Origin of the sequence: Thermomonas sp. S9 (genome assembly GCF_024704365.1) — a bacterium.
In the GTDB taxonomy this organism is placed as follows: Bacteria; Pseudomonadota; Gammaproteobacteria; order Xanthomonadales; family Xanthomonadaceae; genus Thermomonas.
The window spans coordinates 1,742,258-1,799,274 of sequence record NZ_JAJDFY010000001.1; the positions used below are offsets into that span (position 1 = coordinate 1,742,258).

Below are 57,017 nucleotides of genomic sequence, written 5' to 3' on the forward strand. Positions count from 1 at the left end.
TCCCAAGTATTCGCAGCAGGAGCTGGCGGAGCGGATCACCGCGCACATATCTGAAACAGCATTAACTTAAATTCATATCTATATGATTTTCAATGATTAAAAAATCCTGAAGCATCCTGACGTCCGGCGCGGCGTGATGCTTGCAAAGCGCCCGGAGGGGCTTCCCCGCAGCCGCCCGCAGCGGCCACAGAATGCCGTCGCACCAATCGGCACGTCATTTGCATCAACCTCATGCGAACACCCCTCTGGAGGGCCGCATGAGCGATTTCCTCGGTATCCACGGCACCTCGCTGATCCTGCGGGAACAGCGGCTGCAGGTGCTCGCCTCCAACCTGGCCAATGCCGATACCCCCGGCTTCCAGGCGCAGGACATGGACTTCAACACCGCGCTGCAGGCGGTGCTGGCCCCGGCGGCCGGTGCCAGCGGCGAAGACCCCTACCAGAGCGCGGCCAACCTGGCCCGCTACGCCCGCCCCAGCGCCCAGCCCAGCCTGGACGGCAACACCGTGGACACCTCGCGCGAGCAGGCCGCGTTCTCGCAGGCGGCGCTGGAGTACCGGGCGTCGATGTCGTTCGTCGAATCCAAGGTCAGGACCATGCTGACCGCGATCACCGGCCAGTAAGCGGAGGCGCGCCATGAGCAATCTCCCGATCTTCGACGTCGCCGGCTCGGCCATGCAGGCCCAGGCGGTGCGTCTGAACACGGTGGCCAGCAACCTGGCCAACGCCAACACCGTGGCCGGCACCCCGGAAGGCGCCTACCGCGCCAAGCAGCCGGTGTTCGCCGCCGAGGCCATCCCCAACAACCAGGCGCTGGCCGGCGTGCGCGTCACCGAGGTGCGCGAGAGCACGGCCGCGGCGGTCAAGCGCTACGACCCCGGCAATCCGCTGGCCGACGCGCAGGGCTACGTGTACGCCCCCGACGTGGATCCGGTGGCGCAGATGGTGGACATGATCTCCGCCTCGCGCAGCTACCAGGCCAACGTCGAAGTCTTCAACAGCGCCAAGGAACTGGCCGTCGCCACCCTCAACATGGGCCGCTGAACATGAGCACCGTCGCTTCCACCTCGTCCAGCGACAGCCTGTACTCGCAGTACGCGCTGCCGAACGCGACCTCCAGGAACGCCTCCACCGGCAGCATGGGCCAGGCCGATTTCCTGCGCCTGATGACCGTGCAGATGAAGAACCAGGACCCGTTGAACCCGCTCAAGGGTGCCGAGTTCCTGGGCCAGCTGGCACAGTTCTCCACTGTGCAGGGGATCGAGAACATGCAGCAGGCCATGGGCGCCATGGCCACCGTGATGGAGAACGACCAGTCCCTGCGCGCCGCGGCGCTGGTGGGCCACGACGCCCTGGTGGACGTGGACAAGGTGCAGCTGGGCAGCGGTGCGGGCGCCAGCGGCGAGATCGTCGCCAATCGCGCCGGGCCGGTGCAGCTTCAGATCGTGGATGCCAGCGGCAGCGTGGTGCGCCGGCTCAACGTCGATGCCAAGGACGCAGGTGCTACCAAATTCAGCTGGGATGGCAAGGACGACAGCGGCAACGCCGTCCCGGCCGGCCAGTTCACATTCCGCGCCACCGGCGGCAGTGGCAAGGACACCCAGGCGCTGGCGGTCCGGCTGGCCGCGCGCATCGACAGCGTGTCGATCGAACCCCAGGGGCTGGTGCTGAACCTCGCCGGCCTCGGCGGCTACCCCTTGTCCTCCGTCCGTCGCATCGGCTGACCGCGGCCGGTTTTCCCACTCCAGGAGCGCCTCACCATGAGCTTTCGCATCTCGATCAGCGGCATGAACGCCGCCAGTTCCGATCTCGAAGTCACCGCCCACAACATCGCCAACGTCAACACCACCGGCTTCAAGAGTTCGCGCGCCGAGTTCGCGGACGTGTTCGCGGTCTCCACCTACGGCATCTCGCAGAACGCGATCGGCGCCGGCGTGCGGCTGGCGGCGGTGGCGCAGCAGTTCAGCCAGGGCAACATCGACTTCACCGGGCGCGCGCTGGACATGGCGATCTCCGGCCAGGGCTTCTTCACCCTGTCGGACAAGGGCAACACCGTCTATTCGCGCGCCGGCAATTTCGGTACCGACCGCGACGGCTATATCGTGAATCCGTCCGGCCAGCGCCTGCAGGTGTTCGCGCCGAACGCCGCTGGCGGCTTCGATACCGGCCGCATGAGCGACCTGCGCATCCCCAACGGCGATGCGCCGCCGGCCGCCACCAGCAAGGTCACGATCGAGACCAACCTGCCGGCCGCGGCCTCCGCGCCGACCGCCGCGCCGTTCGATCCGAACGACCCGACCACCTACAACCAGACCACCTCGATCACCATCTACGACTCGCTGGGCGCGGCGCACACCCAGGCGCAGTACTACGTCAAGACCGCCAACCCCAACGAGTGGCAGCTCTACACCTACATCGACGGCACCGCGGTGGGCGCGGCGCAAACGCTCCAGTACTCGAATGCGGGCGCCCTCACTTCGCCGGCGCAGATCAGTCTGCCGCCGTTCACCCCGGCCAACGGCTCGGCCCCGCTGAACGTCACCCTGGATCTGGGCAACTCCACCCAGTACGGCAATGCCTTCAGCATCCAGACCCAGACCCAGGACGGGCATGCCACCGGGCGCATCACCGGCATCGACATCTCGCCCGAGGGCGTGGTCTCGGCCCGCTACACCAATGGCGTGGCGCAGCCGCTGGGCCAGGTGGCGCTGACCAATTTCGCCAACCCGCAGGGGTTGCAGTCGCTGGGCAACAACGCCTGGGCCGAGACCTTCAACTCCGGGCAGCCGCTGCGCGGCCAGGCCGGCTCGGCCGACTTCGGCCTGATCCAGGGCGGCGGCCTGGAGGCCTCCAACGTGGATCTGACCGAGCAGCTGGTGAACATGATCACCGCCCAGCGCAATTTCCAGGCCAATGCGCAGATGATCCAGACCCAGGACCAGATCACCCAGACCGTGATCAACATCCGCTGATGAACAGTCCCGCCCCGGCGCCAGCCGGGGCGGCGGGAGACCGCCATGACCGATCGCGCCCTGTATGTCGCCATGACCGGTGCCAGCGCCATGTTGCGCGGGCAGGCCACGGTGGCGCAGAACCTCGCCAACGTGGACAGCACCGGCTTCCAGGCCACCCTGGACGCCACCGTGGCGGTCCCGGTGACCGGCCCCGGCCTGCCCACGCGGGTGGCCGCAACCGCGCGCACCCTGGGTGTGGACGCACGCGCTGGCGCGATCCGCAATACCGGCAATCCGCTGGACGTGGCGCTCAAGCCGGAGCGCTGGCTGGCGGTGCAGGATGCCGGCGGCGGCATCGCCTACACCCGCGCAGGCGACCTCACCCTGAACGCCAACGGCATGCTGATGACCGCGCGCGGCCAGCCGGTGCTGGGGGCCGACGGCGCGCCGGTCACGATCCCGGCCTACCAGGCGCTGGAGATCGGCCAGGACGGCACGATTTCGATCATCCCGCAGGGCCAGCCGGCCTCGACCATGGCCGAGGCCGGCCGCCTGCAGGTGGTGGCCGCCAAGACCACCGAGCTGCAGCGCGGCGACGACGGCCTGATGCGGCCTCTGCCGGGCAAGCCGCCAGCGCCGGCGACCGGCGCGGCGCTGGTCAGCGGCGCGCTGGAATCCAGCAACGTCGATGTGGCCGGCCAGCTGGTGTCGATGATCGCGCTGTCGCGCCAGTTCGACATGCAGGTACAGCTCTTGCAGCGTGCGGATGAGAACGCCCGCGCCACCAGCGCCATCGTGTCGCTGACCTGAATCTTTCCGCCCGCTTCCGCACCCGTTTCCCGAGGACACTGCCATGACCCAGGCCCTGTGGATCGCCAAGACCGGCCTCGACGCCCAGCAGACCAAGATGGCGGTGATTTCCAACAATCTCGCCAATACCAACACCACCGGCTTCAAGCGCGACCGCGCCAGCTTCGAGGACTTGCTGTACCAGACCCTGCGCCAGCCGGGCGGTGCCACGTCCGAGCAGACCCAGCTGCCCACCGGGCTGCAGGTCGGCACCGGCGTGCGCGTGGCCGCGACCGCCAAGCAGTTCGCCCAGGGCGCGCTGAACCAGACCGGCAACGCGCTGGACGTGGCCATCAACGGCCGCGGCTTCTTCGAGGTGCTGCTGCCGGACGGCACTTCCGCCTACACCCGCGACGGCAGCTTCCAGATCAACGCGCAGGGCGAGGTGGTGACCAACGAAGGCTACCCCGTGCAGCCCGGCCTGCAGCTGCCGGAAGGCGCGCAGAGCATCACCATCGGCGCCGACGGCACGGTCAGCGTGCAGCTCGCCGGGCAGGCGCAGCCGGTGCAGATCGGCGCCCTGACCCTGGCCGACTTCGTCAATCCAGCCGGCCTGCAGTCGCTGGGCGAAAACCTGTACGCCGAGACCGGCGCCAGCGGCCCGGCCCAGACCGGCGGCCCCGGCACCGGCGGTCTCGGCCGTCTGGTGCAAGGGTCGCTGGAAGGCTCCAACGTCAATGTGGTGGAAGAACTGGTGAGCATGATCGAAACCCAGCGCGCCTACGAGACCAACGCCAAGGCGATCTCCACCACCGACCAGATGCTGGGCTACCTGAACAACAACGTGTGAGCCGCGTCATGCCTTCCCTCCCCGCTTCCGCCCGCCTGGCCACGTTCGCCCTCGCCCTGCCGCTGGCGCTGTCGGCCTGCGCCGGCCTCAACCGCCTGCAGGGCGACGTGCGCCCGTTCGACGCACCGCCGCCGTACCCGGTGGCACAGGCGCCAGTGGCCGCTGCGGCGGCCGTGCCGCAGACCGGCGATGGCGGCGGCTCGATCTACGCCTCCCGCAGCGGCAAGGGCCTGCGTCTGTTCCAGGACAACAAGGCCAGCGAGGTGGGCGACCTGCTCACCATCGTGCTGGTGGAAAGCACCTCCGCCTCCACCCAGGCCAAGACCGCGGTGGCCAAGAAAAGCGCCACCAGCATGAGCGTGCCGACTCTCGGCAACGCCGTGCTGCCGGGGCTGTCGGCCTCGCTGGGCGGCGATCGCAGCTTCAGCGGCAACGGCGACAGCGCGCAGAGCAACAAACTGGCCGGCCAGCTCACGGTGCAGGTGGTGCAGGACCTCGGCAATGGCAACCTGCTAGTGCGCGGCGACAAGCAGCTGCGCCTGAATCAGGGCGATGAGATCGTGCAGATTCAAGGGATCGTTCGCCGCGCCGATATCGGTCCCGACAACCGGGTGACTTCCGACCGCGTGGGCGATGCGCGCATCGTCTATGGCGGGCGTGGCGCCCTCGCCCGCTCCAACGCGATGGGCTGGCTGGGCCGCTTCTTCAATTCCGCCCTGGCTCCGTTCTGAAGGCCGCGACCATGAACCGCACCCTGACCGCGCTTGCCGTCCTGCTGTGCACGCTGCTGCTGGCGCCCGCCCCGGCCCGCGCCGAACGCGTCAAGGATTTGGCGCAGGTCGCCGGGGTACGCGGCAACCCGCTGATCGGCTACGGCCTGGTGGTCGGTCTGGACGGCAGCGGCGACCGTACCAGCCAGACCCCGTTCACCGTGCAGAGCCTGAAGACCATGCTGGAGCAGCTGGGCGCCACCATCCCGCCCGGCGTCAATCCGCAGCTGAAGAACGTGGCCGCAGTGGCGGTGAATGCGGAACTGCCGGCGTTTGCCAAGCCGGGCCAGCCGATCGACGTCACCGTGTCCTCGATCGGCAACGCCGGCTCCCTGCGCGGCGGCACCCTGCTGATGACCCAGCTCAAGGGCGCCGACGGCGAGGTGTACGCGATCGCGCAGGGCAACCTGATCGTCAGCGGGTTCGGCGCGGCCGGCCGCGACGGCTCGAAAATCTCGGTGAATGCGCCCAACGGCGGCCGCATCCCGTCCGGCGCCATCGTCGAACGCCCGGCCCCCGCCTCCGCGACGACCGGAAACGTCACCCTCAACCTGCACGAGGCCGACTTCACCACCGCCGCGCGCATCGTGGCCGCCGTCGACCGCGCCTTCGGCCCCGGCCGCGCGCGCGCGCTGGACGGTGTCACCATCGAAGTGACGCCGCCCGCGGGCGACCGCATCGCCTTCCTGTCGGCGCTGGAGTCGCTGGAAGTGAACCCGGGCATGGCGGCCGCCAAGGTCATCGTGAACGCGCGCTCCGGCACCGTGGTCATGGGCGGCCAGGTGACCGTGCTGCCGGCTGCGGTGGCGCACGGCTCGCTCACGGTCACCATCAGCGAATCCACCCAGGTCAGCCAGCCCGGGCCCTTCAGCTCAGGGCCAGACCGTGGCGGCGCCGCAGTCCACCGTCAGCGCCACCACCGAGACCAACCACATGGTGCTGTTCAAGGGCGGCACCTCGCTGGAGGAAATCGTGCGCGCGGTGAACGCGGTGGGCGCCGCCCCGGGCGACATCGTGGCCATCCTGGAAGCCCTCAAGCAGGCCGGCGCGCTGCGCGCCGAGCTGGAGGTGATCTGACATGGCATGCCGATTGCCTGGTGACTGACATGCGCCTGCCCGCCGCCACTCCCATTCCGCTCCAGCGTTCCCCGACGCCGGAGCGCGCGCGCGTGGAGGACGCGGCCCGCGGGCTGGAAAGCCAGTTCGCGCAGCTGCTCATCAAGAGCATGCGCAGCGCGTCGCCGGGGGATCCCTTCGGCGGCGACACCACCTACCGCGAGATGTACGACCAGGCGCTGGCGCAGGAGCTGACCAGGGGCCGCGGGCTGGGCCTGCAGCCGATGATCGTGCGCCAGCTGGCCGGCGTCCAGGCCGGGGCCATCCCGGCGCCGCCGGCCGGGTTCCTGCCGCTGAACCCGGCGGTCCGCCCGCTACCGCTGGCGGCGCCGTCCGACACGCCGTCCGGGCTGCCGCTGCCGGCTGGTCTGCGCGGCGATTCCTTGACACTGGCCCCCGCCAGCAGCGGCGCTTCGCTGCCGGCGATGGCACTGCCGGCGCGCCCGCCCCTGCAGGCTGCCGCCAACAAGACCTGCGACGAGAACGCGCCGCTGGACTGCAGCAGCCCGGAAGCCTTCGTGCGCTCGGTCTGGCCGCATGCGCAGAAAGCCGCCGCCGAACTCGGGGTGCCACCGAAGGCGCTGGTCGCACAGGCCGCGCTGGAAACCGGCTGGGGCCGGCGGCTGGCCGGCAAGAACGGCCAGGCCACCTCGCACAACCTGTTCGGCATCAAGGCCGGCGGCAACTGGCGCGGCGACCAGGTGGAAGCGCCCACCCACGAATACGTGGATGGCACCCGTGTCACCACCCGCGCCCGCTTCCGCAGCTACCGCAGCGCGGCCGACAGCTTCGCCGACTACGCCCGCCTGCTGCAGGGCCCGCGCTATGCCGCGGCGCGCGCCAGCGGCGGCAACGTCCACCAGTTCGCCAGTGCCCTGCAGCGCGCCGGCTACGCCACCGATCCGGCTTACGCGGCCAAGATCGTGGCGATCGCCGATGGCGCCACTCTGCGCCGTGCCCTCGCCGGGCTGGAGGGATAACCCATGACATCCGGCATCCTCGGCACCGGCACCTCGGCCCTGCTCGCCTACCAGCGCGCGCTGTCCACGGTCAGCCACAACGTGGCCAATGCCGCCACTCCAGGCTATACCCGCCAGCGGGTGGAGCTGCAGGCGCGCCCCGGCCCCAGCGCGATGCTCAGCATCGGCCAGGGCGTGGACGTGAAGCAGTTGACGCGCCTGGCCGACGGCCTGGTGTTCGCACGCCAGAACGACAGCGCCGGCGAACTCGGCCGGTTGAACCAGCTCTCGCAGCTGGCGTCGCGGGTGGACGGGCTGATGTCGGATTCGGCCACCTCGCTGGTCGATCCGTGGTCCAGCTTCTTCAACGCCGCCAAGGGCGTGGTGGCCGACCCCACCTCGAACCCGGCGCGCAGCCAGCTGCTGGCCTCGGCCGACCAGCTGGCCACCCGCTTCCGCAGCGTGGACGGCCAGCTGGCGAAGATGGACGACGACGTCGATCGCAGCATGACCAGCAAGATCGCCGACGCCAACCGGCTGGCCAGCGAGATCGCCGACCTCAACCGCAACATCATCTCCGCCGGCGACAACGTCTCCTCCGACCTGCTGGATGCGCGCGACCAGCGCGTGCGCGACCTGTCCAGGCTGGTCGGCGCGCAGACCGTGATCCAGGACGACGGCGCGATGAACGTGTTCACCACCGGCGGCCAGCCGCTGGTGCTGGGCGTGCGCGCCAGCAGCCTGGCCACCACCCAGGATCCCTATCGCCCGGATCGCCTGCAGCTGGCGCTGCAGACCCCCGCCGGCGCCATGCGCCTGCCGGAAGGCACGGTCAGCGGCGAGCTGGGCGGCCTGCTGGAGTTCCGCAGCCGGATCCTCGACCCGATGCGGGCCGAGCTGGGGCGCATGGCCGCTGCCTTCGCGCAGAGCGCCAACGCGATCCAGAACGCCGGCATCGACTACAACGGCAACCCGGGCGCCAACCTGTTCGCGCTGGCCCCGCCGCAGGTGGCAGCGAATGCCGGCAATACTGGCAGCGGCGGGCTGTCCGCGGGCATCGACGACGTCGGGGCGTTGACGGGGCAGAACCTGATCCTGCGCTTCGATGGCAGCAACTGGAGCGCGCAGCGCGCCGACACCGGCGAGGCGGTGGCGATGACCGGCACCGGCACCGCGGCCGATCCGTTCAAGGTGGGCGGCATGGCGATCGTCGCCAGCCCCGGCGCCGCCGCCGGCGACCGCTTCCTGGTCAGCCCCACCGATGGCGCCGCCGGCAGCCTGCAGGTGGCGATCAAGGACCCGGCCGGGATCGCCACCGCCGCGCCGCTGACCAGCCGCGCCGATCCCGCCAACCTGGGCGATGCCAAGGTCGCGTCCTCCGCGATCACCGATGCCACGCAGTTCGCCGGTTTCACCGGCGCCACCCTCGATTTCATCGACGCCACCCACTACACGATCGACGGCACCGGCCCCTACACCTACGTGCCGGGCAGCGCGATCGCCGGCAATGGCTGGAGCCTGACCCTGTCGGGCGCGCCGGCGGCCGGCGATTCCTTCACCCTCGGCCGCACCGGCCCGCGCTCGTCCGACAACGCCAACGCCCGCCAGCTGGCCGCGCTGGACAGCAGCGGCGTACTGGATGGCGGCACCACCGCCCTGACCACCGGCGTCACCCGCCTGGCCAGCCGCGCCGGCGGCGAGGCCAGCCACGCCCAGCTGTCGCTGCAGGCGCAGCAGGCGATCGACGACCAGGTGAACGCCGAGCGCGAGTCGCTCAGCGGCGTGAACCTGGACGAGGAAGCGGCCGACATGCTGCGCTACCAGCAGGCCTACCAGGCCGCCGCGCAGGTGATCGCCACCGCCGACACCCTGTTCCAGACCCTGCTCTCGGTCGTGCGCCGCTGACGAGGACACCGCGATGACGATGCGCCTTTCCACCGCCCAGATGCAGTACGACGCGCTGTCGATGATGCGCGCGCGCCAGGGCGAGATCAGCAAGTACCAGCAGCAGATCGCCTCCGGGGTGAAGCTCACCCGCGGTGCCGACGACCCCACCGGGATCGCCGACGTCCAGCACCTCGACCACGCGCTGGCATCGCTGGGCCAGTTCGACCGCAACAGCACCCTGCTGGGCGACCGCCTGCGCCAGCAGGAAGGCGCGCTGGCCGATGCCGGCGACCTGCTGCAGCGCGCCCGCGAGCTGGCGGTGCAGGCCGGCAACGGCGCGCTCAGCGACAGCGACCGCCACGCCATCGTGGTCGAGCTGCGCGGCCTGCGCGAGAGCATGCTGCAGATCGCCAATCGCGACGACGGCCGCGGCCGCCAGCTGTTCGCCGGCACCCAGGACGGGGTCAAGCCGTTCACCAGCGGCGCCGGCAATGTCAGCTACCTCGGCAACGACGGCCAGAACCTGGTCGACGTGGCGCCCGACACCGCACTGGCCGATACCGATGCCGGCAGTCGGGTATTCATGAACATTCCCACCGGCGACGGCATCAGCCGCGCCCGCGCCGCCGCCGGCAATAGCGGCAGCGGCGTGCTGGACTCCGCCCAGGTCACCAGCAGCACCCTCTGGAACGGCGCCACCCTGCAGCTGCGCTTCCCCAGCGCCGGCAATTACGAAGTGGTGGACGGCAGCGGCAACCCGCTGTCGCCGCCGGTCGCGGGCAGCTTCACCCCGGGCCAGCCGATCAGCGCGCAGGGCGTGCAGTTCGTGGTCAGCGGCAACCCGGCCGCGGGCGACAGCTTCATCGTGGAACGCTCGCCCAGCCAGGACATCTTCGCCACCCTGAAGACCCTGGCCGACGCCCTCGACCAGCCCGGCAACAGCGCCGCCGAGGTCGCCCGCCGCGCCAACGCGCTGCGCGCCGGGCAGGAAGACCTCACCGGGGCGCAGCAGCATCTGCTGGACATCCGCGCCGAGACCGGCATCCGCATGCGCAACCTCGACAGCGCCGACGCCATGCGCAGCGCCAGCAACGTGGCCATGACCCAGATGCTGTCCGGCCTGCGCGATACCGACCTGGCCGACGCCATCAGCAAGCTGCAGTACAACATGACCGCGCTCGACGCCACCCAGCGGATGATGGCCCGCCTGCAGAGCAGCTCGCTGTTCGACAAGCTCTGAGGCCATTCGCCAGGGCACGCCACCGGCCTGCAGGCAGGGTTTGGCATATGGTTTGCAGAAGGGCGTTCACGTCTCTCCAGCGAGCCGATATGACGACTACAGCACCCGCAGGCCTTGCTCCCGACGACACCATCCGCATCCGTGATCTCGGCTCCGTGCTGGACCGCTTCCCGCGCGTGAAGCTCCTGTCCCTGGATTGCTTCGACACCATCCTGTGGCGCAAGGCCGAACATCCGGCAGATGTGTTCTATGACATGCAGCAGCAACCGGCATGGAAGGCCGTCGGCCTGGATGCCAGGCTCCGGATCCGGGCGGAGATGCAGGCGCGCAGCCTGGCCCAATTGCGACGGGGCAGCCACGAAGTCACGGCTCGAGGACATCTACCGGGCCGCCTGCGACGACCTGGAACAGGAGACCCTGAAGTCGCTCCAGGAAGTCGAGCTGCAGGCGGAAGAAAGGGCGTGCCATGCCATGCCCCAGGCGGTGACGCTGCTGCGCGCGGCGGCGGCGCGCGGCGTGCAGGTCATGGTCGTGTCCGACACCTATCTGACCGAGCCCTTGCTGCGCAGGCTGCTCGCCGCCTGCCTGCCCGCGGATGCCTATGCCGCGATCCACCGGGTCTGCGTTTCATGCGAATACGGAACATCGAAGGCAGACGGCCTTTTCCCGCTGCTGGCCAGGCGCCTGGACCTGCCGGTGGCGCGCATGCTCCATGTCGGCGACAACCCGCTTGCGGATGTGTTCCCGGCGCGGGCCGCCGGGATCGCCTGCCTTCACCTGCAGCACCTGCCGGAAATGCTCGAGTCGCGGCAGCAGTTCGCCATGACTGCACTTCGCCTGCTCGAGCCGGATGTTCGCTCCAAGCGAGGCGCTCCCGCTGGCTACCATCCGGTCATCGCAGGCCTGGCCCGGGACGACGACGATACGGACCGCAGCATCGGCATCGCCACCCTCGGCCCATTGATGCACGCCTTCGCGAGCTGGCTCCTGGCACGCAGGAACGCGCAGCAATCCGACGGGAAGCGCGTCAAGCTCGCATTCCTGCTGCGCGACGGCTATCTCCCGCATGCCGCGTACGAGGCGCTTTCTGGCGAGACGGATGGTCGCCCTGTCTATGTATCCCGCTTCGCCGCGTTCGCGGCCTCGTTCCGCGACGCAGGCGACATCGAACGCTACCTCGCCCTGTTCGCCACGTCCGGCGAGTACGCGGCAATGCTGAAGCAGCTGGGCCTGCAAGGCGAGGAAGGTGACCGCATTCTCGATGCCCTGCAGGAGCATTCGTCGCCGCAGTCGGAATTCAGCAGGCGCGTGCTGCATCCGCGCATGGTGGCGAAGATCACCGAGCGCTCTGCGCGTTATCGCGCCAGGTTGCGCAGACACCTGGAGTGCGAACTGGGACTGGAACGCGGCGACACCCTCGCGTTCGTGGATCTGGGTTATGTCGGCACCGCGCAGCGGGTTCTGGCGCCGGTCATGCGCGACGAATGGGGGGTTGAACTCCTCGGCTGGTATTTCATGTGCACGCCCCAGGCGGGCGCCGCCAATGGCGCGCGCTGCGGCATGATCGACGCATCGAAATTCGATGCCCGCACCATCGACACCCTGCTCCCGTTCGTCTCGTTGCTGGAGAACCTGTGCACGACCAGCGCGGGATCGGTGGTCGATTACGGCGAAGACGGCACTCCCATCCTGTCCAAGGGCGCGACCGCCAAGCACCAGACAGACCGCGTCCGGCGGATCCAGGCGCATGCGCTGGACTTCATCCGCCAGGCCGAAGCCCACTACGACGCCGGCGGTGCTCGCCCTGCGATCGATGCGCTTCGCGATGCCGCGCTGGCCGAATTCGCGCGCATGGTGTTTTTCCCGGACAGGCAGGAACTGGCCCATTACGATCGGTTTGCGCTGGAGCTCAACCTCGGCACCGACCGGATCATCCGCCTGCACGACACCGATCGCAGCCTGCAGGAGCTTCGCCACCACGGGATCTTCTATTCCTCACGCCAGGGCGAAGGGGCGCGCATCAATCCGCCGCATGAGTTGCGGCATGCCGGGATCGAGCTCGCCCTGGCGATGATGTCCACCTATCGCTTCGGCTTGGCTTTCCGCGCGCGGGATTGGTCATTCCGGGAAGAGCCGGTATCGGCTCTGCTCCTGAGGGGGAACGAGGCCGGCCGCCTGAGCCTGATGGCATACGCCACGTACGACGGCTGCTATCGCCTGCATGTCCCCATCGGCGAGGGTGATGCGGACGTCGGCTTGTTGCTGGGCGAACGCTTCCGCTGGCTGCAGCTGATCGAGGCCCGCGTCCTGCGCGCGGGGGAGCTCCGCCTGCAGGCCGAATACGATGCCGGCATCGACGTGCGCCCCTACCTGCTGCTGGATGGCATCACGGACCATGGCGACGGGCTCCTCCAGTGCGCCACGCCCACGGCCCTGATGATGCTGCCGGCCGGGCTGGTCAGCGGAGACGGCAGGATGGTGCTGGACCTGGTTCTGCGCCCGTTGAGCCCAGGCCATTCGCAGCCCCAGCTGTCGCAACCGGAAAACGCCTGAGGAGCTTTCAACGTGGTCAACGAAAATCCAGCCGGGCAAGCAAGCGCGGGCCTGCCATCCACTCCCCTGAAATCGGTCACGCTGCTGCTGGGGGAGTCCATTCTCGGGTTCTTCCCTGCTCGGGCAAAGCCTGAACGATATCCAGGGGATCGCGTACGCGGGCGAGATCGACAACATGCATCGCTTCGCCTTCCCCCTGCATCGCGAGAGCAACCACTACCGCTCGCGCTGCGCGATCTGCATGACGCATGACCCGTATGATTGCCCGATCTATCCGCTGGACCCGCAGCCGCTCGGGGATCCAGAGTCGGTCACGATCGATGCCTACCTGGAAGTTCTCTCGCGCTTCAACGAGCCGTTCGTCGTGGACGGCTCGAAGAATGTCGATTGGCTCTGGTACCTGAACGCGCGCGGCCTGCTCGACGTGTTGCCCACCCGCGTGATCGTGGTGACGCGCTCGGTCTGGGCCTTCGCCGCCAGTCAATTCCGCGACGGCAATCCCAACGTCTACCAGTCGGCGGAAGGCTGGCGCAACATCTACCGGCACGCGCTGAGGACGGTTTCCCTGCTCGCCCCACCCAGCCTGCTCATCCGGCACGAGGATTTCGTGTCCAACATGGACAACTGGCTGTCTCGGGCCGCATGGTTCGTATCGGGCCGGCCGCACAACATCCTCGCGCCCAAACCGCTCCACTGCATCGGCGGAAATCCGAGCGCCTACGCCATTCGCGAAGAATTCGACAAGCAGGGCCATCTGCGTGTGGTCCCTGACCACGAACGCCCGGTTTCACAAGAAAAGCTCTCCTTCTTCGGCGCGAGCGCGGCGCCGCGATCGCAGCCCATCGAGCGCTGGGGCCACCTGATCGATCGGCAGCAGGCGAGGAACATCCTGGCCATCCCGGGCGTCATGGACACGATGCTGGATCTCGGCTACGACCCGCTCGGGATGCTGGAAGAGCATGCGGCCTGGCGGGCGCAACGCGGCCAGGGGGCCTAGCATTCCATTGCTGGCCGTTATCCGGCGCTGCAGTCGCCGGCTGCCAAGGCCGGTCTGCCGGAAGTGCTGTTTCTTTAGGGCCTGCACAGAAAATTTTTCATTTCTGCGCCGCGGTTCGCACTTCCGGAAACTCCCCTCAAGGTCGTGCGGGGAGGGTCGTTATCTAGCCCAGCAGAGGACGAGGCCACATTGACGGCAACCTTCTGCGGCCCCACCGGCCGTGGCTCCGCCCGCCGGCAACCAGTCCAGGAGACAGCATCATGGCTAATAGCGTCAACACCAACATCATGTCGCTGAATGCTCAGCGCAACCTCTACACCAGCAGCATGGCCCAGGCCACCACGATCCAGCGCCTGTCGTCCGGCCTGCGCGTGAACAGCGCCAAGGACGACGCCGCCGGCCTGGCGATCGCCGAGCGCATGAACGCGCAGATCCGTGGCAACAACGTCGCCATCCGCAACGCCAACGACGGCATCTCGCTGGCGCAGACCGCGGAAGGCGCGCTGGGCAAGATCGGCGACTCCCTGCAGCGCATGCGCGAGCTGGCGGTGCAGTCGGCCAACGCCACCAACAGCTCCAGCGATCGCGACAACCTGAACGCCGAGTTCAAGCAGCTGCAGGACGAAATCGCCCGCGTGGTCGGCGGCACCACCTTCAACGGCACCTCGCTGTTCACCGGCTCCAGCTCGTTCAGCTTCCAGGTCGGTGCCGGCACCACCGCCAACGACGTGGTCTCGGTGGCACGCAACCAGCTGTCGGGTGGCACCGCCGCCACCAGCGGCGCGCTGACCAGCAGCAGTGCGGCCAACGACGTGATCAAGACCATCACCACCGCTTCCGCGATCTCGGGCGCCGACGCCACCAACTCGACGAACGCGATCAAGGACATCGACGTGGCGCTGGACAAGATCAACTCCGAGCGTGCCACCTACGGTGCGGCCCAGAACCGCTTCGACTCGGTGATCGGCAACCTGCAGATCACGGTGGAGAACACCTCGGCCGCCCGCAGCCGGATCATGGACACCGACTTCGCCGCGGAAACCGCCGCCCTGACCCGCACGCAGATCCTGACCCAGGCCGGTACCGCCATGCTGGCCCAGGCCAACCAGGCTCCGCAGAGCGTGCTCAGCCTGCTGCGCTGATCCCGCAGCCGCTCCACCCGTCGGGGAGCCCGCAAGGGCTCCCCGCACGGCGTTCCAACGATGAGTCGCCATGTCCAGCATCGCGTCCGTCAATGCCTCCCTCGCGGGAGCCTCCGCTGCCCCGACGCCCGCCGCCGGGGTTTCGGCGCGTGCGGATGCCGGCCCCCAATGGCGCCATCGGACGCGCCAGCGAAACCGGACGCGGCAAGCGCCGCCTCCGCCGTGATCGACTCTGCGCAGGCCGCCGACCGGGCGCGCAAGCAGCGCGCCGCGCAGGAGTTGCAGAAGCAGATCGACCAGGCGATGGCGCAGTCACGCACGCGCACCTCGCTGCGGTTCCGGGTGGAGGAGGATGTCGGCAAGATCGTCGTTTCGGTCGTGGATGAGAACGGCAAGACCCTCATGCAGATCCCGGATGACACCGCATTGGCGCTGGCGCGCCGGCTGGCCGAGACCGGCAGCGGGCTGGTGGACCGCCAGGCCTGAACGGCGCAGTCCTTGCATGGATTGCAGGGATGCCCCGGCCGCCTCAAGACGCGCCCGCATGCGCCGTTAAACCAGAAAGGCAGGCTCGGGCCGAGGGCAAGCGCCCGCCCGGCGAGGAGACAAGATGGCCATCACCGCAACCGGCATCGGATCCGGGCTCGACGTCAACAGCATCGTCTCGCAGCTGATGTCGGCCGAGCGCGCGCCCACCGACAAGCGCCTGACTGCGGCCGAGCAGGACACCAAGTCGCAGATTTCCGCGTTCGGCACCCTCAGCTCGGTGCTGTCCTCGCTCCAGAGCGCCCTGCAGAAGTTCGACGGCCTGGGCAGCCTGTCCGGACGCAAGGCCACCCCGGCCAGCGGCGCGGGGTTCACGGCCAGTGCCAGCAGCGGCGCCGCCCCGGGCCGCTACATGATCAGCGTGGAATCGCTGGCGCAGGCGCACCGCCTGCAGTCCGCGGCGGTGGCCCGCAATCCCGACGGCAGCCAGCCTCAGCTCGGCTACGGCACCCTGTCGATCAGCATCGGCAGCGGCACCGCGGTGGATGTCTCCATCGCCTCGGGCAGCGGCAGCCTCAACGCCATCCGGGATGCCATCAACGCGCAGGCCGGCGACAGGGTGGCCGCCACCGTGGTCAGCGGCGACAGCGGCGACGTGCTGTTCATCGCTTCGCGCACCACCGGAACCGCAGGCGCAGTGTCGATCACCGCCAGTGGCGGGGACGGCGGGCTGGCCGCGCTGGACACCACCAGCGGCACCATCACCACCAAGGACGCGGCCCAGGACGCGCAGGTGGTGATCGACGGCATTACCCGTACCGCCAAGGGCAATACCCTGAGCGACGCCATTTCCGGCATCACCCTGACCCTCTCGAAGGCCAACCCCGGGACCCCGTATGCGCTGGACGTGAGCGAGGACACCAGCTCACTCAAGACCACGCTCAATGGCTTCGTCAGCGCCTACAACGCCGCCCTCACCCAGATCCGCAGCCTGTCGGCGGCCGGCGGTGAAGGCGCGACGGCCGGGCCGCTGAGTGGCGACGCCGCCACCCGCTCGATCCAGCAGACCTTGCGCAACGCGATCGGCGGCAGCTACCAGGCCTTCAGCGCCCTCGGCCTGAAGACCGCAGTGGACGGCACCCTGGCCCTGGATTCGGGCAAGCTCGATGCCGCCCTGGCCAGCGACCCCAACGCGATCAAGAAGGTCTTCGGCGAGACCGCCGATTTCGGCAAGGGACTGCGCGACAACCTGCAGAACCTGCTCGGCGACCAGGGGCTGGTGCCCAGCCGGCAGAAGAGCCTCGCCGACCGCACCAAGGCGCAGGCGAAGCAGCGCGCCGACTTCGAGGACCGCATGACCCGGCTGGAGGATTCCTATCGCCGCCAGTTCACCGCCCTCGACAGCATGATGGCCAGGCTGCAGGGCACCTCCAATTTCGTTTCCCAGCAGATCAGCCTGCTCAACAAATAAGAGCGAATGCCGCCCATGAACGCACGCGCCTCCGCCCAACACTACCGCCAGACCGCCGTGCAGAGCGCGGTGCTGGAGGCCAGCCCGCACCGGCTGGTGGCCTTGATGCTGGCCGGCATCCGCGAGCGCCTGCAGCTGGCGCTCGCCTGCATGGAGAAGGGCGACATCGCGCGCAAGGGCCAGGCCATCAGCGAGGCCAGCATGATCATCGGCGAGCTGGACGGCTCGCTGGACCACAAGGCCGGCGGCGACATCGCCGCGGGCCTGGCGGCGCTCTACGCCTATGCCCAGCGCCGCCTGGTCGAGGCCAACCTGCACAACGACCCCGCAAGGCTGAAGGAAGTGGACGGCCTGATCGCCGAAATCGAGGGCGCCTGGCAGGCCATCGCGCCCGCCAGCCCGTGACCCGCTACGCGCCCGACGATATTCCCACCCTGCCCGCGGATGCCGTCCGCGAGGCGCTGGGGCGGGCCGACCTGGACGCCGCGGCCGCCCTGCTGGAGGCCCACGACCGCGCCGTGCGCGAGGCCCTGGCCGGCGATGTCCTGCTGGATCCGCGCCAGGCCCAGCGCTGGGTCAACCTGCAGCAGGAGCAGCAGGCGCTGCTGGAGGAGCTCGCCCGGCTGCGTGACCAGACCGGCGAGCAGCTGCGCCAGCTGCAGCGCCACCAGCGCGGGGCGCGGGCCTACCTGCGGTTCGGCGGATGACCCCGGAAGCCGCCGACGCCCTGCTGTTCGGCGAGGCCCTGGCCTGCCGGGAACATGTGCGCGCCGGGTTCGTGCCGCAGGCCCTGGAACCCCAGCGGGCGCAGGCGCTGTGCGTTCGCGCCGAGAGCGGCCTGGCCGCGATCGCGGTGATCGAGGACAGCCGCGCCGACGAGGAGGACGCCGCCCAGGGCGCGGCGCTGCGCCGGGTCGAGGCGAAGCTCGATCTGCTGCTGGCGCTGGTCGGCCACCTCGGGCGCGCTGACGAGCCCGCCACCGAGGTCAGCCTGCTGTGGTCCGCGCTGGGCGCACGCCTGCCGGCCGCGCCGGATGCCGCCGTGGGCGACACCGGGCTGTTCCGGATCCAGGCCGCGAACTGGCTGCCGGAGCCGCTGGCCCTGCCGGCCCGGGTAGTCGCGATCGGTCCGGCGCCGGATGCGCAGGGCGCAGAAATGACGTGGCTGCGCTTCGACCCCCTGACCCCCGGAGCCGCCTCGGCGCTGGAGCGGCACCTGTTCCGCCGCCATCGCCAGGCGGTGGCCGAGCGCCGACGCGGCCCCTGACCGCCCCGGATCGGCCTGGAACGGCCTTGAGCGCGCGCGCCCGGCATGCGTCGGAAACTCGACATTTCCGCGCTTTTTCCCGATAGTGACCGCACCGGACCCTTGCGCTGGAGCCGGCCGGCAGTGACATCCGGGAGCGGTGGATGAAGGCAAGCTTGCAGGCGAAGATGGGGCAGCAGATGGCGCTGACCCCGCAGCTGCTGCAGTCCATCCGGTTGCTGCAGGTGACCTCGCTGCAGCTGGAGCAGGAACTGCAGCAGCTGCTCGAGCCGCAACCCGCTGCTGGAACAGGAGTCCGAGGACGAACCGCTGCCGGCCTCCGCCGAGGCGGAGCGCGCCAGCCTGGAGGCCGCGGCCTGGGACGAATTGCCGGAACCGATGTTCCTGTCCGGCGGAGGGCACGCCGGGGATCCCGACGACGACCCCACCGCCCGCATCGCCGCCGGGCAGTCCTCCGATCCACGCCAGCGCCTGCTCGCGCAGATGGCCCTGCGCAGCACGCCGCGCGAGCTGGCGCTGGCCGCCTACTGGCTGGACTGCTGCGACGACCACGGCTATCTGGAAGGCCCACCGGACGCCTTGGCCGCGCAGGGCGCCGCGCAGCTGGGCGAGGCGCTGGCCGGCGTCAGCGCGGACGAACTGCTGGCCGCGCGCCAGCGGCTGCTGGACGGCGAGTGGCCGGGCATGGCCGCGGCCGACCCGCGCGAGTGCCTGCTGGCCCAGCTGCGCGCCCTGCCCCCGGTCGCGGCCCGCGCTCTGGCCACGCAGATCGTGTCCGCGCACCTGGACCTGCTGGCCCGCCACGACCTGGCCGGGCTGGCCGCCGCGCTGGGCGTCGCGCCGGAGGAAGTCGCCGCGGCGGTGTCGCTGGTGCTCTCGCTGCAGCCGCATCCGGTGGAGCAGCCGCCGGAGCCGGAACCGGCCTATATCGTCCCCGACGTGATCGCCTGGCGCGCCAACGGCGGCTGGCAGGTGCGCCTGAACACCCGCAGCCAGCCGCGCCTGCGCCTGTGCGCCTACGCCGAGCAGGCCGCCAGTGGCCATGAAGGCATGCGCGGCCTGCTGGAAGAGGCGCGCTGGATGCTGCGCAGCCTGGGCATCCGCAACGACACCCTGCTCAAGACCGCACGCGTGCTGGTGGCGCGCCAGCAGGCCTTCCTCGAGCACGGCGAGGAATCCATCGCGCCGTTGACCCTGAAGGACGTGGCCGAAGAGATCGACATGCACGAGTCCACCGTCTCGCGCATCACCACCGGCAAGTACATCCAGACCCCGCGTGGCACGCTGGAGCTGAAGCAGCTGTTCGCGGTGCGGCTGGAGGGCGCCGAGGTTTCCGGCGCGGCGATCAAGGCGATGGTGCGCCGCCTGATCGAGAGCGAGCCCGCGCATGCCCCGCTGGCGGACGAGGCGATCGCGGCGCTGCTGGCGCGCCAGGGCATCCGCGTGGCGCGGCGCACGGTGGCGAAGTATCGTGAGCAGTTGGCCATCGCCCCCGCCCGCGAGCGCAAGCGCGCCGGCAGCGGCGGGACGCGGGTGGCGCGCGCGGGTTGACCAGATGACGGGGGATGCGATGCCGAACACGATCCGGGTGCTGCTCGTGGACGACCACGAGGGCTTCATCAACGCGGTGCTGCGCCACATGCGCAAGCATCCGTGGGTGGAGATCGTGGGCACCGCGGCCAACGGGATCGAAGCGGTGGCGCGCTCGGAGGCCCTGCGCCCCGACGTGGTGCTGATGGACCTGGCGATGCCGGAAATGGGCGGGCTGCAGGCCACGCGCCTGATCAAGGCCCAGGACGCGCCGCCGTTCGTGGCGATCGTCAGCCATTTCGACGACAACGAGCACCGCGAGCACGCCCAGCGCGCCGGCTGCGACGCGTTCGTCAGCAAGCTCAACTACATGCAGGAAGTGCTGCCGCTGCTGGAGCGGCTGGCGGGCGGGCGGGCCGCGGGCGAGGGCCGCGCATGAGCGAGTCGCGCATCCTGGTGGTCGATGCGGACGACGCCCGCACCGAGCGGCTGGCGACGCTGCTAGACTTCATGGACTTCACCCCGCGCGTGGTGGTGGACGCGGCCGACCTCGACCTCGCCAAGGCCCGCGCCAGCGACTGGGTGGCGGTGATCGCCGGCGACGTGGGCGATCCCCAGGCCTGGGACGCCTTCATCCACTGGCTGGCCGGGCAGCCGCTGCATCCGCCGCTGATCGCCCTGCCCGACCACGGCGACGACGCCGGCTGGCGCCGGCACATCCACCCCGACATGGTCTGGCCGCTGGCCTATCCGATCCGCCGCAACCAGCTGCAGGACGTGCTGCGCCGCGCCAGCATCAAGCGCATGGACGACGATGCCCGCCGCGAGCTGCCGCAGGTGGGGCCCACCGGGCGCAGTGCGGCGGTGCTGCGGCTGAACCGGATGATCGACCAGGTGGCCCGGTTCGACACCACCGTGCTGATCCTGGGCGAATCCGGCACCGGCAAGGAGGTGGCGGCGCGCGCCATCCACGCGCGCTCGCCGCGCCGGGACAAGCCATTCGTGGCCATCAACTGCGGCGCGATCCCGCCGGACCTGCTGGAAAGCGAGCTGTTCGGCCATGAAAAAGGCGCTTTTACCGGCGCTTTGACCCAGCGCAAAGGCCGCTTCGAGATGGCCGAGGGCGGCACCCTGCTGCTGGACGAGATCGGCGACATGCCGATGGCGATGCAGGTCAAGCTGCTGCGGGTGCTGCAGGAACGGGTGTTCGAGCGGGTCGGCGGCGGCGTGCCGATCCAGTGCGACGTGCGGGTGGTCGCGGCCACCCACCGCAACCTGGAGGCGCATATCGCCGAGGGCAAGTTCCGCGAGGACCTGTTCTACCGCCTCAACGTGTTCCCGATCGAGATGCCCGCCCTGCGCGAGCGCAGCGACGACCTGCCCGACCTGGTCGCCGCGATCACCCGCCAGCTGGCGGAGTCCGGCCGCGGCCGGGTGGGGCTGACCGCCGAAGCGATCGCCGCCCTGCAGCATTACGACTGGCCGGGCAACGTGCGCGAGCTGTCGAACCTGCTGGAGCGGCTGGCGGTGCTGAATCCGGACGGCCGGGTGGGCCTGGACGACCTGCCGGCGCGCTACCGCGCGGCGGTTCCGGCCGATTTCAGCCCTCCGCCGCCGGTGGGCGAAGCCCCCGCCGTCGCGGTCCTGCCCAGCCCGGCGCCTGCCGCCAGGCCGGCCGCCACGGGCATCGCCGCGCCGGAACCCCCGCACCTCCCGATCCCTCCACCCTCTCGCCGCTGGTGTCGCTGCCGGCCGGCGGCCTGGACCTGCGCCAGCACATCGCCGAGATCGAGAACGAACTGATCCGCCAAGCCCTGCAGCAGACCGGCGGGGTGGTCGCGCATGCCGCCCCGCTGCTGGGCCTGCGCCGCACCACCCTGCTGGAAAAGCTGCGCAAGTACGGCATCACCCGCAGCGGCGACGCCGGACCGGAGGACGACGCGCGGGAATCTTGACGCATCCGCGGCACGGGTTTTGCTTGAGGTTGGTCAGACCCGTTTCCTTCCGATGCCGAGATGACCGACGCCATCAGCTCGATCCTCTCCCAGATCCGCGCCCACGAGCTGCGGACCCAAGGGCCCCTTGCTGGAGCCGCCGGCATGCCCGGCGTGGGCGGGCTGGGCGGCGCCGGAGCGGCGGGCGATGCCGCCCCTTCCAATGCCATCGGCGGGGTGCGCCCGGCCGGTTCCGACTTCCAGCAAACCCTCAACAACGCCATCGATGGCGTGAGCAGGGCGCAGAACGACGCCGGCGCGCTGCAGCAGGCGTTCGAACTGGGCGATCCGCGCGCCGACCTGGCGCGGGTGATGGTGGCCATGCAGCAGTCGCAGGTCGCGTTCAAGGCCGCCGTGGAAGTCCGCAATCGCCTGGTCCAGGCGTACCAGGAAGTGATGAACATGCCGATCTAGCGCGCGCGGCCGCGCCTGATCCCGGCATCGGCCCCGCCTTCCGTCTATTTTTTCCGTCTTCCGAGCTTTCCCCCGCCCCATGAGCGCCATCGCCCTTCCCAAGACCCCCGACGACCTGAAGAAGCTGGGCCGCCTGCAGGACATCCCGCTGGTGCGGCAGCTGCTCACGCTAGGCACGGCGGCGGCGGCGATCGCGCTGGGCCTGTGGCTGTTCTTCTGGACCCAGAAGCCGTCCTACACCCCGCTGCCGGGGCTGGACGTCAAGACCGCCAGCGAAGCGCGCGACCTGCTGCGCAATGCCCAGGTGCCGTTCAAGGTCGATCCGGCCACCGGACTGCTGTCGGTGCCCGAGGACAAGCTGGGCGAGGCGCGCATGGCGCTGGCCGGGGCCGGCCTGGGCACCGGCGACGGCAAGGGCTTCGAGGCGATGGAGGGCGACCAGGGCTTCGGCACCAGCCAGTTCGTGGAGAACGCGCGCTACCAGCATGCGCTGGAAACCGAGCTGGCGCGCACCATCACCAACCTGCGCCCGGTGCGCGAGGCGCGGGTGCATCTGGCGCTGCCCAAGCCTTCCGCGTTCACCCGCCAGCGCGAGCCGGCCAGCGCCTCGGTGGTGCTGCAGCTGCAGAGCGGCGCCAGCCTGGAGCCGGGCCAGGTGGATGCGATCGTGCACCTGGTGGCCTCGTCGATCCCGGAGCTTCCTGCGAGCAACGTCACCGTGGTGGACCAGTTCGGCCGGCTGCTGTCCAACCCCGACCCCGACAGCGACGCCGCCATCGCCGCCAAGCAGTACGAGCAGCAGCGCCGCCAGGAAGCCGTGTTCGCACAGCGCATCCAGGCCCTGCTGGAGCCGATCACCGGCCCCGGCAAGGTGCGCGCGCAGGTGAGCGTGGACATGGATTTCTCGCAGACCGAGGAGGCGCGCGAGGTCTACGGCCCGCAGGCCGGGCTGGTGCGCAGCGAACAGGTGTCCGAATCCGGCACCCAGGTCGCCACCACGAATACCAGCGATGCCGGTGGCAGCGGCGCGGCCGCCCAGGGCGTGCCCGGCAGCGCCTCCAACACCCCGGGTGCGACGCCGCAGGCCGGCGGCCCCGGCGGCAACAGCAGTGCCGCCAATTCCAACAGCGGCAGCAACAGCCGCAGCGCGGTCCGCAATTACGAGATCGACCGCACCCTCACCCACACCCGCAAGGCGCCCTCGCAGATCCGCCGGATTACCGCCGCGGTGCTGGTGGACAACATCGCCGGGCCGCCCGGCAAGAATGGCAAGCCCACCGAGCGCGCGCTGACCGCGAACGAGATCAGCCGCATCCAGACCCTGGTGCAGCAGGCGATCGGGTTCGACAGCCAGCGCGGCGACGCGGTCAGCGTGGTCAATTCGCCGTTCGCGCGCAGCACCCTCGACGACAACGGCCCGTCCGCGCCGTTCTGGGAGGATCCGCGCGCCCGCGACCTGCTGCGCACGCTGCTCGGCGGAATCGCGGTGCTGCTGGTGGTCTGGTTCGTGCTGCGCCCGGCGTTCCGCGCCCTGACCACGCCGAAAATGGCGCTGCCGCAGGCGATCCCCGAGGCCCTGCTGGTGGAACAGGAGGGCGGGCGAACGCCGCATCCGGCACTCACCCAGGAGCAGCAGGTGGCGCGCAACAGTTTCGAGGAAAAGATCCAGAGTGCCCGCGCGGCGGTGAACAGCGATTCCAAGCGGGTGGCGGCGGTGGTGCGTGACCTGGTGAACTCCGATGGCTGAATTCGCTCTTTCCGGCGTGCAGCGCGCGGCCGTGGTCCTGCTCTCGCTGGGCGAGCAGCAGGCGGCGGAGGTGCTCAAGCACATGGGCGCCAAGGAAGTCCAGAAACTGGGCGTGGCGATGACCTCGGTCGGCAACGTCTCGCGCGAGGAAGTCGAGCAGGTGATCGACGACTTCGTCACCACCCTCGAGCGCCCCAGCCTCGGCAGCGGCGCTGACGAATACGTGCGCGCCGTGCTGGTGCAGGCGCTGGGCGAGGACCGCGCCAGCAGCCTGATCGACCGCATCCTGATGGGCCGCAACACCACCGGGTTGGACACCCTGAAGTGGATGGAGCCGCGCGCGATCGCCGACCTGGTGCGCAACGAGCACCCGCAGATCATCGCGATCGTGCTGTCCCACCTGGACCCGGACCAGGCCGCGGAAGCGCTGAAGTTCCTGCCCGAGCGCGTGCGCTCCGACGTGCTGGTGCGGATCGCCACCCTCGACGGCATCCCGCCGCACGCGCTCAACGAGCTGAACGACGTGATGGCCAAGCAGTTCGCCGGCAACCAGAACCTGAAGTCGTCCACCATCGGCGGGGTCAAGGTGGCCGCCAACATCCTCAACTTCATGGATGGCGGCATGGACGAGGCGATCCTGGAGTCGATCGCCCAGATCGACGAACCGCTGACCGGCAAGATCCGCGACCTGATGTTCGTGTTCGACAACCTGGCCGAGATCGACGACCGTGCGATCCAGACCGTGCTGCGCGAAGTGGCCGCCGACAAGCTGGCGCTGGCCCTGCGCGGCGCCGACCCGAAGGTGAAGGACAAGATCATCAGCAACATGTCGCAGCGTGCCGCGGAAATGCTGGTGGAGGACATGGAGGCGCGCGGCCCGGTGCGGCTGGCGGAGGTCGAGGCGGCGCAGAAGGAAATCCTGGCGATCGTGCGCAAGATGGCCGATGACGGCACCATCCAGCTCGCCGCCAAGGCCGAGGTCTTCGTATGAGTGCGGCGGTCCGCTGGTCGGCCCCGGAACTGGTGCCCCCGCCCCCGCCGCCGGAACAGCGCGGCCTGCCCAGCGTCGAGGAACTGGAGGCGATCGAGGAAGCGGCGCGCGCGGAAGGCTATGCGCGCGGCCATGCCGAGGGCGTGGCCAGCGGTCAGGCGGAGATCCGCCGCATCGTGGCCCAGATGGAAGGCATCCTGGACGCGTTCACGCGCCCGCTGGCGCGCCTGGACGCGGAAGTCGCAGATGCCCTGGGCGCCCTGGCCGTGCGCATCGCCGGCGCCCTGCTGGGCCGCAGCTACGCCGCCGATCCGGCCCTGCTGGCAGACCTCGTGCGCGAGGCGCTGGAAATCAGCGGCGGCGAAGCCCGCCAGCTGGAGCTGCGCCTGCATCCGGACGATATCGCCATGCTCGGCCCGCACCTGCCGCCGCTGGACGGGGTGCGGCTGGTGCCCGACCTCACCCTTGCCCGCGGCGACCTGCGCGTGCACGCCGACAGCGTGCGCATCGACGGCAGCCTGGCCGCGCGCCTGAACGCCGCGCTGCAAAGCCTGGCCGCGACGGAGCACGCATGAACGCCCGCCACCCGTCGCCCGTATCTGCCATGCACTTGCAGATGGGTGCGAAAAGGCGCTGGATACGCGCGCCGGGGGCGTGATCCCCAGCGCGACGAGGGCGCGACCGACTCGGTGTTTCGGACGGGAGGCCACCGATGAGCATCGCCGCCGCGCAATGGGATGACGCCCGCAACCTGCGGCTGGCCGCGCGCCTGCGCGCGGCCGAACCGCGCCTGGAGGCGATGGGCATGGTCCGCGAAGGCGTGCTGCGGCGCGCGGTGGGCCTGACCCTGGAAGCCACCGGCTGCGAGGCGCCGCTGGGCGCGCGCTGCAGCGTGGAGACCAGCGGCGGCCGCTGGGTGGACACGGAAGTGGTCGGCTTCGCCGGCGACCGCACCTTCCTGATGCCCACCTCCGACCTGTCCGGCCTGCTGCCGAACGCGCGCGTCATCACCGGCTCCAGCCGCGCCGAGGTGGCGGTGGGCGAAGGCCTGCTGGGGCGCGTGATCGACAGCGACGGCGTGCCGCTGGACGGGCGCCCGCCGCTGCGCGCCGAGGATTTCGTCGGCCTGGCCGGCACCCAGATCAACCCGCTGATGCGCGAGCCGATCACCCGTTCGCTGGACGTCGGCGTGCGCGCCATCAACGCCCTGCTGCCGATCGGCCGCGGCCAGCGCGTCGGCCTGTTCGCCGGTTCCGGCGTCGGCAAATCGACGCTGCTGGGCATGATGACCCGCTACACCGCGGCCGACGTGATCGTGGTCGGGCTGATCGGCGAACGCGGCCGCGAAGTACGCGATTTCGTGGAAAGCACGCTGGGCCCCGAAGGCCTGCGCCGTGCGGTGGTGGTGGCCGCCCCGGCCGACCGCCCGCCGCTGGCGCGCCTGCACGGCGCGCTGCGCGCCACCGCGATTGCCGAGTGGTTCCGGGATCAGGGCTTGCATGTGCTGCTGCTCATGGACTCCCTCACCCGCTTCGCCCATGCCCAGCGCGAGATCGGCCTGTCGGTCGGCGAGCCGCCGACCACCCGCGGCTATCCGCCGTCGGTGTTCGCGCGCCTGCCGGCGCTGGTGGAACGCGCCGGCAACGGTGCCGACGGCCGCGGCTCGATCACCGCGTTCTACACGGTGCTGACCGAAGGCGATGACCAGCAGGAGCCGATCGCGGACGCCGCCCGCGCCATCCTGGACGGCCACATCGTGCTCACCCGCCGGATCGCCGACGCCGGCCTGTACCCGGCGATCGACGTGGAAGTGTCGGTCAGCCGGGTGATGCAGGACATCACCGACCCGGCCTGGCGCGCCCGCATCCGCCGCCTCAAGCAGCTGATGGCCGCCTACAACGCCCAGCGCGACCTGATCGCCATCGGCGCCTACCAGCGTGGCAACGACCCGCTGGTGGACGACGCGCTGGCGCTGTGGCCGCAGATCCTGCAGTTCCTGGCCCAGGACGTCACCGAATCGGCCGATGTCGAAGCCAGCCGCAATGCCCTCGCCCGCCTGCTCGACGGGACCCCGGAGATCGCACAATGACCCGCTCGCAACGCCTCGATCCACTGCTGCGCGTCACCCAGCAACGCCAGGACGCGGTGGCCAGGCAACTGGCCGAGCGCGACAAGGCGCTGCACGAGCAGCAGCAGCGGCTGGACCTGCTGAAGCAGTATGCCGACAGCCTATGCCCCGGCCCCCGCCGGTAGCACCCTGGCGCCGGCGATGCTGGCCAACCACGTGGCGTTCCGCGCCAAGCTCGACGTCGCCCTGCAACAGCAGGCGCAGGCGGTGGATGTCTCGCGCCAGAACCGCGAGATCGAGCGCGCCCGCCTGCTGCTGGCCAGCCGTGACAACAAGGTGCTGGAGCAGCTGGCCGCCAGCTACCGCAGCGAGGAGCAGCGGGTGGCCAGCCAGCGCGAGCAGCGCGAGCTGGACGACCTCGGCGGTCGCCGTGCGCGCGCCGCGCGCGCGGCGGGCGAACCGTGATGGGCGAACCCGCCAGCCTGCCGCTTCCCACCGGGCCGCTGGCGCTGGTGACGGCGGCGGGCAAGCTGCAGGCCGGCGAGGCCGCTGGCGACGCTGCTGGCGCTGACGCGCCGGTGGCCGGCGCGTTCCAGCAATTGCTGGACGCCGAGCCCTCGGCGCAGGCAGACGCGCCGGCCAGCGTTCCCGCGCCGCCCGCCTCCGGCAGGCGCCTGCCCGCGAAGCCGGCCGCATCCGCCGCCGGTACCGAGGCGGTATCCGACGACGTGGCGCCGATGATGGCGATGCTGGCGCAGATGCCGGGATGGCAGGCCGCCGCCGAGCCCGCCGCTGCCATGCCCTCCACGTCTTTACCGAATGCGCTGCCGGCCGGCCCTGTCACCTCCCCGCAGGCCGTGCCGGACGCGCTCGCGGGCGTCGCCGCCCATCCCACCGCGCGCCCCGAACTGCCCGGGCTGCGCCGGGATGCCGTCGCCGATACGGTCGAGGCCGCCCTGCGCTCGGGCGTCGCCGACAGCGCGAAGGCCGACGACACCGCGGCGCTGCCCGCAGCCCTGCGCGGTGCGGGCGACGACGGCGCCACCCGCCGGCTGCCGCCGATCCTGCGCACCGCGTCGCCCGGGATCATCCCGCCCGCGGCGACGGAGGCCCCGCGCCTGCTGGCAGCCACAGCGGGCACCCTGTCAGTGCCGCCGGGCATGCCGATGCCGTGGCCGCCCACGGCGGCCAACGGGCCTGCCGTGCCGATCCCGCCCGCCTTCCAGGCGGATATCCCGCTCCCGGCGCATCCCGCCATTCCCCCGGCATCGGTCACGATGGTCACATCCGGCCCGGTGCCGGCTTCCGACGCGCCGACCGATCCGGTCGCGCTGCTGCAGGCACTGGAAGGGGTCACGGTATTGCCGCGTACCGCCGCCTCCGAGGCCGGCAGCGGCGAGGCGCCCGGCCCCGGCGCCGTGCATTTCCCGGCGATGCTGGCCGCCACCGCACTGCACGCCACGCCCGCCAGCGCGCCCACGCCGGCGGCGCCGGCCGCGCCGCTGGCACAGCCGGGCGATCCCACCGCCGGCTACGACGACCGCCTCGGCGACCATCTGGCCTGGATGGCAGCGCAGAGACTGGGCCACGCCCAGATCCGGGTCGCGCCGGAACATCTGGGGCCAATCGACATCCGGGTGCAGGTGGAGGGCCGTGAGGTGCGCGCCGAGTTCCACAGCCCGCATGCCGAGGTCCGGCAGACGCTGGAATCCAGCCTGCCGCGCCTGCGCGAGCTGCTGGGGCAGCAGGGCTTGCAGCTGGCGCATGCCGGCGTCGGCCAGGGCCAGGCGCAGGCGCAGGGACGGCGTGGCGCCGGCGCCACGGGCAGCGGCAGTGCGCCAGAAGGCGAACCGACGGCGACCGCGCCACGGCCGCCGGAATCCCGTCGCGGCCGCGGCCTGCTCGACGAATACGCCTGACGCCGGCGTTCGGGCGCCGGCGCCCCGGGCACATCCCGCCCGCCGCAATCCGGTGGATGCGCGCGTTTGCCGCAACGGGCGGCCGCGGGTAGCCGTGCATGCGCGCCCTCCGGGCGCTTGCTGGTTCGCCTGCGGCATGGCGTTTGCATGATGCAGGCCAACGCCATCCCAAGGACGAACCACCCGTGGCAGCCCCCGCAAAACCAGCCCCGGCCACCGCTGCGCCCGCGACCAACCCGCCGCCGAAGAAATCCGGAAAGCTGCTGTGGATCATCCTGATCCTGGTGGTGCTGGCCGCTGGCGGCGGCGCCGCGTTCTTCTTCATGAAGCCAGCGCACTCCGGGCCCAAGCCGCTGCCGCCGGCACAGTACATCGCGATGGACCCCGCCTTCGTGGTCAATCTGGCGGATGCCGACACCGTCAAGTACCTGCAGGCCGACGTGCAACTGCAGACCCGCGACGCCGATACCGCCGCGGCGATCGCGCTGCACACGCCGCTGATCCGCAACCGGCTGCTGCTGCTGTTCGGGCAGCAGACCTCGCAACAGCTCGCCGGGCGCGCCGGCAAGGAACGCCTGCAGGCGCAGGCGCTCAACGAGGTGCGCTCGGTACTGAAAGCGCAGCACGCCGCCGACAAGGTGGATGCGCTGCTGTTCACCAGTGTCGTGATCCAGTGACCAGGATGCCGCGATGAGTTCCGACCTGCTCAGCCAGGACGAGATCGACGCCCTCCTCCACGGCGTCGACAGCGGCGTGGTGGACACCGAGCCGCCGCCCGCCCCGGGCGAGGTGCGCGCCTATGATTTCGCCACCCAGGAACGCATCATCCGCGGCCGCCTGCCGACCCTGGAGATGGTCAACGAGCGCTTCGCGCGGACCTGGCGGATCGGCCTGTTCAACCTGCTGCGGCGCTCGGCCGACCTGTCGGTGCGCGGCGTCGACATGGTGCGTTTCGGCGAATACATGCATTCGCTGCACGTGCCGACCAATCTCAACCTGGTGAAGATGAAACCGCTGCGCGGCACCGGCATCGTGATGTTCGAGCCGCGCCTGGTGTTCACCGTGGTGGACAGCTTCTTCGGCGGTAACGGCAAGTACCACACCCGGATCGAGGGCCGCGAGTTCACCCCTACCGAGATGCGGGTGATCCAGCTGCTGCTGAAGCAGACCTTCGCCGATTTCACCGAGGCGTGGGCGCCGGTGATGCCGGTGGAGTTCGAATACCTCAATTCCGAGGTGAACCCGCACTTCGCCAACATCATCAGCCCGCGCGAATACATCGTGGTCTCCCGCTTCCACGTCGATCTGGAAGGCGGTGGCGGCGAACTGCACCTGGCCTTGCCGTGGGCGATGCTGGAGCCGATCCGCGACCAGCTGGACGCCGGCGTGCAGAGCGACCGGGTCGAGAAGGATGAGAGCTGGACGCGCGCGCTGCGCGCGCAACTGCAGGACGCCGAGGTGGAACTGAGCAGCGTGCTGGCCGAGCGCCAGATCAGCCTGCGCGAACTGAGCCGGCTCAAGGTCGGCGACGTCATCCCGCTGGACATCCGGCAGGAGGTGCCGCTGCAGGTCGAGCACCTGCCGTTGTTCTCCGGTGAATTCGGCGTCCACAACGGACGCAACGCGGTGAAGATCACCGCGGTGCACACCCTTCGTTCCAACCAGGATTCCCAGGCCACGCCATGAGCACGACCGAAAACGACCCGACCCGCGCCGCCTTCGAGCCGCTCACCGCCGAGGCCGGCACCGGCAACGGCAGCGACCTCAACCTGGAGGTCATCCTCGATGTCCCGGTCTCGCTGTCGCTGGAAGTCGGGCGCGCGCGCATCCCGATCCGCAACCTGCTGCAGCTCAACCAGGGCTCGGTGGTGGAACTCGAGCGCGGCGCCGGCGAACCGCTGGACGTGTACGTCAACGGCACCCTGATCGCGCAGGGCGAGGTCGTGGTGGTCAACGACCGCTTCGGCGTGCGCCTGACCGACGTGGTCAGCCCGGCCGAACGCATCAAGCGCCTGCGCTGAGCCCCCGCCATGCAGGACGCCACCCCCGCCCCCGCCCCCGCCGCCGGCGACGGCATGGCCGCCAGCCAGCCCGCGCCCGCCGCACCCGCGACGGCCCAGCCGGCCATGCTGCCGCCGCGCCCGGCGCAGACCCATGCGCTGGCGCTGCAGCCCGCGCATGCCCCCGCCGCGCCCAGCGCCGCCGGCACCCTCGGCGGCACCCTGTTCGCGCTGGCGCTGGTGCTTGGCCTGATCTTCGGCCTGGCCTGGCTGGCGCGGCGCATGCCCGGCTTCGCACAGGCACGCCACGGCGGGCTGCGGGTAGTGACCTCGCTGGCGCTGGGCGCGCGCGAGCGTCTGCTGGTGGTGGAAGTCGGCGGCACCCAGCTGCTGCTGTCCAGCGGTGCCTCGGGCACCCGCCTGCTGCACACCCTCGCGCAGCCCCTGCCGGAGGCAGCGCCTGCCCCCGCGGCGGCCTCGCCATTCGCGCAGGTGCTGGCCCAGCATTTCAGGAAGCAGGCATGAACCGGCACTCCCCCGCGCCTGCGGCGGCCGGCGTCTGGCGACGCGGCCTGCTGGCCCTGATCGCACTGGTGCTGCTGGCCTGCGCGGTGCCCGCGCTGGCGCAAACGACAGCTGCCGCCCCAGCCGCCACCGCTGCGGCCACCGCCCCGGCCGCGGCCGCGCCACTGCCGGATCTGCCGGCGGTGACCGTGGGCCAGATCGGCAAGGAGCCGGTCAGCATGCCGATGCAGGTGCTGCTGCTGATGACCGGCATCACCCTGCTGCCGGCGCTGCTGCTGGGGATCACCGCGTTCACCCGCGTCATCATCGTGCTCAGCCTGCTGCGGCAGGCGCTGGGCACCGGGCAGACGCCGTCCAACCAGATCCTGCTGGCGCTGGCGCTGTTCCTCACCGCGATGATCATGCAGCCGGTGCTGGACCAGGCGTGGACCGCGGGCATCGCGCCCTACCTGGACCACCAGATGGATTTCCGCAGCGCCTGGGCCGCGGCGTCGGCGCCGTTCCGCGCCTTCATGCTGGCGCAGGTGCGCGAGAACGACCTGATGACCTTCGCCGGGATGTCCGGCAGCGGCCCCTACGCCACCCCGCAGGACGTGCCGTTCGGCGTGCTGGCGGCCGCGTTCCTGACCAGCGAGCTGAAGACCGCGTTCGAGATCGCGTTCCTGATCTACATCCCGTTCGTGATCATCGACCTGGTGGTGGCCAGTGTGCTGATGTCGATGGGCATGATGATGCTCTCGCCGATGCTGATCTCGGCCCCGTTCAAGATCCTGCTGTTCGTGCTGGTGGACGGCTGGGTGCTGGTGGTCGGCTCGCTCGCCGGCAGCTTCAATCCGATATGACCGCCGCGCCGACGTCCGCTTTCCGGCCGGCATCCACCCGCCGGCGCCGCCTGCTTCCCCACGGAGCCCCCGCATGACCCCCGAAATGGCCCTTGCGCAGATTTCCCAAGGCCTGCAACTGGCGCTGCTGCTGGGCGCGCCACTGCTGCTGGCGGTACTCGGCACCGGCGTGGTGGTCGGCATCCTGCAGGCCGCCACCTCCATCAACGAGCCCACCGTGGCCTTCGTGTGCAAGGTCGGTGCGCTGGTCGCCACCCTGGCGCTGACCGGGCACTTCCTGCTGGGGCGGCTGGTTTCGTTCACCACCGAGCTGTTCCAGCAGATCCCGCACCTGATCGGCTGAACGCGGCCGTGGACACCGTCACCCTCACCACCGCCGACGGGTTCAACCTGTTCGGGATGCTGGCGACGGTCCTTTGGCACTCCATCCGGATCGGCGCCGCCATGCAGGTGCTGCCGGCGATTGGCGGCAAGGGCGTGCCGCGGCGCGCGCGCATGCTGTTCACCCTGGTGCTGGCGGCCGCCCTGTCGGGGATGTTGCCGCCCCCGCCGCCGGCCGCGGTGGATGCCGCCACCGCCCTCAACGTGCTGCGCGAATTCGCCATCGGCCTGTCCATCGGGCTGCTGATCAAGCTGGCGTTCGAGGCCGGGATGCTGGCCGGGCAGTTCGCCTCGCAGGGCATGGCGCTGTCGTTCGCCACCATGGCCGACCCCGCCAACCAGACCCAGGTGCCGGTGCTGTCCACCTGGTTCTACCTGATCTTCGGGCTGGTGTTCTTCAGCCTGAACGCGCACGTGGCGCTGATCCAGCTGCTGGCCGACAGCTACCGCGCGCAGCCGATCGGCAGGCCGCTGGCGGACCTGTCGCATTTCCTGTCGGTGCTGCCGGCGTTCTTCCCGGCGGTGCTGCGCGCCGCGGTGCTGCTATCGCTGCCGGTGACGGTGGCGATGCTGGCGGTGAACACGGTGATGGGCGTGCTGTCGCGCGCGGCGCCGCAGTTCAACCCGATCCAGATCGGCATGCCGGTGGCCCTGCTGGTGGGCCTGGCCCTGCTGGTGGTGTTGGCACGCGAGTTGCTTGATCCAGTGCAGGCGTTGTTCGGGCAGGCATTCGAGGCCGCCCGCGCCGTCACGGATTGAGACGATGAGCGAAGCCGCCGATCGCGAAGACCGCACCGAAGCCCCCACAAGCAAACGCCTGGACGATGCCCGCAAGCGCGGCGACGTACCGCGCTCGCGCGAGCTGGCCAACGTGGCGGTGCTGGGCGCTTCGGTGGTCGTGCTGCTGGTGATGGGGCCGGGCGTGGCGCGCGCCTCGCTCGGCTGGATGCGCGGCGCGCTGGCGTTCGACCCGTCGCTGGTCGGGCACCAGGACCGTCTGCTGACGCACGCCGCCACCCTGCTCGGCGGCCTGGTGCTGCCCACGCTTCCGCTGGTGGCGGTGGCGCTGGCCGCCTGCTTCATCTCCCCGGCGATCATGAGCGGCCTGCGCTTCAGCGGGCAGGCGCTGCAGCCGAATTTCGGCCGCCTCAACCCGGCGGCCGGGCTGGCCCGCATGTACAACCGCGAAGGCCAGGTGGAACTGCTGCGCTCGCTGCTGCGGATCCTGCTGGTCGGCGCGGTGGGCTACTGGGTGGTGCATCGCGCGCTGGTGGCGATGCCCTCGCTGCAGCAGGAATCGATCGAGCAGGCGGTGGCCGACGGACTGGGCTTCATGCTGCACGCGCTGGCGGCGATGGTCGGCTCGATGGCCCTGCTGGCGGCGATCGACGTGCCCTACCAGCGCTGGTCGTGGCGCGAAAAACTGAAGATGACCAAGCAGGAAGTCCGCGACGAGTTCAAGGAAAACGAGGGCAACCCGCAGGTCAAGAGCAAGATCCGGCAGCTGGCACAGCGGCTTGCGCAGCAGCGGATGATGGAGGCGGTGCCGAAAGCCGACGTGGTGGTGGTGAACCCGACCCACTACGCGGTGGCGCTGAAGTACGAGCCGGGCAAGATGCGCGCGCCCAAGGTGGTGGCCACCGGGGTGGACGAGATCGCGCTGAAGATCCGCGAGATCGCGCGTGCGCACCGGGTGGCGCAGGTCGAGGCGCCGCCGCTGGCGCGCGCGCTGTACCGGCACGCCAGGCTGGACCAGGAGATCCCGGCCGCGCTGTACGCGGCGGTGGCGCAGGTGCTGTCCTACGTGTTCCAGCTGCGCCGCTGGCACCCGAAGCACGGGCCGATGCCGCGCCTGCCCGCGGTGACCCTGGACCCGGCGCTGGATGACGGGCAGGCACCGCGATGAGCACGCTGCCCGACGACCGCCCGCAGTCCGGCGCCCTGGCCGCGATCAGCCACGCCGTGCGCACCGGCGCCGCCGCCCCGGTGGTGGTGCTGGCGATGCTGTCGATGGTGGTGGTGCCGCTGCCGCCGTTCCTGCTGGACGCGCTGTTCACCATCAACATCGGCCTGTCGCTGATGGTGCTGCTGGCGGTGGTGTACGTGCGCCGGCCGCTGGAGTTCTCGATCTTCCCCAGCGTGCTGCTGATGGTCACCCTGCTGCGGCTGTCGCTGAACGTGGCCTCCACCCGCGTGGTGCTGCTGCACGGCCACCAGGGCGGCGCGGCCGCCGGTCATGTGATCGAATCGTTCGGCAATTTCGTGGTCGGCGGCAGCTACGCGGTCGGCATCGTGGTGTTCGCCATCCTCACCATCATCAACTTCGTGGTGGTGACCAAGGGCTCCGGGCGCATCTCCGAGGTGTCGGCGCGCTTCATCCTCGACGCCCTGCCCGGCAAGCAGATGGCGATCGACGCCGACCTCAACGCCGGCCTGCTGACGCGCGACGAGGCCAGGCTGCGGCGTGAGGAAGTGCGCAACGAGGCCGACTTCTACGGCTCGATGGACGGCGCCAGCAAGTTCGTGCGCGGCGATGCCATCGCCGGATTGCTGATCCTGGCGATCAACCTGGTCGGCGGCGTGCTGATCGGCATGCTCCAGCACGGCCTCGGTTTCGCCCAGGCGATGCAGACCTACACCCTGCTGGCGATTGGCGACGGCCTGGTGGCGCAGCTGCCGGCGCTGCTGGTGTCCACCGCGGTGGCGATGCTGGTGACCCGCGCCACCCGCGAGCAGGAAATGGGCGACGCGGTCAGCACCCAGGTGTTCGGACAGCGCCGCGCCCTGACCGTGGCCGCCAGCCTGCTGGGCCTGATCGGGCTGGTGCCGGGCATGCCCAACCTGCCGTTCCTGCTGCTGGCCGGCGCGCTCGGGTTCGCGGCCTGGCGCATGCGCGATACGGCCGAGGCCGGCCCACAGGCCGCGGCGGACGCGGCCGCCGCCAGCCCGGGCGGCACCGCGCTGGCGGAGCTGAGCTGGGACGAAGTAGCGCCGGCCGAGCCGCTGGGGCTGGAGGTCGGCTACAAGCTGATCCCGCTGGTGGACAAGAGCCAGGGCGGCGAGTTGCTGACCCGGCTCAAGGGTGTGCGCCGCAAGCTGACCCAGGACCTCGGCTTCCTGATCCCCGCGGTGCACGTGCGCGACAACCTGGAACTGGCCGCCGGCCAGTACCGCATCCTGGTGCACGGGGTGCCGGTGGCCAGCGGCGAACTGTACCCCGACCGCATGCTGGCGCTGGACCCGGGCCGGGTGTTCGGGCGCTTGGACGGCATCCCGGGCAAGGACCCGGCGTTCGGGCTCGATGCGGTATGGATCCTGCCCAGCGAGCGCGCGCACGCCGAATCGCTGGGCTATACCGTGGTCGATGCCGGCACCGTGGTCGCCACCCACCTGTCGCACGTGGTGCGCGAACGGGCGGCCGAGCTGCTGGGGCACGACGAAGTGCAGCAGCTGCTGGCGAGCGTCGGCAAGGCGTCGCCCAAGCTCGTCGAAGAGCTGACGCCGAAGCTGCTGCCGATGTCGGTGGTGGTGAAGGTGCTGCAGTCGCTGCTGGCCGAGAAGGTGCCGCTGCGGCAGATCCGGCGGATCGTCGAAGCCCTGCTGGAGCACGGCATCCACACCCAGGACCCGGCCACCCTGACCGCCGCCGTGCGGGTGGCGCTGGGCGCCTTCATCGTGCAGGAGCTCAACGGCATGGCGCCGGAGCTGCCGGTGTTCACCCTGGCCCCGCAGCTGGAACGCATCTTGCAGGACTCGGTCAACGGCCAAGGGGCCGCGCTGGAACCCGGGCTCGCCGAGCGTTTGCACCAGAACCTCAGCGAGTGCGTGACCCGTCAGGAGCAACGCGGCGAACCCGCGATCCTGCTGGTCCCGGGCGGGATCCGCGCCGCCATCTCGCGGCTGGTGCGTCACAGCGTCCCGCAGCTGTCGGTCCTGGCCTATGGCGAAGTGCCGGAAGACAAACGGTTGCGGTTGCTGGGTGCGATCGGATGAGGGCTCATGCCCGCCAATGAGCAGGTCCGCAGCGGAGCAGCACTATGAGAATCAAGCGTTTCAACGCCCCCGACATGCGCACCGCGCTGCGGATGGTGCGTGAGGAACAGGGGCCGGATGCGGTGATCCTGTCCAGCCGGCAGGCCAGCGCCGGGGTGGAAGTGGTGGCCGCCACCGATTACGACGAAGCCGTGGTGCAGCAGGCCCTGCGCACGATCGGCGCGCCCGAGGCGCCGCGCGCCCCGGCCGCCCCTGCGGCGCCCGCCGCGCCGGCCTCGCCCGCTCCCACCGCCGCGACCGGCACTTCGCCCGCCCCGGAGGACTTCGCCGCCGTGCTGCGCGCGCGCCTGCCCGAACGCGGGCAGGGCCGCGCGGTCTTCCATGTGGATGGCGAGCCGGTTCCCGCGCGCGCCGCGCGCGCCGCGCCAACCACCAGCGAGCGCCCGGCCAGCCGCCTGGAACAGGTGATGGCGGTGCTGAAGGGCCCGCGCGACGCCGCCGCGGTGTCGGCTGCCGAACCGCACCCCGTGCCCGCCGCCTTGCCGGCACAGGCCACGACCGCCGCGACCGAAGTTCCGCCGAACAGGCCGGCGGGCGTGCCGGCGGATGCCCCGGCCGCGACCGCGCCGGACTCCCCGCGTACGGCCACGCCCGCTGGCCCGCTTCTGCGCAGTGTCGAGCCCGACCCCGCGATGGCCGCGATGCGCGCCGAACTGGCGGCCATGCGCAAGATCATCGAACGCGAACTCGGCCAGCTGGCGGGCGAACGCCTGCGCGGCGCGCCGGCGCGGGCGGCGGCGCTGGACGCGCTGGCCGCGTTCGGCTGCGACGAGACGCTGGCGCAGCAGGTCGCCGCCGCCATCGACCCGACGCTGGCGCCGGAGACGATCGCCGCGCCGCTGCGTGCCGCGCTGGCCGCGCACCTGCCGGTGCTGCCCGACGAAACGCTGGAGGCCGGCGGCATTCTCGCCGTGCTCGGCCCGACCGGCGCCGGCAAGACCACCACCATCGCCAAGCTCGCCGCCCGCTACGCCGCCCGCCACCGTGCCCGCGACGTGGCCTTGGTCAGCGCCGACAACGCCCGCGCCGGCGCCCGCGAGCAGCTGCACGTGCTGGGCCGGCGGCTGGGCATCACCGTCTGCGACGCGGAAGGCCCGGACGCGCTGGCGCGGGTGCTGGAGCAGCTGGCCGACTATCCGCTGGTGCTGATCGACACCGCTGGCCACGGTCTGCGCGACCGCGCCCTGCTGCGCCAGATTCTGTGGATGCGCGCCGCCAGCAATGTGCGCAGCCTGCTGGTGCTGCCGGCGAACGCGCATCCGGCCGACCTCGACGAACTGCTGCGGCGCTACCGCCCGGCCGCGCCGGAGGGCGCCATCCTGACCAAGCTGGACGAAACCACCCGTCCGGGTGCAGCCTTGTCGGTACTGGCGCACCATCGCCTGCCGCTGGCCTACACCACCGCCGGGCAGTGCGTGCCGGACGACATCGCCCTGGCGGACGCCACCCGCCTGGCCGATGCCCTCGAGTTCCCGCGCCGCGCGCCGGCGGCTACCCCTCACCTTGACGACGGCCACCATGCACTCGCCTGAGCCCTCCCGCCCGCAGCCATCCGCCCCCAGCGCGCCGCGCGTGATCGCCGTCACCGGCGGCAAGGGCGGGGTCGGCAAGACCACCGTGTCCATCAACCTGGCGATGGCGATGGTGCTGGCCGGCCAGCGCACCCTGCTGCTGGATACCGACCTCGGCCTCGCCAATGCCGACGTGATGCTGGGGCTGTCGCCGCGCCTGACCCTGGCCGACGTGTTCGCCGGCCGCTGCGAACTGCGCGAGACCATCATCGAAGGCCCGCGCGGGCTGCTGGTGGTGCCGGCAGCTTCCGGCAAACGCCACATGACCGAACTCCTGCCGCAGCAGCATGCCGGGCTGGTGAACGCGTTCTCGCAGCTCGACATTCCGCTGGACGTGATGGTCGTGGACACCGCCGCCGGCATCTCCGACAGCGTGCTGACCTTCTGCCAGGCCGCGCAGGACGTGATCCTGGTGGTCTGCGACGAGCCCGCCTCGGTCACCGACGCCTATGCGCTGGCGAAGGTGCTCAGCCGCGACCGCGGGGTCAACCGGATCGAGGTGCTGGCCAACCAGGTGGCCAACCCCACCGAGGGCAAGGCCCTGTTCGACAAGCTGGAACGGGTCACCTCGCGCTTCCTCGACATCACCCTGTCCTACCTCGGCGCGATCCCGCGCGATGAATGGCTGCGGGTGGCGGTGCAGCGCCAGGAACCGGTGGTGGATGCCTTCCCGGGCGCGCCGGCCTCGCTGGCGTTCCGCGAGCTTGCCGCCAGGATCAGCCAGTGGCAGGCGCCGCAGGGTCCGCGCGGGCACGTCGAGTTCTTCACCGAGCGGCTGATCGCCGCGCAAGGGAGCACCTGCGCATGAATACCGGGGCCGCCCAATACCGTGCCCAGCAGAACGGCGATGCCGCTGCCATCGTGGCGCGGCACTCGGAGCTGGTCCGCCGCATCGCCCACCACCTCGCCGCGCGGCTGCCGTCCAGCGTCGAGGTCGACGACCTGATCCAGGCCGGCATGATCGGCCTGCTCGAAGCCGCCCGGAACTTCCAGTCCGACCAGGGCGCCACCTTCGAGACCTACGCCTCGATCCGCATCCGCGGCGCGATGATCGACGCCATCCGCGCCGGCGACTGGGTGCCGCGCTCGGTCCACCGCCGCTACCGTGACGTGGTGGCCGCCACCCGCGCGATCGAGCAGCGTGAGGGTCGCGCCGCCACCGCCCAGGAAATCGCCGCCGCGCTGGGCATGAGCGTGGACGACTACCACCAGGTCCTGCAGGACGCCGCGCGCGGCCAGCTGCTGAGCCTGGACGAATACGTCGAGGAGCACGATGGCGAGCCGCGCCTGGGCCAGCACGACCACGCCACCCCCGCCCGCCGGTTCGAGCAGAGCGCATTCCGGGTGGCGCTGGGCGAGGCCATCGACAACCTGCCGGAGCGCGAGAAGCTGGTGCTCTCGCTGTACTACGAGCAGGAGCTGAACCTGCGCGAGATCGGTTCGGTGCTCAACGTCAGCGAATCGCGGGTGTGCCAGATCCACGGCCAGGCCATGCTGCGCCTGCGCGCACGCCTGACCGACTGGCGCGGGGAACTGGACGACGGCGAAGACTGACCCGGCCGCGCTTCGCGTTTCGGTCAGCCCGTCACATCAAGTTTTCGGCCAGGCGGCCGATAGCCACTGCGCACACCTACAGGATTCGACATGGACAAGGGCATCCGCATCCTCATCGTTGACGATTTCTCGACCATGCGCCGCATCGTCAAGAACCTGCTCAACGACCTCGGCTTCACCAACACCGCCGAGGCCGACGATGGCTCGACCGCGCTGATCGAACTGCACAAGGGCCATTTCGACCTGGTCATCACCGACTGGAACATGCCCGGCATGCCCGGCATCGAGCTGCTGAAGGCGATCCGCGCGGACGCCGCGCTGGCCAAGATCCCGGTGCTGATGGTGACCGCCGAATCCAAGCGCGAGCAGATCATCGAGGCCGCGCAGGCGGGCGTGAACGGCTACATCATCAAGCCGTTCACCGCCGCCACCCTCGAGGACAAGCTCAACAAGATCTTCGAGCGCATGGAGAAAGTGGCATGAGCATGCCCATGCCCCCGCCGGCGATCCCTGCCAGCCAGGCCGACGTGATCGGGCGCCTGCACGCGGCGATGTCCGCGCTGGAAGCGGGCGATGCCGATGCCTGGCGCCGTCACCTCGACTCCCTGCTGGAATGGCGCCGGCAGCCGGTGGTGGAGAGCCTGGTCAAGCTGGCGCGCGAGCTGGACGAGCTGGAACGCACCATCGACGCGCGCATGCCGGCCGCCGCGCAGGCCAGCGCCTCCGGCAGCCTGCCCGATGCCTGCAGCCGGCTGGAGCACGTGGTGAAGATGACCGAGGAGGCCAGCATGCGCACGCTGGACCTGGCCGATGAATGCCGCGGCCTGCTCGCCACCTTCGGCTCCGAGCACACCGCCACGGTGGAGGCGATCCGCACCCGCCTGTCCGCGATGGTCGAGGCGCAGAGCTTCCAGGACCTCACCGGCCAGATCATCCAGCGCGTGATCCACCTGATCCGCTCGCTGCAGGCCGGCCTGGGCGACATCCAGGCCATGCATGCCAACGACGGCAAGGGCCACGGACCGGCGGTCTCGGGCGTGGATACCCCGGCGGCGACCCAGGACGAGGCCAACGACCTGCTGGCCGCACTCGGGATCTGACCATGGCCTCGGAGGGCGGCTACGACGCGCGCGCCGACTTTCTGATCGAGGCGCGCGAGATCCTGGACCGCCTGGGCGAGCAGGTCGTCGCGCTCGAGCAGGACCCCGACGATCGCGCCACCCTGGACGCCGTGTTCCGCGGCTTCCACACCATCAAGGGCGGCGCCGGCTTCCTCGACCTGCCGCCGATGGTGGCGCTGTGCCATGCCTTCGAGGACCGCATCGATGCCGCCCGCAGCGGCGCGCGCGCTGGATGCGGCGGCCTTCGACGGCGCCCAGCGCGCGGTGGACCAGCTGCTGGACATGCTGGACGCACTCGCCCGCGGCGAGGCGCTGGAGGAAATCGATCCCGCCCTGCTCGAGCAGGTGCGCGGCGGGCAGGCGCCGGCGCCCACCGCCGCCGCGGCCCCGGCGTTCGAGATCCCCGAGAACCTCGACGACCTCGATTTCGACGCCCTGCTGGACAGCCTGCACGGGGTCGGCGGCATCCCCGGCGCCACTCCGCCAGCGCCTGCGGCCGCCACGCCTGCCAAGCCCGCCGCACCTGCGGCGAACGCCGGCAAGCCGGCGTCGCCCGCCAAACCCGCCGCTGCGGACAAGCCCACCGCCATCGCCGCCGAAGCCGAGCAGACCGTGCGCGTGGACGTGCGCCGGCTGGATGCGCTGGTCAACCTGGTGGGCGAGCTGGTGCTGGCGCGCAACCGCCTGAAAACCCTGCGCCCCGGCGTGCGCGACGAAGCCCTGGACCGCGCAGTGACCGCATTGGACACCGTCACCGCCCGCCTGCAGGGCGCGGTGATGTCGGCGCGCATGCAACCGGTCAGCCGGGTGTTCACCCGCTTCCCGAAGCTGGCCCGGGATGTCGCCCGCCAGCTGAAAAAAGCAGGTCGAACTGGTGGTGGAAGGCGCCGAGACCGAGCTCGACCGCAACCTGGTCGAGGCCCTGGCCGACCCGCTGGTGCACCTGGTGCGCAACGCCATCGACCACGGCATCGAGATGCCCGAGGCGCGCCGCGCCGCCGGCAAGCCCGAGGCCGGGCGGGTGCGCCTGTCCGCGCAGCAGGAAGGCGACCACGTCGCGATCGAGGTCAGCGACGACGGCGCCGGCATCGACCCGGAGAACATCCGCCGCAGCGCGGTGCGCAAGGGCGTGATCGACGCCGAGGCCGCCGGCCGGCTGTCTCCGGAGGAATGCCTGTCGCTGCTGTTCCTGCCCGGCTTCTCCACCCGCACCGAGGTGTCCGACCTGTCCGGGCGCGGGGTCGGCATGGACGTGGTGCAGTCGAAAATCCGCGAGCTCTCCGGCCAGGTGCAGATCTTCTCCGAGATCGGGGAAGGCACCCGCTTCGTGATCCGGGTGCCGCTGACCCTGGCCATCCTGCCGACCCTGCTGGTCGAGCTCGACCAGGACGTGTACGCGCTGCCGCTGGTGCGGGTGCTGGAGGTGATCGCCCACGACGCGGCACAGCTGCTGTGGATGGACGGCCAGAAGATCCTCGACCTGCGCGAACGGCCGATGCCGGTGCTGTCGCTGCGCGACTGGCTGGGCCTGCCGCGCGGCGGCGACGACGCCACCCGCGGGGTGGTCCTGCAATCCGGCGAGCAGCGCTTCTGTCTGCTGGTGGACCGCGTGCTGGGCCGCGAGGAAGTCGTGATCAAGGCGCTGCCGCGCAGCCTGCGCGGCCTGCCCGGCTACGCCGGCGCCAGCCTGGTCGGCGACGGGCGGATGGCGATGATCCTCGACGTCGACGCCCTGCTCGGCCCGGCGCAACGCGGCGCAAGCGGAGCCTGCTCAAGCGGAGCCTCGCGCGGCCGATAGCGATGGGTATATGGACATCCTCAGCATCATCGGCGCGCTCCTGGGCCTCGTCGCCCTGGTCGGCGGCAGCGTCCTGAAGGGAGCCGGCATCAGCGGCCTGTGGTCGCCAGCCGCCTTCACCATCGTCATCCTCGGCACCATCGCGGCGATCCTGCTGCAGACCCCGATGCACAGCTTCCGGCGCGCGCTGCGGATTTCTGTCTGGGTATTCCGCCCGCCACCGCAGGAGACCGGCGGGCTGATCGCGCGCATGGTCGAGTGGAGCAGCATCGCCCGCAAGCAGGGCCTGCTGGCGCTGGAACCGCTGCTGGAGCAGCAGTCCGACCCGTTCCTGCGCAAGGGCCTGCAGATGGTGGTGGACGGGGTGGAACCCGACACCATCCGGCAGATGCTGGACATCGAATCGCATGCGCATACCAAGCGCGACATCGCCGCCGCCAAGGTCTTCGAGGGCATGGGCATCTACGCCCCCACCCTGGGCATCATCGGCGCGGTGCTCGGCCTGATGGCGGTGATGAAGAACCTGGCCGACCCCAGCAAGCTCGGACACGGCATCGCCGCCGCGTTCACCGCCACCATCTACGGCATTGCCTCGGCCAACCTGCTGTTCCTGCCGATGGCGTCCAAGCTGAAGGGCATCGTGCACCGCCAGGAAGTGGAGCGCGAGATGCTGATCGAGGGCCTGATCGCGATCGCCGAGGGCGAGAACCCGCGCAACATCGAAAGCCGGCTCGCCGGCTTCGTGCACTGAAGAGGCCATCCACATGGCCCGCAAACGCCTCCACCCGCACGAAGAACACCTCAACCACGAAGCCTGGGCGATCCCTTATGGCGACCTGCTCACCCTGCTGCTGGCCTTCTTCGTGGTGATGTACGCGATTTCCTCGCTCAACGAGGGCAAGTACCGGGTGGTGGCGGACTCGCTGTCCGCCGCGTTCGGCGGCGCGCCGCGCTCGATCAGGCCGATCCAGGTCGGCCAGGTGCAGCTGCGCGGCGGTGATTTCGACCATCCTTCGGTGATCGATACCGGCGCCCGCCGCGGCCCCGCCCCGGCCGTCCCGGTGGAAGTCCCGATGCCGCTGCACCGTCGTGACCGCCTCGACCAGCCCAGTGCCCCGGCCGCCGCCGCACAGGGCAATGGCAGCGGCGGGCTGGGCGACCAGCAGCAGCTGCAGGCGCTGGCCGCCCAGATCGAACAGGCGCTGTCCGAACTGGTGCAGAGCGGCCTGGTGCGCGTGCGCCGCGGCCGCAACTTCCTGGAAGTGGAAATCCAGAGCGACCTGCTGTTCCCCAGTGGCGTGGCCACCCCCACCGCCAGCGCCCTGGACACCGTGCGCAAGCTGGGCACCGTGCTGCGCAACGCACCGAACGCGGTGCGGGTGGAGGGCTATACCGACGACCAGCCGATCCGCACCGCCCAGTTCCGCTCCAACTGGGACCTGTCGTCCGCGCGTGCCATCAACGTCGTGTACGAACTGATCGCCGTCGGCATCGCCCCCACGCGGCTGGCGGCGATGGGCTATGGCGAATACCAGCCGATCGCCGACAACGCCACGCCGGAAGGCCGCAGCCGCAACCGCCGGGTGGAGCTGGTGATCCTGGCCGCCGCCGAGAGCGTGGACAGCGTGATGCAGGGCCTGGACGCGCGTTCCTCCAGCGCGCCGGGCGCGGCCGCGCGCGCAAAAGTCTCAAGGGAGTCCCCTGATGCGGATCTGGGCGATCGCCAACCAGAAAGGCGGCGTGGGCAAGACCACCAGCGCGCTGTGCCTGGCGCGCTGCCTGGCCGATCTCGGCCAGCGCGTGCTGCTGGTGGACCTGGATCCGCACGGCTCGCTGTCGCGTGCCTTCGGGATCGCCGCCGAGCCGCCGCCGCAAGGCACCTTCGACCTGTTCAACGGCGAATCCATCGCCCGCGTGGCCCGCGCCACCGGCCAGGCCGACATCCAGCTGGTCGCCGCGCAGGCCGCGATGGCCACCCTGGAGCGCCGCAGCGCCACCCAGCCCGGGCTGGGCCTGGCCCTGCACCGCGCCCTGATAGGCGCCGACGGCGACCACGATTTCGCCCTGCTGGACTGCCCGCCCACGCTCAGCCTGCTGCTGGTGAACGCGCTGGCGGCCTGCGACCGCCTGCTGGTGCCCACCCAGACCGACCCGCTGGCGCTGCACGGGCTGGAAGGCATGCTGCGCACGGCGGCGATGGTGGAGCGCTCGCGCGGGCGGGCGCTGCTGCGGCAGATCCTGCCGACCCTGTACGACCGCCGCACCCGCACCAGCTCATGAAACGCTGGAGCACCTGAACGCCTATCCCGGCATTTCCGTCTGCCCGTGGCCGATCCCGGTGGACACCCGCCTGCGCGACGCCGCCAGCCTGGCCACCCAGCCCCGGCATCTGGCCGGGCGCGGCATCAATGCCTACCGCGATGCCCTGCAGTGGCTGCTGGACACCGCGGATGCCAGACCGCAGGAGGCCGCCGCATGAGCCAGATCGTGTTGCCGCAATCCTCCGTGCTGCCGGCCGACCCGCCAGTGGACGCCTACCTCGACGCCCTGCTCGGGCTGCCACCCGCGCAACCCGCGCACGCAGCGGAGACCGTGGAATCCGCGCAGGCCGCCGGCACCCGCGAACCCGGGGCAGCACCGGAAATGGCCGGTGAGCCGCCCGTTGCGCCAGCGTCCGAATCGGCCGACATATCCGCCGTGGAAGCCCCGGCGGAATCCGACGCCGACGTCGACGCCGCCCCCCGAAACCGGATCCACGGCATGCCCCACTGCCGCAATCGAGACCAAGGCCGAGGCCGAAGCAGAAGTCGAAATCGAGGCCGATGCCGTGCCAGGAGCGGCGCCTGGAACCGCATCCGGGCCGGAGCCGCAATCCGCCCTGCCGCCTGCACCCGCGGCGGACGCAGCGCCTGCCGCCGATGGGCAGGCCGCGCCAGCGCCCTACTCGCCGCCGCTGGCGGTGCCGTCGGTACGCGCCGCGCCGCCCCCGATCGGGCAGCGCTGGCTGCGGGTGGCGATCGGCAACGACCGCTACGCGGTGGAACTGCTGCGCGTGCAGGAAGTGGTGCGGCTGGCGCCGATCATCGCCATGCGCGGCGCCCCGCCCTCGCTGCTGGGGGTGATGAACCTGCGCGGCCGGGTGGTGCCGGTGCACGATCTCGGCCGCTGGCTGCGCCGGCAGCCCGCCGGGATCGACGAGCGCACGCGGATCGTGGTGCTGGAGCACCACGACGAGCTGGCCGGGCTGCTGGTCAGCGCCGTGACCGATGTGGTGACCCTGGAGGCCCGCCAGATCGAACCTACCGCCGCCAGCCTGCGCGACCGCACCAGCATGGGCATCGCGCGCACGCCCGGCGCCCCGCCCACGGTCCTGCTGGACGCCACCGCGGTGTTTGAATGAACGCCGGAAACATGCGCTCCGGCATGCTTCCGGCGCCCGCCTCAAGTCGCCCGTCGCGGCGCCGTTAACCGGTCTGGGCCAGCGCCACTTCCGAGATTCGACATGCCATTGTCCCTGCAAGCCGACCTGGGCATCGAACAGGTGACCGACCTGCAAGCCACCCTGCAATCGCACCTGGACGATGCGACGCTGGAGCTGTCCGGCGCCGAGGTGCGGCGCGTGCATACCGCCGGCCTGCAACTGCTGCACGCCTTCATCCGCGGCGCGCCGCGCGCGGACTTTCGACCACCATCACACTCCCCTCGCCCACGCTCGTGGAAGCGGCACGCCAGCTTGCGCTGGCGGTAAGCTTGGGCGTTGACAAGGACTCCGGAGAACCCGCGTGAGCGCAACCCTGCTGATCGTTGACGATTCCACCTCCATGCGCCAGATGGTCGCGTTCGCGCTGACCGGCGGCGGCTACAGCGTGGTGGAAGCCGAAGACGGCATCGCCGCACTGGACGCGGCCAAGGCCCAGAAGTTCGATGCGGTCATCACCGACGTCAACATGCCGCGCATGGACGGCATCGAGCTGATCCGCCAGCTGCGTGCGCTGCCCAGCCACAAGTTCACCCCGCTGCTGATGCTCACCACCGAATCCGGTACCGACAAGAAAAGTGAAGGCCGGGCCGCCGGCGCCACCGGCTGGCTGGTCAAGCCGTTCGACCCCGAACAGCTGCTGGCCACCGTGCGCAAGGTGCTCGGCTGAGCCATTCCCCAGGGCCCGACATGGACATCTCCCGCTTCCACGCCACCTTCTTCGAGGAAAGCCGCGAGAACATCGCGGCCATGGAGGCCGGGCTGCTGGCGATGGAAAGCGGCGGCGGCAGCGGCGACACCATCCACGTGATCTCTCCGCGCCGCGCACTCGATCAAGGGCGGCAGCGCGACCTTCGGCTTCGCCGCGATCGCCGATTTCACCCACCTGCTGGAAACCCTGCTGGAGGAGGCGCGCAGCGGCCGGCGCGTGCTCGACGCTCCCGCCATCAGCGCCCTGCTGGCCTCGGTGGACGCCCTGCGCATGCTGCTGGCGGCCGCCGAACACGGCGAGGCCGTGGACCAGCCGATGCTGCAGCAGGCGCGCGCCGGGCTGGAAAAACTGCTGGCCGGCGATGCCGCCGCGGCAGCGGCCGCGACCGTCGCGCCGGCGGCGCCGCCGGCGATCGGCTGGCAGATCGAATTCGTGCCGGAGCGCTCGCTGTTCCTCAGCGGCAACGACCCGCTGCGGATGCTGCGCGAGCTCGGCCAGCTGGGCGAGCTCAAGGTCACCTGCCGCGACGATGCCCTGCCGCCGTTCAGCGAGCTGGATCCGTTCGAGGCCTGGCTGGCCTGGGACCTGCAGCTGGTCGGCGACGTCGAGCGCTCGGCCATCGAGGACACGTTCGCGTGGGTCGAGGACCAGTGCAGGCTCACCATCGCGCCGCTTCCCGCCGCGGTGGCCAATACGGTGACCGCGGCCGCGCCGGTTCCCGCCCCGCCGCTCTCTGCCGCACCGCCCGCCGCAGCGGCGGCGTCCGCATCTGTCGCTACTCCTGCACCCAGCCGGCCTGCCGCCACGGCCGCGGCCGAATCGGCCAGCAGCGGCGGCCGCCACGACGCCGCCGACACCACCATCCGGGTGGCGGTGGACAAGGTCGATGCGCTGATCAACCTGGTCGGCGAACTGGTCATCACCCAGGCCATGCTGGCGCAGCGCTCGGCCGGCCTCGACCCGGCCCTGCACGAGCAGCTGCTGGCCGGGCTGGAGCAGCTCGACCGCAACACCCGCGACCTGCAGGAAGCGGTGATGTCGGTACGCATGCTGCCGGTGGACTTCGCGTTCAGCCGGTTCCCGCGGATGGTGCGCGACATCGCCTCGCGGCTGGGCAAGAAGGTCGTCCTCAAGACTTCCGGCGAAGGCACCGAACTGGACAAGGGCGTGATCGAGAAGATCGTCGATCCGCTGGTGCACCTGGTGCGCAACGCGATCGACCACGGGCTGGAGACCACCGAGCAGCGGATCGCCGCCGGCAAGCCCGAGGCCGGCACGGTGACCCTGTCCGCGGCCCATCAGGGCGGCCACATCATCATCGAGGTCAGCGACGACGGCCGCGGCCTGAACCGCGGGAAGATCCTGGCGAAGGCCGCCGAACGCGGCATTCCGGTGCCGGAAAACCCCAGCGACGCCCAGGTCTGGGATCTGGTCTTTGCGCCCGGCTTCTCCACCGCAGAAACCCTCACCGACCTGTCCGGCCGCGGTGTCGGCATGGATGTGGTGCGCAAGAACATCCAGGCGCTGGGCGGGCAGGTGGAGATCCGCAGCCGTGAGGGCGAAGGCACCACCATCTCCATCCGCCTGCCGCTGACCATGGCCATCCTCGACGGCATGACCGTCTCGGTCGGCGGCGAGGTGTTCATCCTGCCATTGAACATGGTGGTCGAATCGCTACAGCCCGCCCCGGAGAACATCAAGACCGTGGCCGGCGATGCGCGCGTCCTGCGCGTGCGCGAGCACTACGTGCCCCTGCTCGACCTCGCCACCCAGTACGGCCTGCGGCCGGCGCGCGCAGGCGCCGACGCGCAGCCGATCGCGGTGGTGGTGGAAAGCCAGGGCCAGCGGCTGGCGCTGGAGGTGGACGAGCTGCTGGGCCAGCAGCAGGTGGTGGTGAAGAACCTGGAGCGCAACTACCGCCGCATCCCCGGCGTCGCCGGCGCCACCATCCTCGGCGACGGCCGGGTGGCGCTGATCGTGGACGCCGCCAGCCTGCCCCATCGCACCGCCCTGCCGAGGGCGGCCTGACCCAGGCCCCGGCTCAAGGATCGCCGCGCGCGGCCGATGAACTGGGCGAACCCGCCTGCATCCGGACTCCCATGAGCACATCCGCCAAGCCCTCCCACCACGGATTCCCGGCCAATGCCGCGGTCGCCGGCGAATTTCTGACCTTCACCCTGGGCCAGGAAGAGTACGGCGTGGACATCCTGAAGGTGCAGGAGATCCGCGGCTACGACGCCGTCACCCGCCTGCCCGACGCCCCGGACTACATCAAGGGCGTGATCAATCTGCGCGGCACCATCGTGCCGATCATCGACATGCGGGTGAAGTTCCACCTGGATGCGAAGGTGGACGCCACCACCGTGATGATCGTGCTGAACGTGGCCGACCGCGTGGTCGGGATGGTGGTGGACAGCGTGTCCGACGTGGTCCAGCTCTCCGGCGAGCAGATCCGCCCGATGCCCGACGTCGGCACCGGCATCGATCGCCGCTACCTGACCGGCATCGGCGCGCTGGACGAGCGCATGTTGATCCTGCTCGACATCGAAGGCCTGATGACCAGCAGCGAGATGGGCCTGGTGGCGGACGCGGCGGCGGCCCAGGCCGCCTGATCCCCTCCCGATGCCCGCCGGCTCCCGGGTGGGCCCTCCCGGCACGGCGGGCACGGAACCCCAGCACCCCAAAACGAAACGCGCCGCAGACTGCGGCGCGTTTTGCTGTTTGGATCAGGGCTGACCCGCGTGCGTCGAAGGCGCTGGCAAGGCCCGCCGTGGCGGGCCCTGCCGGATCACCGCGTCAGAGCTTGAACTCGAGCTTCACCTTGCCGCGGGTCTCGCCCGGGGCGAACTCCCACTGCTTGACCGCCTTCACCGCCGCGGCCACGAACACCCGGCCCGGCTTGGCCTCCACCACCGAGACATCGGTGACCTTGCCATCCGGCCCGACGCTGTATTCGACTTCGACATAGCCGGTGGTGCCGGCGCGCGCCGCTTCCGGCGGGTACACCGGGTCCACGCGCTTGGTGGGGTTGCCCGCGAACACGGGCTGGGCAAGGGCCATCGCCGCGGCGATTGCCGCTACGTTCAGGGCACGATGGAAGGCAGGTTGCATGGCGGATCTCCGAGGGGGACGCGTGCACGGGACTGTGCTCAGTGCGCGTATCGGCACGCCCGCGCCGGACTTGAGCGCGCCCTGCGCGGATACGCGGATTTGCGCATCCGGTCACGCCCCCGGCGTGCGCGGATGGGAAATCCCGCACGCCGGTTAAAGATTCCCGCGCCCGCGCCGATGCCGGCGTTTGTACGGCCCATGAACCCGCCGCATCAGGACCCCGCCATGCCCCGCAGCTCATCCACCGTCGATCGCCTGCTCGCCCCCGCCGTCCGCCTGATGGCGTCCCTGCGCTTCAGCCAGAAAGCCATGCTGATCGGCGCCAGCTTCACCCTCACCTGCGGCGTGCTGACCGCGCTGGTGCTCAGCAGCAGCCTCGGCGAACTGTCCAGGGCCAAGGCCGCGCGCGCCGCCACCACCGGCCTGCGCGCCCTGAACGATGCCCAGATCGCGATGCAGGAGCATCGCGCCCTGCGTGCCCGCGCGCTGGCCAAGGACGCCACCGCCACCCCGCAGGCGCTGGCGGATGCCGCCGCCGCGGCCGACAAGGGGCTGGCGGCGTTCGACGCCTGGGCCACCAGGAGCGAGCTGCGCGACGAGGAGCTGGCGGACGCGGTCAAAGCGACGCATGCGGCGTGGAAGAAGGCGCAGGACACCGAGGGCGAGGCCGGCCCGGAGGCGGACACCGATGCGCTGCGCGCGCTGCGCGAGGAAATCGCGCGGCTGTCGTTCAAGGCCATCACCAGCGAGGCGCGCGACCCGACCATGCTGCTGGCCGGCGATGTCGGCGGCCAGCAATTGCCGGCACTCGCAGCCGCCACCGCCAAGCAGTCGGTGGTCAGCATGCGGGTGCTGGGCGAAGGTGCGATCTGGGTGAACGACCGCACCGCGCTGGCGGTCAACAAGAGCATGCAGCAGTACCTGAGCGGCCTGATTAGTGAGAACCGCAAGTCGATCGAGCGCCGCCTGCCCGAGGCCAAGGAGCTGTTCGGCAAACCGATGGCCGAGGCCTTCCAGCAGATGGATGCATTGAACAAGCTGATCCAGGAAAAAGTGCTGGACGCCGAAACTCCGGACTTTTCGGTGGTCGAATTCGCCAGGCAGGACCGCGCCGCGCGCGAAGCCTTCAACCGCGCGATGACGGCGACCTACGCCACCATCGAACTCGCCGGCGACCGCGCCATCGCCAGCCTGCAGCGCAAGGCCTTCCTCACCCTGGGCGGCGTGGTGCTGGCCCTGCTGGTCTCGGCCTACCTGTTCCTGGGCTTCACCCGCGGCACCCGGCGCGCCCTGCAGCGCATCGATGCCGGCGCTCGCGCCATGGCCGCCGGCCAGTTCTCCGACAAGATCCAGGTGGACACCCACGACGAGCTCAACAACATCGGCCGCAGCCTGGAAAGCATGGCCGGCAGCCTGCGCCGCTTCGCACAGGCGCAGCAGGAAATGTATGAGCAGCACGAGGCCGGCGAGATCGACGCGCGCATGGATGCCGAAGCCTTCCCCGGCGCGTTCGGGGTGATGGCCGACCAGGTCAATACCCTGGTGGCCTCGCACATCGCCACCAAGATGGATGCCATCGGCATCGTGGCCGACTACGCCCGCGGCGACCTCTCGCGCGACATCGCCCGCTATCCGGGCCAGAAGGCGCGCGTCACCGAGGCGGTGGATGCGGTCAAGAAGGGCATGCTGGCGGTCAATGCCGAGATCAAGGCGCTGGTGGAAGCCGCGGTGGCCGGCGACTTCGGCAAGCGCGGCGATGCCTCCCGCTTCGAGTTCGTGTACCGCGAGTTGATCGAGGAGCTGAACGCGCTGATGGCCACCGCCGACCAGGGCCTGCACGAAGTCGGCAGCCTGCTCGCGGCGATGGCCGAGGGCGACCTGACGCGCCGGGTCGAGATCGACCTGCCGGGGCAGTTCGGCCAGCTGGCCAGCGACGCCAACCGCAGCGTGGAAGCGCTGGCGCGGATCGTCGGCGAGATCCGCCAGAGCGCCGACAGCATCAGCGCCGCCGCCGGCGAAATCGCCTCCGGCAACGCCGACCTGTCGATGCGCACCGAGCAGCAGGCGGCCTCGCTGGAGGAAACCGCGTCCTCGATGGAAGAGCTCACCTCCACCGTCAGGCAGAACGCCGACAACGCGCGCCAGGCCAACCAGCTGGCGCAGGGCGCGGCCAGCGTGGCCGAGTCCGGCGGCGAGGTGGTGCAGAAGGTGGTCAGCACGATGGGCGACATCCAGACCGCCTCGCGCCGGATCGCGGACATCATCGGGGTGATCGACGGCATCGCCTTCCAGACCAACATCCTCGCGCTGAACGCGGCGGTCGAGGCGGCGCGCGCCGGCGAGCAGGGCCGCGGCTTCGCGGTGGTGGCGGCCGAGGTGCGCAGCCTGGCGCAGCGCAGCGCCGGCGCGGCCAAGGAGATCAAGCAGCTGATCACCGACTCGGTGGTGAAGGTGGAGGAAGGCAGCGCGCTGGTGGACCAGGCCGGCAAGACCATGGGCGAGATCGTCGGCAGCGTCAAGCGTGTCACCGACATCATGGCCGACATCTCCGCCGCCTCGCAGGAGCAGAGCAGCGGGATCGAGCAGGTGAACCAGGCCATCACCCAGATGGACGAGGGCACCCAGCAGAACGCCGCGCTGGTGGAAGAGGCCAGTGCCTCGGCCGAGAGCATGCGCCAGCAGGCCGCCGCCCTGGTGGACGCGGTGGCGGCCTTCCGGCTGGCCAACCAGCAGGCAGCCAAGGCAAAGCCCGACCGCCAGGCGCCCGTCACGCATGCAGCACCGCAAGCGGATATGGGCGAGCCGGTGAAGCCTGCCCAGCAGAAGGCAGCCGTAAAGCCCCCGGCCCGCCGCGCGGCCGCCGCCCCGGTCGCGGCCACGCCCATCAAGCGCAGTGCCAGCAGCAGCGCCGGCGACCAGCACTGGCAGGAGTTCTGAACCCCGATGGCCGCGGGCGTACCGACCCTGCACCGCCCCGGCCATCCCTGTTGCGCGATCCCGCCGTCAATGCTGCGCCGATGACCCTCACCTCCCCCGCCATCGCCGCGCCATCCACGGCAGACGCCGGCCGGTTCGACGACCTGCTCGCGCTGGCGCGGACCCTGCTCGGGATGCCGATGGCGGCGGTGGTCGCGGTCAGCGCCGACCGCCACATGGTGGTGGCCCAGCAGGGCCTGGAGGCCGGCTGCACGCCGCTGGCGCGCGACCACCTGTTCGTGCGCTGCTGGGAACAGCACGCCCCGCTGCTGGTGCTGCCAGAGCTGCCGGAAAGTCCGCGCAGCGCGATCCGCGCGCATGCCGGCATCGCGCTGCAGGATGCGCAGGGGCGGCGCATCGGCCTGCTGGCGGTGTGCGATCGCCGACCGCGCGCGCACCCCTCGGACGCGCAGCTGCAGGCGCTGGCGCAGCTGGGCCGCCTGGCCGCCAGCCTGCTGCAACAGGAAGCAGCGGACCGCCACGCCACCATCGTCGCCCAGGCCGGCCAGCACGCGCGTGAGGCGGTGGTGGTGGCCGACCGCCACGGCGGCATCCGCTGGCACAACCCCGCCGCCGAGCGTCTGTTCGGCAGCGCCCTGCGCGGCCAGCAACTCCGCCAGCTGATTCCGCTGCGCCTGCAGCCCGACCAGGACGCGGCGCGCGACTGGCTCGGCGGCGCCGGCGGCGACCGCCTGCAGCTGCGCATCGTCGCCCCCGACGGCAGCCTGCGCCTGCTGGACGCCACCCGCTCGCCCTGGCGCCACGGGCATGCGCACGGCACCACGCTGATCCTGCACGACATCACCGAGGCCGCCCACCAGCGCGCCCAGCTCGACCGCCTGGCCCATTTCGACCCGCTCACCGGGCTGCCCAACCGCAATGCCCTGCTGGCCGCGCTGGAGGCCAACCCGGACTGGGGCGTGGCGCTGGTCGGGATCGACCGCTTCAAATGGATCAACGACGGCCTCGGCCATGCGCTGGGCGACCGCGTGCTGCAGGCGTTCGCGGACCGCCTGCAGTCGCGCGCGGATGCCGCGATGTGCCTGGCGCGGGTGGAAGGCGATGTGTTCGCGATCGCCTGCGCGGATGCGCGCCTGCGCGGTGCGGAAGCAGGTGATGGCGAGGGCGCAGGGGGGCGCCTGCTGCATGACCTGATGGATTTTCTGCAGCAGCCGCTGCGCATCCGCGGCCACGAGATCCACGTCGAAGCCAGCGCCGGGCTGGCGCTGCGGGCGGACGTGCGCGGTGGCGGCGATCTGCTGGCCTGCGCCGACCTGGCACTGTACCGCGCGAAGGCGGCCGGTGGCCGCCAGCTGTGCCGCTACCGCCCGACGATGCGGGCCGACGCGCTGGCGCGGCGCGACCTCGACCTCGAACTGCGCCGTGCGTTCGCACAGGGTGAATTCGAGCTGCACTACCAGCCGCAGGTGGAGCTGGCCAGCGGGCGCATCTGCGGCGCCGAGGCCCTGCTGCGCTGGCGCCATCCGCTGCGCGGGCTGGTTCCGGCCTGTGAATTCATCGACCTGCTGGTGCGCAGTCCGCTGGGCGCCGACGTCGGTGCCTGGGTGCTGCGCCGCGCCTGCGAGGACACGGCCGCCTGGCCCGACAGCGGGCTGTCGGTCAGCATCAACCTGTTCCCGGCGCAGTTGCGCGAGGAACTGGTGCCGCAGGTGCTGCGGGCACTGGCCGACTCCGGGCTGCCCGCGCACCGGCTGGAGCTGGAGATCACCGAGACCATCGCCCTCGCGCACGACAGCGCGGCCGCGGCGACCCTGGCGATCCTGCGCGAGCGTGGGATCAACCTCGCGTTCGACGACTTCGGCACCGGCTATGCGTCGCTGTCGATCCTGCATCGCTTCAAGATCGACCGGGTCAAGATCGATCGCAGCTTCGTGGACGGGATGCTGCAGAACAGCGAGGACGCCGCGATCGTGCGCTGGACGGTGATGCTGGCGCGCGCGCTGGGGCTGCGGGTGGTGGCCGAAGGCGTGGAGCACCCGGAACAGGCGGAGCTTCTGCAGCTGCTCGGCTGCGACGAGGCGCAGGGCTACCTGTATGCGCAGGCGCTGCCGGCATCCGAACTGCAGCAGCGCCTGCGCGCGCCGGAAGCGGCTGCCGATAGTGCGCCGCGATCGGTGGCAGGAGGCGGCCGTGGCTGATCACAGCCGCCCGCGCGCCGCCGAGCGCGAGGCGATCGGGTTCGAGTTCACCGATCGCGATTTCCGCCGTGTGTGCAGGATGATCTACGCGCGCGCCGGCATCCATCTGGCCGAGCACAAGCGCGACATGGTGTACAGCCGGCTGTCGCGGCGGTTGCGCACGCACGGCTTCGCGCGCTTCTGCGACTACCTGGACTTCGTCGAGGCCGAGCCGGCCGCCGAGGAGCAAGCCTTCATCAACGCCCTCACCACCAACCTCACCGCGTTTTTCCGCGAGGCGCACCACTTCGACGCCCTGCGCGACCAGCTGCGCGCGGTGCCGCGCGGCGCGGTGGTGGACATCTGGTGCTGCGCCGCCTCCACCGGCGAAGAGCCGTGGTCGCTGGCGATCACCGCCTGCGAGGCCTTCGCCAGCGACACCCCGCCGGTGCGGATCCTGGCCACCGACATCGACACCAATGCGCTGGCCGGCGCCGCCCGCGGCGAGTACGGGATCGAGCGCATCACCGACCTGTCGGCCGAACGCAAGCGCCGCTTCTTCCTGCGCGGCAGCGGCCCCAACGAAGGGCTGGTCAAGGTCAAGCCGTTCCTGCAGCGGCTGGTGGAGTTCCGCCAGCTCAACCTGCTGGCGCCGGACTACGGCCTGCGCCAGCAGTTCCTCGCGGTGTTCTGCCGCAATGTGATGATCTATTTCGACAAGCCCACCCAGTACGAGGTGCTGCGCAAGGTGGCGCCGCTGCTGGCCCCCGGCGGGCGCTTCTACGCCGGGCATTCGGAGAGCTTCGCGCATGCGCTGGACCTGGTGCAGCCGTGCGGGCGCACCATCTACCGGGCGACCCGGGAGGCGCGATGAACGCCCCCGCGTCGCATGGCGCCGCCGTCCGCCGGATGCCGGCGGGCAGCTACTACGACCCGGCGCTGGACACCGACGTCATCAAGCTGCTGCCGGCCGACTGGCGGGTGTCCTCGGAGGAGATGGCGCTGGCCACCGTGCTCGGCTCCTGCGTGGCCGCCTGCATGTACGACCCGCTGGCGAAGGTCGGCGGGATGAACCATTTCATGCTGCCGGACGCCGCCCCCGGCGACGGCAGCGCCCGCTACGGCGCGCATGCGATGGAGCTGCTGATCAACGGCATGCTCAAGCAGGGCGCCGCGCGCGCGCGCTTGCAGGCCAAGGTGTTCGGCGGCGGCAATGTGTTGCCGGGCATGACCATCGACCCGATCGGCACTCGCAACGCCAATTTCGTCATCAGCTACCTGAAGGCCGAGGGCATCCCGGTCCAGGCCCAGGATCTGGGCGGCGTGCAGCCGCGCAAGGTGGTGTTTTTCGTGCGTACCGGACGCACCCTGGTCAAGCGCCTGCCGGCGGCCGGCGAGATCGCGCGGATCGAGCGCGACTACCGCAGCCGGCTGGCGCAGACCCCCGTGGCCGGCTCCGTGGAGTTGTTCTGATGGCCATCCAACATCCCCAGCGCCCCGGCAAGGTGCGCGTGCTGATCATCGACGACTCGGCCCTGGTGCGCCAGGTGCTGACCGACATCCTGTCCGAAGACCCCGCCATCGAGGTGATCGGCACCGCGCCCGATCCGCTG

General features: G+C 70.8%; 48 protein-coding genes and 11 pseudogenes (2 of these 59 running past the window's edge). 58 read left to right on the forward strand and 1 reads right to left on the reverse strand.

Annotation, left to right across the window (positions count from 1 at the left end; translation table 11 throughout):
* The 53 genes and pseudogenes from LJB71_RS08665 to LJB71_RS08925 form a co-directional block, all read left to right on the forward strand.
* Positions 1-70: pseudogene (locus LJB71_RS08665) on the forward strand (chemotaxis protein CheV); it begins 852 nt to the left of the window's first position.
* A 187-nt stretch (positions 71-257) separates the two neighbouring features.
* On the forward strand, positions 258-623 hold the full coding sequence (flgB, locus tag LJB71_RS08670; RefSeq protein ID WP_259303870.1) for a flagellar basal body rod protein FlgB: 366 nt from the start codon (positions 258-260) through the stop codon (positions 621-623).
* Positions 624-636: 13 nt separating this feature from the next.
* Entirely contained in the window at positions 637-1,044 is a 408-nt protein-coding gene (gene flgC / locus LJB71_RS08675) for a flagellar basal body rod protein FlgC (RefSeq protein WP_259303871.1), read from the forward strand.
* Positions 1,045-1,046: 2 nt separating this feature from the next.
* Positions 1,047-1,724, forward strand: coding sequence for a flagellar hook assembly protein FlgD (locus LJB71_RS08680; protein WP_259303872.1), 678 nt, complete (start codon positions 1,047-1,049; stop codon positions 1,722-1,724).
* A gap of 36 nt (positions 1,725-1,760) precedes the next feature.
* Positions 1,761-2,972 carry a flagellar hook protein FlgE gene (flgE, locus tag LJB71_RS08685; protein WP_259303873.1) on the forward strand — a complete coding sequence of 404 codons (1,212 nt, stop codon included), beginning with the start codon at positions 1,761-1,763 and terminating at the stop codon, positions 2,970-2,972.
* A 45-nt stretch (positions 2,973-3,017) separates the two neighbouring features.
* Entirely contained in the window at positions 3,018-3,764 is a 747-nt protein-coding gene (locus tag LJB71_RS08690; protein WP_259303874.1) for a flagellar basal body rod protein FlgF, read from the forward strand.
* A 43-nt stretch (positions 3,765-3,807) separates the two neighbouring features.
* Positions 3,808-4,593, forward strand: coding sequence for a flagellar basal-body rod protein FlgG (flgG, locus tag LJB71_RS08695; RefSeq protein WP_259303875.1), 786 nt, complete (start codon positions 3,808-3,810; stop codon positions 4,591-4,593).
* 8 nt (positions 4,594-4,601) lie between these two features.
* A complete protein-coding gene (locus LJB71_RS08700; protein WP_259303876.1) occupies positions 4,602-5,324 on the forward strand; it encodes a flagellar basal body L-ring protein FlgH in 723 nt (240 codons plus the stop codon).
* Positions 5,321-6,440 (forward strand): annotated as a pseudogene (locus LJB71_RS08705) (flagellar basal body P-ring protein FlgI). The gene LJB71_RS08700 and the pseudogene LJB71_RS08705 overlap by 4 nt, the downstream one beginning before the upstream one ends.
* 98 nt (positions 6,441-6,538) lie before the next feature.
* Positions 6,539-7,459: pseudogene (gene flgJ, locus LJB71_RS08710) on the forward strand (flagellar assembly peptidoglycan hydrolase FlgJ); the annotation flags it as partial.
* A gap of 3 nt (positions 7,460-7,462) precedes the next feature.
* The gene (flgK, locus tag LJB71_RS08715; protein WP_259303878.1) at positions 7,463-9,343 is read left to right on the forward strand and encodes a flagellar hook-associated protein FlgK; all 1,881 of its coding nucleotides are present in this window, start codon (positions 7,463-7,465) and stop codon (positions 9,341-9,343) included.
* 13 nt (positions 9,344-9,356) lie between these two features.
* Complete coding sequence (flgL, locus tag LJB71_RS08720; RefSeq protein WP_259303879.1) at positions 9,357-10,565, forward strand: flagellar hook-associated protein FlgL; 1,209 nt, start codon at positions 9,357-9,359, stop codon at positions 10,563-10,565.
* Positions 10,566-11,048: 483 nt separating this feature from the next.
* The gene (locus LJB71_RS08725; RefSeq protein ID WP_259303880.1) at positions 11,049-13,118 is read left to right on the forward strand and encodes a hypothetical protein; all 2,070 of its coding nucleotides are present in this window, start codon (positions 11,049-11,051) and stop codon (positions 13,116-13,118) included.
* Between the two features lie 175 nt (positions 13,119-13,293).
* Complete coding sequence (locus LJB71_RS08730) at positions 13,294-14,115, forward strand: hypothetical protein (RefSeq protein WP_259303881.1); 822 nt, start codon at positions 13,294-13,296, stop codon at positions 14,113-14,115.
* 260 nt (positions 14,116-14,375) lie between these two features.
* On the forward strand, positions 14,376-15,257 hold the full coding sequence (locus tag LJB71_RS08735; RefSeq protein ID WP_259303882.1) for a flagellin: 882 nt from the start codon (positions 14,376-14,378) through the stop codon (positions 15,255-15,257).
* Between the two features lie 168 nt (positions 15,258-15,425).
* Positions 15,426-15,743 carry a flagellar protein FlaG gene (locus tag LJB71_RS08740; RefSeq protein ID WP_259303883.1) on the forward strand — a complete coding sequence of 106 codons (318 nt, stop codon included), beginning with the start codon at positions 15,426-15,428 and terminating at the stop codon, positions 15,741-15,743.
* A gap of 124 nt (positions 15,744-15,867) precedes the next feature.
* Positions 15,868-17,214, forward strand: a complete 1,347-nt coding sequence (gene fliD / locus LJB71_RS08745) for a flagellar filament capping protein FliD (protein ID WP_259303884.1) — start codon at positions 15,868-15,870, stop codon at positions 17,212-17,214.
* A gap of 15 nt (positions 17,215-17,229) precedes the next feature.
* On the forward strand, positions 17,230-17,619 hold the full coding sequence (gene fliS, locus LJB71_RS08750) for a flagellar export chaperone FliS (RefSeq protein WP_259303885.1): 390 nt from the start codon (positions 17,230-17,232) through the stop codon (positions 17,617-17,619).
* The gene (locus LJB71_RS08755) at positions 17,616-17,921 is read left to right on the forward strand and encodes a hypothetical protein (protein WP_259303886.1); all 306 of its coding nucleotides are present in this window, start codon (positions 17,616-17,618) and stop codon (positions 17,919-17,921) included. Before fliS ends, LJB71_RS08755 begins: the two co-directional genes overlap by 4 nt.
* Positions 17,918-18,481 carry a PilZ domain-containing protein gene (locus LJB71_RS08760; RefSeq protein ID WP_259303887.1) on the forward strand — a complete coding sequence of 188 codons (564 nt, stop codon included), beginning with the start codon at positions 17,918-17,920 and terminating at the stop codon, positions 18,479-18,481. The genes LJB71_RS08755 and LJB71_RS08760 overlap by 4 nt, the downstream gene beginning before the upstream one ends.
* A gap of 143 nt (positions 18,482-18,624) precedes the next feature.
* Positions 18,625-20,032: pseudogene (gene rpoN, locus LJB71_RS08765) on the forward strand (RNA polymerase factor sigma-54).
* Between the two features lie 19 nt (positions 20,033-20,051).
* Entirely contained in the window at positions 20,052-20,450 is a 399-nt protein-coding gene (locus LJB71_RS08770; protein ID WP_259303888.1) for a response regulator transcription factor, read from the forward strand.
* Positions 20,447-21,966 (forward strand): annotated as a pseudogene (locus LJB71_RS08775) (sigma-54 dependent transcriptional regulator). Before LJB71_RS08770 ends, LJB71_RS08775 begins: the two are co-directional and overlap by 4 nt.
* A 60-nt stretch (positions 21,967-22,026) precedes the next feature.
* Positions 22,027-22,419, forward strand: a complete 393-nt coding sequence (fliE, locus tag LJB71_RS08780) for a flagellar hook-basal body complex protein FliE (RefSeq protein ID WP_259303889.1) — start codon at positions 22,027-22,029, stop codon at positions 22,417-22,419.
* A 79-nt stretch (positions 22,420-22,498) separates the two neighbouring features.
* Entirely contained in the window at positions 22,499-24,166 is a 1,668-nt protein-coding gene (gene fliF, locus LJB71_RS08785) for a flagellar basal-body MS-ring/collar protein FliF (protein WP_259303890.1), read from the forward strand.
* Positions 24,159-25,157 (forward strand): flagellar motor switch protein FliG, encoded by a 999-nt coding sequence (fliG, locus tag LJB71_RS08790; protein ID WP_259303891.1) that lies wholly within the window; start codon positions 24,159-24,161, stop codon positions 25,155-25,157. Before fliF ends, fliG begins: the two co-directional genes overlap by 8 nt.
* Entirely contained in the window at positions 25,154-25,732 is a 579-nt protein-coding gene (locus LJB71_RS08795; protein WP_259303892.1) for a FliH/SctL family protein, read from the forward strand. Before fliG ends, LJB71_RS08795 begins: the two co-directional genes overlap by 4 nt.
* A 137-nt stretch (positions 25,733-25,869) precedes the next feature.
* Positions 25,870-27,246, forward strand: coding sequence for a flagellar protein export ATPase FliI (gene fliI, locus LJB71_RS08800; protein WP_259303893.1), 1,377 nt, complete (start codon positions 25,870-25,872; stop codon positions 27,244-27,246).
* Positions 27,243-27,690: pseudogene (gene fliJ, locus LJB71_RS08805) on the forward strand (flagellar export protein FliJ). Before fliI ends, fliJ begins: the two are co-directional and overlap by 4 nt.
* The gene (locus LJB71_RS08810) at positions 27,690-29,144 is read left to right on the forward strand and encodes a flagellar hook-length control protein FliK (RefSeq protein WP_259303894.1); all 1,455 of its coding nucleotides are present in this window, start codon (positions 27,690-27,692) and stop codon (positions 29,142-29,144) included. The pseudogene fliJ and the gene LJB71_RS08810 overlap by 1 nt, the downstream one beginning before the upstream one ends.
* 185 nt (positions 29,145-29,329) lie before the next feature.
* A complete protein-coding gene (locus tag LJB71_RS08815; protein WP_259303895.1) occupies positions 29,330-29,821 on the forward strand; it encodes a flagellar basal body-associated FliL family protein in 492 nt (163 codons plus the stop codon).
* Between the two features lie 13 nt (positions 29,822-29,834).
* Positions 29,835-30,830: a flagellar motor switch protein FliM gene (gene fliM / locus LJB71_RS08820; RefSeq protein WP_259303896.1), complete on the forward strand. Its 996-nt coding sequence runs from the start codon at positions 29,835-29,837 to the stop codon at positions 30,828-30,830.
* Positions 30,827-31,165 (forward strand): flagellar motor switch protein FliN, encoded by a 339-nt coding sequence (gene fliN, locus LJB71_RS08825; RefSeq protein ID WP_114960404.1) that lies wholly within the window; start codon positions 30,827-30,829, stop codon positions 31,163-31,165. The genes fliM and fliN overlap by 4 nt, the downstream gene beginning before the upstream one ends.
* 105 nt (positions 31,166-31,270) lie before the next feature.
* Positions 31,271-31,669 carry a flagellar biosynthetic protein FliO gene (gene fliO / locus LJB71_RS08830; protein ID WP_259304773.1) on the forward strand — a complete coding sequence of 133 codons (399 nt, stop codon included), beginning with the start codon at positions 31,271-31,273 and terminating at the stop codon, positions 31,667-31,669.
* A complete protein-coding gene (gene fliP, locus LJB71_RS08835) occupies positions 31,666-32,511 on the forward strand; it encodes a flagellar type III secretion system pore protein FliP (RefSeq protein ID WP_259303897.1) in 846 nt (281 codons plus the stop codon). Before fliO ends, fliP begins: the two co-directional genes overlap by 4 nt.
* 73 nt (positions 32,512-32,584) lie before the next feature.
* A complete protein-coding gene (locus LJB71_RS08840) occupies positions 32,585-32,854 on the forward strand; it encodes a flagellar biosynthetic protein FliQ (protein WP_259303898.1) in 270 nt (89 codons plus the stop codon).
* 56 nt (positions 32,855-32,910) lie between these two features.
* The gene (gene fliR, locus LJB71_RS08845; RefSeq protein ID WP_259304774.1) at positions 32,911-33,651 is read left to right on the forward strand and encodes a flagellar biosynthetic protein FliR; all 741 of its coding nucleotides are present in this window, start codon (positions 32,911-32,913) and stop codon (positions 33,649-33,651) included.
* 4 nt (positions 33,652-33,655) lie between these two features.
* Positions 33,656-34,798 carry a flagellar biosynthesis protein FlhB gene (flhB, locus tag LJB71_RS08850; protein ID WP_259303899.1) on the forward strand — a complete coding sequence of 381 codons (1,143 nt, stop codon included), beginning with the start codon at positions 33,656-33,658 and terminating at the stop codon, positions 34,796-34,798.
* Positions 34,795-36,885, forward strand: a complete 2,091-nt coding sequence (gene flhA / locus LJB71_RS08855; RefSeq protein ID WP_259303900.1) for a flagellar biosynthesis protein FlhA — start codon at positions 34,795-34,797, stop codon at positions 36,883-36,885. Before flhB ends, flhA begins: the two co-directional genes overlap by 4 nt.
* A gap of 44 nt (positions 36,886-36,929) precedes the next feature.
* A complete protein-coding gene (flhF, locus tag LJB71_RS08860; protein WP_259303901.1) occupies positions 36,930-38,477 on the forward strand; it encodes a flagellar biosynthesis protein FlhF in 1,548 nt (515 codons plus the stop codon).
* The gene (locus LJB71_RS08865; RefSeq protein WP_259303902.1) at positions 38,464-39,324 is read left to right on the forward strand and encodes a P-loop NTPase; all 861 of its coding nucleotides are present in this window, start codon (positions 38,464-38,466) and stop codon (positions 39,322-39,324) included. The genes flhF and LJB71_RS08865 overlap by 14 nt, the downstream gene beginning before the upstream one ends.
* Positions 39,321-40,070, forward strand: a complete 750-nt coding sequence (locus LJB71_RS08870; RefSeq protein ID WP_259303903.1) for an RNA polymerase sigma factor FliA — start codon at positions 39,321-39,323, stop codon at positions 40,068-40,070. Before LJB71_RS08865 ends, LJB71_RS08870 begins: the two co-directional genes overlap by 4 nt.
* Before the next feature lie 90 nt (positions 40,071-40,160).
* A complete protein-coding gene (gene cheY / locus LJB71_RS08875) occupies positions 40,161-40,553 on the forward strand; it encodes a chemotaxis response regulator CheY (RefSeq protein ID WP_259303904.1) in 393 nt (130 codons plus the stop codon).
* The gene (locus LJB71_RS08880; RefSeq protein WP_259303905.1) at positions 40,550-41,170 is read left to right on the forward strand and encodes a protein phosphatase CheZ; all 621 of its coding nucleotides are present in this window, start codon (positions 40,550-40,552) and stop codon (positions 41,168-41,170) included. The genes cheY and LJB71_RS08880 overlap by 4 nt, the downstream gene beginning before the upstream one ends.
* A 2-nt stretch (positions 41,171-41,172) precedes the next feature.
* Positions 41,173-42,989 (forward strand): annotated as a pseudogene (locus LJB71_RS08885) (chemotaxis protein CheA).
* A 10-nt stretch (positions 42,990-42,999) separates the two neighbouring features.
* Positions 43,000-43,740: a flagellar motor protein gene (locus LJB71_RS08890; protein ID WP_259303906.1), complete on the forward strand. Its 741-nt coding sequence runs from the start codon at positions 43,000-43,002 to the stop codon at positions 43,738-43,740.
* A gap of 13 nt (positions 43,741-43,753) precedes the next feature.
* Positions 43,754-44,584 (forward strand): annotated as a pseudogene (motD, locus tag LJB71_RS08895) (flagellar motor protein MotD); the annotation flags it as partial.
* A gap of 109 nt (positions 44,585-44,693) precedes the next feature.
* Positions 44,694-45,468 (forward strand): annotated as a pseudogene (locus tag LJB71_RS08900) (ParA family protein).
* A gap of 480 nt (positions 45,469-45,948) precedes the next feature.
* Positions 45,949-46,389 (forward strand): chemotaxis protein CheW, encoded by a 441-nt coding sequence (locus LJB71_RS08905; RefSeq protein ID WP_259303907.1) that lies wholly within the window; start codon positions 45,949-45,951, stop codon positions 46,387-46,389.
* Between the two features lie 102 nt (positions 46,390-46,491).
* Entirely contained in the window at positions 46,492-46,737 is a 246-nt protein-coding gene (locus LJB71_RS08910) for an STAS domain-containing protein (protein WP_259303908.1), read from the forward strand.
* A gap of 34 nt (positions 46,738-46,771) precedes the next feature.
* A complete protein-coding gene (locus LJB71_RS08915; protein ID WP_259303909.1) occupies positions 46,772-47,137 on the forward strand; it encodes a response regulator in 366 nt (121 codons plus the stop codon).
* A 20-nt stretch (positions 47,138-47,157) separates the two neighbouring features.
* Positions 47,158-49,207, forward strand: a pseudogene (locus LJB71_RS08920) (chemotaxis protein CheA).
* Between the two features lie 71 nt (positions 49,208-49,278).
* Complete coding sequence (locus LJB71_RS08925) at positions 49,279-49,791, forward strand: chemotaxis protein CheW (RefSeq protein WP_259303910.1); 513 nt, start codon at positions 49,279-49,281, stop codon at positions 49,789-49,791.
* 184 nt (positions 49,792-49,975) lie between these two features.
* On the opposite strand, the gene LJB71_RS08930 is transcribed toward LJB71_RS08925, so the two are convergent.
* Entirely contained in the window at positions 49,976-50,290 is a 315-nt protein-coding gene (locus LJB71_RS08930) for an energy transducer TonB (RefSeq protein ID WP_259303911.1), read from the reverse strand.
* Positions 50,291-50,515: 225 nt separating this feature from the next.
* On the opposite strand from LJB71_RS08930, the gene LJB71_RS08935 reads away from it, so the two are divergent.
* From LJB71_RS08935 to LJB71_RS08955, 5 genes and pseudogenes are all read left to right on the forward strand, one after another.
* On the forward strand, positions 50,516-53,227 hold the full coding sequence (locus LJB71_RS08935) for a methyl-accepting chemotaxis protein (protein ID WP_259303912.1): 2,712 nt from the start codon (positions 50,516-50,518) through the stop codon (positions 53,225-53,227).
* A gap of 80 nt (positions 53,228-53,307) precedes the next feature.
* The gene (locus tag LJB71_RS08940) at positions 53,308-55,425 is read left to right on the forward strand and encodes a bifunctional diguanylate cyclase/phosphodiesterase (RefSeq protein WP_259303913.1); all 2,118 of its coding nucleotides are present in this window, start codon (positions 53,308-53,310) and stop codon (positions 55,423-55,425) included.
* Positions 55,418-56,278, forward strand: a complete 861-nt coding sequence (locus tag LJB71_RS08945; protein ID WP_259303914.1) for a CheR family methyltransferase — start codon at positions 55,418-55,420, stop codon at positions 56,276-56,278. Before LJB71_RS08940 ends, LJB71_RS08945 begins: the two co-directional genes overlap by 8 nt.
* Before the next feature lie 35 nt (positions 56,279-56,313).
* Positions 56,314-56,877: a chemoreceptor glutamine deamidase CheD gene (gene cheD, locus LJB71_RS08950; RefSeq protein WP_259304775.1), complete on the forward strand. Its 564-nt coding sequence runs from the start codon at positions 56,314-56,316 to the stop codon at positions 56,875-56,877.
* Positions 56,877-57,017 (forward strand): annotated as a pseudogene (locus LJB71_RS08955) (chemotaxis response regulator protein-glutamate methylesterase) (it continues 925 nt past the right edge of the window). The gene cheD and the pseudogene LJB71_RS08955 overlap by 1 nt, the downstream one beginning before the upstream one ends.

What these genes read in the sequence shown, in the direction of transcription:
- flgB (WP_259303870.1), top strand. Translation starts at nt 258, where the DNA reads ATGAGCGATTTCCTCGGTATCCACGGCACCTCGCTGATCCTGCGGGAA.
- flgC (WP_259303871.1), top strand. Translation starts at nt 637, where the DNA reads ATGAGCAATCTCCCGATCTTCGACGTCGCCGGCTCGGCCATGCAGGCC.
- LJB71_RS08680 (WP_259303872.1), top strand. Translation starts at nt 1,047, where the DNA reads ATGAGCACCGTCGCTTCCACCTCGTCCAGCGACAGCCTGTACTCGCAG.
- flgE (WP_259303873.1), top strand. Translation starts at nt 1,761, where the DNA reads ATGAGCTTTCGCATCTCGATCAGCGGCATGAACGCCGCCAGTTCCGAT.
- LJB71_RS08690 (WP_259303874.1), top strand. Translation starts at nt 3,018, where the DNA reads ATGACCGATCGCGCCCTGTATGTCGCCATGACCGGTGCCAGCGCCATG.
- flgG (WP_259303875.1), top strand. Translation starts at nt 3,808, where the DNA reads ATGACCCAGGCCCTGTGGATCGCCAAGACCGGCCTCGACGCCCAGCAG.
- LJB71_RS08700 (WP_259303876.1), top strand. Translation starts at nt 4,602, where the DNA reads ATGCCTTCCCTCCCCGCTTCCGCCCGCCTGGCCACGTTCGCCCTCGCC.
- flgK (WP_259303878.1), top strand. Translation starts at nt 7,463, where the DNA reads ATGACATCCGGCATCCTCGGCACCGGCACCTCGGCCCTGCTCGCCTAC.
- flgL (WP_259303879.1), top strand. Translation starts at nt 9,357, where the DNA reads ATGACGATGCGCCTTTCCACCGCCCAGATGCAGTACGACGCGCTGTCG.
- LJB71_RS08730 (WP_259303881.1), top strand. Translation starts at nt 13,294, where the DNA reads ATGCATCGCTTCGCCTTCCCCCTGCATCGCGAGAGCAACCACTACCGC.
- LJB71_RS08735 (WP_259303882.1), top strand. Translation starts at nt 14,376, where the DNA reads ATGGCTAATAGCGTCAACACCAACATCATGTCGCTGAATGCTCAGCGC.
- LJB71_RS08740 (WP_259303883.1), top strand. Translation starts at nt 15,426, where the DNA reads ATGGCGCCATCGGACGCGCCAGCGAAACCGGACGCGGCAAGCGCCGCC.
- fliD (WP_259303884.1), top strand. Translation starts at nt 15,868, where the DNA reads ATGGCCATCACCGCAACCGGCATCGGATCCGGGCTCGACGTCAACAGC.
- fliS (WP_259303885.1), top strand. Translation starts at nt 17,230, where the DNA reads ATGAACGCACGCGCCTCCGCCCAACACTACCGCCAGACCGCCGTGCAG.
- LJB71_RS08760 (WP_259303887.1), top strand. Translation starts at nt 17,918, where the DNA reads ATGACCCCGGAAGCCGCCGACGCCCTGCTGTTCGGCGAGGCCCTGGCC.
- LJB71_RS08770 (WP_259303888.1), top strand. Translation starts at nt 20,052, where the DNA reads ATGCCGAACACGATCCGGGTGCTGCTCGTGGACGACCACGAGGGCTTC.
- fliE (WP_259303889.1), top strand. Translation starts at nt 22,027, where the DNA reads ATGACCGACGCCATCAGCTCGATCCTCTCCCAGATCCGCGCCCACGAG.
- fliF (WP_259303890.1), top strand. Translation starts at nt 22,499, where the DNA reads ATGAGCGCCATCGCCCTTCCCAAGACCCCCGACGACCTGAAGAAGCTG.
- fliG (WP_259303891.1), top strand. Translation starts at nt 24,159, where the DNA reads ATGGCTGAATTCGCTCTTTCCGGCGTGCAGCGCGCGGCCGTGGTCCTG.
- LJB71_RS08795 (WP_259303892.1), top strand. Translation starts at nt 25,154, where the DNA reads ATGAGTGCGGCGGTCCGCTGGTCGGCCCCGGAACTGGTGCCCCCGCCC.
- fliI (WP_259303893.1), top strand. Translation starts at nt 25,870, where the DNA reads ATGAGCATCGCCGCCGCGCAATGGGATGACGCCCGCAACCTGCGGCTG.
- LJB71_RS08810 (WP_259303894.1), top strand. Translation starts at nt 27,690, where the DNA reads ATGGGCGAACCCGCCAGCCTGCCGCTTCCCACCGGGCCGCTGGCGCTG.
- fliM (WP_259303896.1), top strand. Translation starts at nt 29,835, where the DNA reads ATGAGTTCCGACCTGCTCAGCCAGGACGAGATCGACGCCCTCCTCCAC.
- fliN (WP_114960404.1), top strand. Translation starts at nt 30,827, where the DNA reads ATGAGCACGACCGAAAACGACCCGACCCGCGCCGCCTTCGAGCCGCTC.
- fliO (WP_259304773.1), top strand. Translation starts at nt 31,271, where the DNA reads ATGCTGCCGCCGCGCCCGGCGCAGACCCATGCGCTGGCGCTGCAGCCC.
- fliP (WP_259303897.1), top strand. Translation starts at nt 31,666, where the DNA reads ATGAACCGGCACTCCCCCGCGCCTGCGGCGGCCGGCGTCTGGCGACGC.
- LJB71_RS08840 (WP_259303898.1), top strand. Translation starts at nt 32,585, where the DNA reads ATGACCCCCGAAATGGCCCTTGCGCAGATTTCCCAAGGCCTGCAACTG.
- fliR (WP_259304774.1), top strand. Translation starts at nt 32,911, where the DNA reads ATGCTGGCGACGGTCCTTTGGCACTCCATCCGGATCGGCGCCGCCATG.
- flhB (WP_259303899.1), top strand. Translation starts at nt 33,656, where the DNA reads ATGAGCGAAGCCGCCGATCGCGAAGACCGCACCGAAGCCCCCACAAGC.
- flhA (WP_259303900.1), top strand. Translation starts at nt 34,795, where the DNA reads ATGAGCACGCTGCCCGACGACCGCCCGCAGTCCGGCGCCCTGGCCGCG.
- flhF (WP_259303901.1), top strand. Translation starts at nt 36,930, where the DNA reads ATGAGAATCAAGCGTTTCAACGCCCCCGACATGCGCACCGCGCTGCGG.
- LJB71_RS08865 (WP_259303902.1), top strand. Translation starts at nt 38,464, where the DNA reads ATGCACTCGCCTGAGCCCTCCCGCCCGCAGCCATCCGCCCCCAGCGCG.
- LJB71_RS08870 (WP_259303903.1), top strand. Translation starts at nt 39,321, where the DNA reads ATGAATACCGGGGCCGCCCAATACCGTGCCCAGCAGAACGGCGATGCC.
- cheY (WP_259303904.1), top strand. Translation starts at nt 40,161, where the DNA reads ATGGACAAGGGCATCCGCATCCTCATCGTTGACGATTTCTCGACCATG.
- LJB71_RS08880 (WP_259303905.1), top strand. Translation starts at nt 40,550, where the DNA reads ATGAGCATGCCCATGCCCCCGCCGGCGATCCCTGCCAGCCAGGCCGAC.
- LJB71_RS08890 (WP_259303906.1), top strand. Translation starts at nt 43,000, where the DNA reads ATGGACATCCTCAGCATCATCGGCGCGCTCCTGGGCCTCGTCGCCCTG.
- LJB71_RS08910 (WP_259303908.1), top strand. Translation starts at nt 46,492, where the DNA reads ATGCCATTGTCCCTGCAAGCCGACCTGGGCATCGAACAGGTGACCGAC.
- LJB71_RS08925 (WP_259303910.1), top strand. Translation starts at nt 49,279, where the DNA reads ATGAGCACATCCGCCAAGCCCTCCCACCACGGATTCCCGGCCAATGCC.
- LJB71_RS08930 (WP_259303911.1), bottom strand. Translation starts at nt 50,290, where the DNA reads ATGCAACCTGCCTTCCATCGTGCCCTGAACGTAGCGGCAATCGCCGCG.
- LJB71_RS08935 (WP_259303912.1), top strand. Translation starts at nt 50,516, where the DNA reads ATGCCCCGCAGCTCATCCACCGTCGATCGCCTGCTCGCCCCCGCCGTC.
- LJB71_RS08940 (WP_259303913.1), top strand. Translation starts at nt 53,308, where the DNA reads ATGACCCTCACCTCCCCCGCCATCGCCGCGCCATCCACGGCAGACGCC.
- cheD (WP_259304775.1), top strand. Translation starts at nt 56,314, where the DNA reads ATGCCGGCGGGCAGCTACTACGACCCGGCGCTGGACACCGACGTCATC.